The following is a 57,671-nucleotide window of genomic DNA, read 5'->3' on the forward strand; positions in this document are numbered from 1 at the left end:
TAAGCCTGTCTTCAACTGAGGGTGACTCGTCCAAAACCTTTTTTACCTCATCTCCATCCGTATCCATTTCATCCAACAAGCTTCTTTTTCTCTTGCGGATGAGGTCAACATGAAGGTTTTTGGATATAGTAATCAGCCAGGTTTTGAATTCGTAGGCATCATCATAGGAGTTTATTTTATCAAAGGCTTTTGAAAACGTTCGGATGGTAATGTCTTCTGCATCGTTTTCATTTTTGGTCCTGGCCAATTGAAAGGCATAAACATCGTTCCAAAATGTGTCTAAGAGGATGCTAAAGGCAATCTGATTTCCATCTTTCGCCTTTTTGATATTTTCTTGGATAGATTGTTCGGCCTTGAGCAAAAAATCTGATTTTGATGAATATTGGAAAGGAATTATTGAGCTTCTAGAACTGAATCTTTCTTGCATTCCTGTTCATCGGGAAGCTTCCCACAAAAACCACATGCTTCACCCTCTTGATTCAGATAAGGATTCTGACTGGCACATGTTCCTGCAAATTTCCCGTCTTTTTTGGACCAAATTTTTATAGCAATTCCTGCAAAAGCAAGTCCTAAAAGACCAATGGTCAATAATGCTAACTTCATATTCCAAATTTTACGCAAAGGTACAAAATACCTATCTAAAGCGCTTTAAGTTTAGCAATACTTTGACGTAGTCTCAATATGAAATGTTGGCCACTATATTTTTGACCGTTGGAGAGGTATTTCCACCTTCAGGCTCTATGGTAATATAGCCAATTGCATTTTCTGCGTAGGGTAGTGCCAAAAGCTTGTCCTTTTCATCAAAATTCTTGATCACACCTAAATTGACCAATTCACCATTAACTTCTGCCCACATCTGAAAACATTTGTTTTCCGGAAGATCGGGAACATTACTAACGTTGATATAGGATAATTTTTTAACCGGATTAACATAGGCTATGGCCTTGAGCTCTTTACCTTCGCGCTTACCGTTGACCGCATACTTTCTTGTAGCAGGGTTGTTAAGCACAATAAATTGGTTTCGCATATCCTCCAGTTGATTTTGCATGTTCTGTTGCAAATTGTTCATCTGGTTGGTGACCATAGTATTTTCTTGCTGTAAACTCTTGTTTTGGTTCCAAAGGAAGTAAGAAGACCCAGCAAAGACCATTAACGCTATACTAGCAGCAACTGCATATCGGTAGAATCTTTTGGTTGCCACTTTTTCCTTTCTGGCACTATGAAGAATGATTTCTTTTAGGCCTTCAGGTGTTTTTCTGGCGTACATTTTGGCAAAAGCCTCCAGATTGTCCTGGAGTTGGTCATAGGTTTCCCTAACCTCAGGATACATGGTGATATAACGTTCTGCCTTAAGGGACTCTTCTTTTGAAGTATCTCCCAGAAGGTATTTTTCCAGTATGTCGGAATCCAAAAATTGTTGTACTTTTTCTTTCATGACAATAAAATTATCAGCAGGAGTTGTGTAATACTCGTTCCATAAATTTTGCCCAATTCCCTTAAGCCTATTTTAAGTCTGGACTTTACAGTACCTAAAGGAATGTCCAATTCTTCGCTTGCTTCTTGCTGCGTCATTCCTTCAAAGAATAGAGCTTCCAGAACAATTTTGTACTTGGGCTCAATCTTATCCAGATTTTCTTGGACATCCATAAATTCAGGTCGAATGCCACTTACTCCTAAGTTATATACGTCCGAAACGTCTATTTGGACTTCTTTATCCGATTTATTGCTGACGCTTCTTAATTTATCGATGGCGGTATTTCGCGTAATCCGAAAAAGCCAAGTAAAAAGTTTTGCCTTTGATGGGTCATAAGTATCTGCTTTTTTCCAGATTTTAATGAAACTTTCTTGCAGAATGTCTTGGGCCAAATCTTCATCCCGTACCACTTTGTATGCTACACCATAAAGGGTGTCGCCGTAATGTTCGTACAAGAGCGATATAGCTTTGTCGTCCTTTTCGGCAAGAAGTGATACAATATGTCTTTCAATAAGTGTACTCATCCAAGGGTGGTTAAGGTAAAATTTTAGGGGGCTAAAATCTAAAATAATGTTTATCTCGTATATACTACAACGTTAAGTTAGAAAAAGGATTATTTGTTGGTTTTATAATCTTTGTATTTGCCAGCAATTATACTTCAAGTATATACAATTTTGGTTAGTTTGGTTTGGTATAACCCCTGTTATTGATTCAATGCAGGGGTTATTTTATTACATTCACTTCAGGTTTGATCTGAATATTGAATCTTTTATCCACCGAATTTTGAATAAGCTCGGCCAGTTTTAATAATTCTTCTCCAGTCGCACTGCCATAGTTTACAATTACAAGCGCTTGTTTTTCATGAACCCCCGCGTCTCCATACCGTTTTCCTTTAAAACCACATTGCTCAATGAGCCAGCCAGCCGGAATCTTAAAATGATTTTCATCCACTTCATATGATGGTAAATCCGGATTTTTCTTTTTTATTTTTTGATGGGTTTTTCTGGAAATGACTGGGTTTTTGAAAAAACTGCCACTGTTCCCAATTTTATTGGGATCCGGTAATTTACTTTGTCGAATTGCAATAACTGCATCAGAAATATCATGAATGGTTGGATAAACAATCCCATTTTTCTTGAGCTCATTTTCAATAGCTCCATAACCCGTACTAAGAGTATGATTGTGTTTAGTAAGTTTTAGGTTCACAGAGGTAATGATGTATTTTCCCTTTGCATTATTCTTGAAAATGGAATCCCGATAGCCAAATTTACAGGCATCTTTGTCAAAAGCGACCAACTCTCCAGTGGCAATTTCCATGGCCGCACAGCTCTCAAAAACATCTTTAAGTTCTACTCCATAAGCTCCAATATTCTGAATAGGTGCTGTGCCCACATTTCCAGGAATCAGCGATAGGTTTTCTAAGCCACCGTATCCCCTTTCCAAAGTCCAGAGTACCAGATTGTGCCAATTTTCACCGGCCATTGCCTTAAGGATGATTTCGGTATCATTTTCTTCAACAACGGAAATACCTTTCAGATTAATATGCATTACCAAGGCATCAATATCTTTGGTGAGCAACATATTGCTTCCTCCGCTTAAAATGAACTTTTCGGGATATGCTTTTAACTCCAATACCTTTTGCAGTTGGGCAAGGCCATTTATTTCAACAAAAGCTTTTGCTTTGACATCTATACCAAAGGTGTTGTAATCTTTTAGTGATATGTTTTCTTGGATATTCACTAAGCGTTGTACTTTTTTAAAGCTTCTCCCAAAATTTGTACCGCTTTTATAAGTAGTTCTTTTTCAAGCACATATGCTATTCGAATTTGATTGGTTCCCAGTCCATTGGTAGCATAAAATCCAGCTGCGGGAGCTACCATAACCGTTTTTCCATCCATTTCAAACTTTTCGAGCAGCCATTGGGCAAAATCATCGGAATTGGAAACGGGAAGCTCAACTACACAATAAAATGCTCCTTGAGGAACCGCAACGCGAACTCCATCCAATTTTTGTAATTCTTCGATGAGAATGTTTCTTCTTTCGGCATATTCTTTGATCACATTATCAAAGTAAGATTGCGGAGTTTCCAATGCTGCCTCACTGGCAATTTGTGCGAAAGTCGGTGGGGAAAGTCGGGCCTGGGCAAATTTTAAGGCTGTTTGTATTACCGTTTGATTCTTGGAAACTAGACAACCGATACGCGCACCGCACATACTGTAGCGCTTTGACACGGAATCAACAATAATCGCATGCTCTTCCAGTCCTTTTTCTTGTAAAATGGAATAATGTACTCTTCCCTCATAGGTGAATTCACGATATACTTCGTCAGCCACCAAAAAGAGATTGTGTTTTTTCACCAAAGCTGCCAGTTGCTGAATTTCCTCTTTGCTGTAGAGGTAGCCCGTGGGGTTTCCAGGATTACAGATCAAAATTGCCTTGGTTTTAGGTCCAATCAACTTTTCAAAATCGGAAATAGGTGGCAAGGCAAAATTGTTTTCAATGTGAGATACTATTGGAACTACCTTTACTCCCAACGCCGTGGCAAAGCCATTGTAATTAGCATAAAAAGGTTCTGGAATTATGATTTCATCCTCGGCATCCATTATAGTACCCATAACAAATGACAGGGCCTCCGAACCTCCGGTGGTTACGATAATATCTTCGGAAGATACCTCAATGTCGTTTTTGGCATAATATGAGGAGATTTTGGTCCTATATTGTTCAGAACCCTCAGTCATACTGTAGGCAAGTACATCAATATTATGATTTCTAACCGCATCAAGTGCTACCTGAGGAGTTTTTATATCGGGTTGACCAATATTCAGATGGATAACATGGGTGCCCCTTTTCTTGGCTGCTTCTGCATAAGGGACCAATTTTCGGATAGGAGAAGCTGGCATTTGCCTCCCTTTTTTGGATATACCAGGCATGCTGTAAATTTTAGCAAAAATGAGAAAACCAATACTCGAAAACAACAGATTAAGCCATTATTTGAATAGTAATAGAATGTTAAATTAAAGTATAAATCAGCCAATAATTTGTATCTTTCATAGTGATAACCATTTAGAAGTAAGCAAATTGAAGAAAAACCTACATTTTTTTGCGATTCTTTTTGTAATGCTTCCCTTCTTGGTTTCTGCACAGGGATTTAAGTTGCCACAACACCAGAAGTACCAAAAACTTCGTTTTCAACTCATCAACAATCTGATGATAGTTCCTGTAGAAATTAATGGGGCGGAGCTGACTTTTGTCCTAGATTCCGGGGTAAGCAAACCCATATTGTTTAATCTCTCCGACCAAGATTCTATTCAGATCAACAATGTTTCCGAAGTTACTATCAAAGGATTGGGTGATGGAGAGCCGATGAAGGCCCTGAGGTCTATTGGAAATAAGTTTAAACTTGGTAAGGCGAAAAACTATGATCAAGACCTTTATGTGATTTTAGATAAGGAAATCAACTTTTCGACATCGCTTGGTATTCCTGTACATGGAATTTTAGGATATGACGTGTTTCGGGATTTTATTGTAGAAATTAATTATGTCACACACCATATAAAGTTGCATAACCCCAACTTGTATAAGCACAATCCACATAGTAAATCACAAACACTACCGTTGTTTGTTGAGCGAGGAAAATCTTATGTAGAAGGAATAGTCCTAATGAAAGATGAGGAAGATGTTAAAGTGAAGCTATTGGTGGATACCGGAAGTAGCGATGCACTCTGGCTTTTTCATCAGCCGGAAAATGGATTGGAAATACCGGATAAGAATTACGAGGATTATCTAGGAAGGGGATTAAGTGGTGATATTTTCGGAAAACGAACCAAAGTAAGCGGTATAAAGCTAGGTGATTTTGAATTAAAAGATGCGAAGGCCGCTTTTCCCTATAAAGAATCCTATAGTTATTTAAAGAATTTAGGCGATCGTAACGGTAGTGTTGGTGGTGAAATATTAAAACGGTTTAACCTGATTTTTGACTATGGTAACGGACAGGTTACCCTTAAAAAGAATGTAAACTTCAAAACACCGTTTCAATATAATCTAGCAGGTATAGCCTTACAGCACAACGGACTTAGATATATAGCCGAAAGTATTGCTGGTTTCAATGGAGTCGTAAAAAATGATGATAGTAGCGCCTTTGGAAATGTTCAGATTCTTCTTGAAAACAAAACTCGGTTGAGTTTGGTGCCAGAAATAATCGTTTCTGGTATTCGTGCTGGGAGTCCGGCTGCGGAAGCGGGATTGCAGGAGGGAGATGTAATTTTGGCCGTGAATGGAAAGAACATCCATAAATATAAACTCCAAGAAGTGCTAAAAATGCTGAACGAAAGGGAAGGAAAACGTGTACGCGTACTTATAGAACGCTATAATCAAGATTTGCTGTTCTCCTTTGTTTTGAAAAGTGTATTCGACTAAAAAAGCCTTCCCGGATATTCGAAAAGGCTTTCTTCAATAAATATTTTTTATAACTATTTGGCTCCTTCGGCCTTTACCGTTCCTTTAATTTTAAGGACCTTGGTTGCAGTAGCGGCATTAGAGGTGACAGTTATGGCCTTTCTAATAGGGCCAACTCTGTTCGTATCATATTTAACCTGTATTTCTCCAGTCTTACCAGGTAAAATCGGATCTTCAGGTTTCTTAGGAATAGTACATCCACAGCTAGACTTTACATTACTGATTACTAATGGTGCAGTACCTGTGTTGGTGAATTCGAAGACTCGAACACCATCGCTCCCTTTAGCGATTTCACCGTAATCGATGGTTTCGCTTTTAAATTCAATTTTTGCCGCGGATTCCTGGGCGCAGGTGCCTAAAGAAAGAAGCCCGACAAATAACATGAGTACAGATTTTTTCATCATTTCTAGTTTTGGGTGAACTCCAAATGTAAATGTTTTCACACCTGCATCCAAAATTCTTTTGTTATGTAATAACGTTACTTATTTTTGTTTCGTATTTCGGATTTGGCCTTTAGCCGAGGAATTACAATAAATTAATATTGCAAAAACCCATCCAGACACCAATCCGGGTCAAAAAAGACAAAAACTATACCGAAAAATGGAAATTCCATCAAAATATGAGCCCAATAGGGTAGAAGAGCACTGGTACAACTACTGGACAAAGCATGATTTTTTTAGTTCAAAACCGGACGAAAGGGAGCCTTACACTATTGTAATCCCCCCGCCAAATGTCACCGGAGTACTTCATATGGGCCATATGCTGAACAATACGCTACAAGATGTGCTTATTAGAAGGGCCAGACTTTTAGGGAAGAATGCCTGTTGGGTACCTGGAATGGACCATGCCTCTATTGCTACGGAGGCCAAAGTAGTTGCCAAATTAAAGGATGAAGGCATTGCGAAAGCAAATCTAACCAGAGAAGAGTTCCTTAAACATGCCTGGAATTGGACAGATGAATACGGTGGAGTTATCCTGCAGCAACTAAAAAAACTGGGTTGTTCTTGTGATTGGGACCGTACAAAATTCACCATGGATGACGATATGTCAGCTTCTGTAATCAAGGTTTTTGTGGATTTGTACGAAAAAGGCCTTATTTATAGAGGGTTTCGAATGGTAAATTGGGATCCTGAAGCAAAAACTACACTTTCCGATGAAGAAGTGATTTATGAGGAAAAACAGGGTACTTTATATTATTTGGCCTATCAAATTGAGGGCTCAGATGAAAAAGTAACCATTGCCACCACCCGTCCGGAGACTATTTTAGGAGATACAGCAGTGTGTATTAACCCAAATGATGAGAGATACCACCATTTAAGGGGAAAAAAGGTTGTGGTTCCTATCTGTAATAGAGTGATTCCAATCATAGAAGACGAGTATGTAGATATAGAATTCGGTACAGGTTGCTTAAAAGTGACCCCTGCCCATGATGAAAATGACAAGAATCTTGGTGAGAAGCACAAATTGGAGGTTATAGACATCTTCAATGAAGATGCCTCGCTAAATTCTTATGGATTACATTATCAAGGAAAAGATAGGTTTGTTGTACGAAAAGAAATCTCCAAAGAATTGGAAGAAAAAGGCTTTTTGGTAAAAACCGAACAACATACCAACAAAGTTGGTACCTCTGAGCGTACCAAAGCAGTTATCGAGCCTCGTTTGTCGGATCAGTGGTTTTTAAAGATGGAAAACTTGTCTAAACCTGCTCTTGAAGGAGTGTTACAGACAAATGATGTAAAGCTTTATCCTAAGAAGTTTGAGAATACCTACCGTCATTGGATGGAAAATATTCGTGATTGGAATATTTCCCGTCAATTATGGTGGGGACAGCAAATTCCCGCGTATTATTTTGGGGATGGTAAAGATGATTTTGTGGTTGCGGAAAGTAGGGAAGAAGCGTTGAAAAAAGCACAATCCCAAAATCCCAATATCCAAGATTCCGATTTACGCCAAGATCCAGACGTTTTGGATACATGGTTTTCTTCATGGTTATGGCCTATCAGCGTTTTTGGAGGTATTCTAGAGCCAGAAAATGATGAGGTTAATTACTATTATCCTACGAGTGATTTAGTTACCGGACCTGACATTTTGTTTTTCTGGGTTGCGAGAATGATAATTGCGGGATACGAATATCGTGGCAAAAGACCGTTTGAAAATGTATACCTGACTGGTCTGGTGCGCGATAAACAACGCAGAAAGATGTCCAAGCAGCTAGGGAATTCTCCTGATGCACTCAAGTTGATTGAGGATTTTGGAGCCGATGGTGTACGCGTTGGACTTTTATTGAGCTCTGCGGCGGGTAATGACCTTATGTTTGACGAAGCATTATGTCAGCAGGGTAAAAACTTTGCTAACAAAATTTGGAACGCTTTCAGACTGATAAAAGGTTGGGAAGTGGCAGATTTACCACAACCGGAAGCGGCCAAAATTGGAATTGAGTGGTACACATCCAAATTCAACCAAACATTGGTGGAAATTGAAGACCATTTTTCCAAATACCGAATTTCTGATGCCTTAATGGCCATTTACAAGTTGGTTTGGGATGATTTCTGTTCCTGGTTGCTTGAAATCGTGAAACCAGCCTATCAGAAACCCATAGATAAGGCTACTTATGACGCTGTGATTCATTTATTTGAACAAAATCTGAAGATTTTACACCCATTTATGCCCTTCTTATCGGAAGAAGTATGGCAGCACATAGCCGAACGGACACCGGAACAAGCATTGATTGTTTCAAAGTGGCCCAAACAGGAGAAGGTAAATTCGTCTATTATAACAGATTTTGACTTTGCTTCTGAAGTAATTTCAGGGATTAGAACAATTCGAAAGGAAAAAAATATTCCTCAGAAAGAAGCCCTTGAGCTTTCCGTATTAAATAGTGAAAAGGTTGACGGTCAAATGGATGTAATCGTTACTAAATTGACGAATCTTTCGAAAATCAATGTGGTAAACTCTACTCTTGAAGGCGCTTTGAGTTTTAGGGTAAAAAGCAATGAGTATTTCATTCCAATGAGTGGTGCAATCGATATTGAGGCAGAAATCAAAAAGATTACGGAGGAATTAAACTATACCAGAGGATTTTTGCAATCGGTACAAAAGAAATTGAGCAACGAAAGGTTTGTAAACAATGCACCTGAACAAGTAGTGGCCATTGAAAAAAAGAAAGCCGCTGATGCGGAGGCCAAAATAGAGACCTTAGAAAAGAGTTTGGCTAGTTTAGAGTAGAGAATAGGATAATCGACTGGAGCTTGGATAATGTCGCAACAACTTTTTGAACATCTTAATAGGTTTGTCCAAATTTCAAAGGGGGATTTTAAAGATATTATTGAATTTTTTGAAGTTAAAAAGGTTGAGAAAAAGGAGGTTTTAGCAAGGGCTGGAACACTTTGCAATTCTATTTTTTTTGTGGAAAAAGGTTGTCTTCGGATGTACTTTATCAGTGAAAAGGGAATAGAGCAAACCATCCAATTCGCATTGGAAAATTGGTGGATGACAGATGATTTGGCATATACAGAAAGAAATCCTTCAGATTTTTACATACAAGCTGTTGAAAATGCGCAAGTACTATCAATTTCCTACGATCAACAAGAGCGACTATTACATACGTTTCCACAACTTGAAAAATACTTCAGGAGGGTTTATCAAATAGCCTACGGCTCATCAATTAGGAAAATGAAATACCTGAATAGTTTTTCCAAAGAAGAAATTTATTTTCACTTTACTGCGCATTTCCCTGAATTTGCCCAAAGAGTGCCTCAATATCTGATTGCCTCTTTCTTGGGTCTTACCCCAGAATATGTTAGCGAAATTAGAGCTAAAAAGCGTTCTTAAACCAGTTTAAGTTTTTTCATTTCGAACGGGAATAGTTTTACATCATAATTCTAAACAAGTAAAAATGGACAAGAGAATTCAAATTGATGTAACCGAACCTATTTCTTTTAATGCTATGTATGCGTTTGGCAGTATTATTATGCAAAGTGAATTGAGCAATACGCATAAAGAGCTTATTAATATTAGAGCATCCCAGTTAAATGGATGTGCCTTTTGTTTAGATATGCATACTAAGGACGCCATGAAGAATGGAGAAACAAAAGAGCGTGTTTTTCTATTGGATGCATGGAAGGAAACAACAATCTTTTCCGAAGAAGAGAAGATTATATTGCAGATAACTGAGGAGATTACCATGATTCAAGATCAAGGTTTGTCTGCTAAAACGTATAAAAAGGCTATTGAAAGGTTTGATGAAAAGTATTTGGCATTAATTATTATGGCGGTTGTAAATATCAATGCGTGGAATAGAATCGCGATTAGTACCCATAAACCAATTGTTGACTAGTAACGAAAAGATTTTCTCAACACGGTTCGAATAGGGATTCATAATGCTTATTTGAACCGTGTCTATTGTATATTTTACCTCCAGAACTATCTCCTTCTCCCACCTGAATATTGCATGGCTTCACCCTTTCCAAAACCATAGCTAAACCCAAAAGCCACAAAACGTCCTCGTTGTCGACGATTATAAACTTCAAAATCAGCCTGGGCAATTTGACTTTCGCCGATTCTGGATGCAAAAACATCGCGTATGCTGAGATTTAGGATTGCTTTGCCCTTCATCAACTTTTTGCGAAGACCTAAATCCATGAAGATGTTTTCTTGTACCTCCCCCTGCACGGTTTGATAATTGGACCTGTAATTTCCGGTAGCCTCAAGATCAATTTCCGCGGGTAACTTCAATTTCGTCATCAGTTTTGATGACCATCTATCTGCGTTAAAATCAAAACTAATGTCTTGAAAGGTACCTTCTCTGGTGAATTGACTATAGTTAAAGTCTCCATTGAACGTCAGCCACCTGGCAGGACTATACTTGGTATTGAATTCAATTCCCGTGGTTTTATTAGTTCCAATATTTTCGGGTCTGGTGGTGTTTACATTGTTTTCGAAAGTGGACACACGTTCAATGACATCGTCGGTATAACGATGGTAAACCCCAAAATTAAGAGCAGTCTTCCCAATAAAAAAGATGCTGGTTACTTCATAAGAATCGGTAAACTCTGGCATGAGTTCTGGATTCCCTTGTCGGATACTAAAATTGTTGCGGATATTGAAAAAAGGGTTTAAATCCCAAAGCCTTGGTCTATAAATACGCTTTGAGTATCCGGCCTGTAACGATATTTTTTCAGAAAATTTATACGAAGTATGCATACTGGGAAACAGATTGGAATAATCCTGAGAATTATCTTCGCCGGTATTGGTCAAAAAGGTATTCAAATTGGTCTGCTCCAAACGCAATCCGCCTTTTACTCCCCACTTTTCTCCTTCATACGCTCCAGTGGTGTAAAGTCCCAATACCTTTTGGTCGTATTCAAAAATGTTTGTTAAGCCAGGGTCTACTTCAAATGCGCCATTTACCAAATTTTGAACTTCATAGTCGTTACTTACATCATTCAGCACATATTGCGCGCCAGTTTCCCAGGTCAATTCATCCGTAAACGGTTTGGTATAATCTAATTTGAACGTAAATACAGCTTCCTTAAAATCTGTTCGGGTTAGTTGCATATCATCGCTGTTTGCACCTGAAATAGTAACATCATTAAACTCTGAAGATTGATCTTTCCCGAAAAAGTTTCCTAATGTGCTAAACAGTAGCGTGTGATCCTCGTTGCCTTTGAAATCTTTCTTGTATTGCAGTTCGTATTGGAATTTTGGGTTGGTAGCCTCCGTAATCTCGGTTCGTTCCCATTCTGATGTAACAATATCAGCTCCCGTAAGAGAAACAAAATTCGTGGTTGATGGTTGGTCTTCAATTTCCAATGCAAAATTTCCGGATAGGGTCAATACACTAGTAGGATTTAAATAGTAATCCGTTCCCAAAACAAAATTATAGTAGGCTTCGTTTCTAAATTCTTCCCCTATGGATTGAATGGTAGTGTTGTTTACCAAATCGGTATTTCGACTTTCTCTATCATTTGGAAGCTCACGATACCCAGCACCCAACTGCGTAAATAGATTGAATTTTTCCGTTCTTTTATTTAAACTTATGCCGACACTATGATTATTAGGCGCTCCGGTATTTACGGATACAGACCCGTTTAAACCGCGGCGTTCCTCTTTTTTAATTACGATGTTGATGATACCCGAAGTACCTTCGGCATCGTATTTGGCGGATGGATTGGTGATTACCTCTACACGATCGATCATGTCTGCTGTAATGGTCCCTAGAGCATTACTTTCATCGCTGGCGATAATAGACGGCTTACCATTAATAAGTACTTGAACCCCCTGACTCCCTCTTAAACTGATCTGCCCTTCAATATCCACATTTACCGAGGGAACATTGTTTAGTACCTCCAGGGCACTTGCGCCAGTAGTACTCAAGTCTTTTCCAACATTGAACACCCGCTTATCCAGTTTAAAAACAGTTTTTGATACTTCTCCTTCAACTACGACTTCTTCCAATTTTTGGGCATCTTCCTCAATTTCTATATTTCCTAAATCGATTCTTGGACCCTGAAAGGATTGAGGTCTGATAATCTGTTTTTCAAAACCGATAAAACTGACCTCTATATAAAAGTCTTTGGCGGAGGTTTCTAATGAAAATGACCCGTCTTCAAGGGTTGTGGTACCAGATATTGCTTTTTTTGTTAGGTTGTCCGCTATCATAACAGTTGCGTAGGCAACCGCTTGTTTTGTGGATTTATCGATTACTTTTCCGCTAAAGATGACTTGGCGCTGCTGAGCATTGGCCAACCCTATCATAAAAAAAAGTATCGTGACTAGCAGATAGCCGTGTTTTGTGGGCGAAAACAGTTTCATAATTTGTATTGCTTACCCAAATATGGCATGAAATTGGAAAAAAAAGGAGCAAATTCTGTGAACGACCAGCCTTATGCCCTAATCAACAGGGTTTATGAAAAATAATGGTCAAATGTCGTTAAAGGACATAATATTGTTGTTTGCGGCATAACTTTTTCTTTGTTAGACAATAACTAATAGCTTTATACTTATTAAAGCATATATAGTTGATTTCACGAAAAGAGTTTTTTTTTCAGATTGTTCTCCATCTTTTGGTCTTTTTGTTTTATTCCTATGATCGAAGACATCCCGAAATTGATGCTTCCGAGGTAATATTTTTTCTAAGCTATGCTTTGGCCTCTGTTGTTATAGCCTATTACTTAATGCCGAAATTTCTGTATCAAAAAAGATATTTGCTGTTTTTTACCGGTGTTCTTGTAATCATTACGGTGTTGATTTTATTGGAAGAGTTAGTTTTAGAACAAATTCTTTTCCCCGGCACCCGACGAGCAAGTAGATTCCCTGGGGTGTTCTACTCTTTAGCGAAGGTGATTCCCATAATGGCCATATTAAGTGGATTTAAGTTTGCATGGGATGCTTTGCAAAAGCAAAGTCAGATAGACGAGCTTAAAAGTGCAGTCAAGGAAAGCGAACTTCAATTCCTACGTTCCCAGATCAATCCTCATTTTTTATTCAACAACTTGAACAACTTGTATTCCTATGCCTTGGAGAATTCCCCAAAAACTCCAGGAATTATTTTGGAAATGAGTGGGGTACTACGCTATATGCTGTATGAATGCAAGGAGGACTACGTTCCCTTAAAAAAAGAAGTAGAACAGGTTGAGAATTTCATAAAATTGTCCAAATTGCAGATTGAGGAAAGAGGGAAGGTACGGTTTACATCTGAAAAGATAAGATCGGAATATAAAATTACACCGCTCATTTTGATTGTTTTTATTGAGAATGCGTTCAAGCATAGCCAAGCGGGGCAATCATCAGATATTGAAATTGATATTAGCCTACGTCAGGATAAACATAAGTTGGAACTAAGTTGTGAGAATAATTTCATTCCATCAACTAATATGGAATCCATCGCCAAGGGTATTGGTCTTGAGAATGTAAAAAAAAGGCTGCAACTGCTGTATCCTGGCAAGCATGAACTCGAAATTATTGAGAAGAACAATCAATTCAAGGTGACATTGACCATGGAACTGGAAAAATCTTAGACTGATGAATTGTATCATTATTGAAGATCAACCACCTGCACAACGCATCCTGAAAAAATTTATATCAGATGTGGGTTCACTAAACTTGGTTGGAGTGTTCCCAGATGCACTGCAAGCCATGGAATTCTTGAAGCTGGAACGCGTTGACTTACTTTTTTTGGATGTTCATCTTCCTAAAATTTCCGGTATCGAATTTTTAAGAACAATGCCAAATCCACCAAATGTGATTCTGGCAACCGCCTTTTCAGAATACGCGTTGGAAGGATATGACCTTAACGTTGTGGATTATCTTCTTAAACCCTTTTCGTTCCAAAGATTTTTAAAAGCCGTTGCCAAAGTGCCAATAAAAAACATTGTTGAGGAAGAACAAACAATGGGGGAAACAAAAGACTATTTGTACATTAAATCTGGGCATGAACATATAAAGATTTGGTTGGATGCCATACTTCATATTGATTCCGATTCCGATTATACAGAGGTGGTTACCAAGGAAAAAAAATATTTGTCACATGAGTCTTTGCGGTATTGGCAGGAAAATCTTCCGGAAAAGCAATTTGTAAGGGTGCACAAATCACATATTGTCAATACAACAAAAATTGAGAAACTTGTAGGTAACCAGGTCTACCTTTCAAATGATATCAAAATTCCCATCGGAAGGGCGTTCAAGGAGCATTTTATAAAAAATGTACTCAAATAGAATAAAAACCTGAGACGGAAAGTTTAATACATTTTGCAATACTCCCGGTTATAAGTAGAGCTAATTCTAGAACTGAAAAAATGGATAACTATTCTTCATACAAATTACCATCCAATACTTCTTTGGCACAAATAGCATATACAACAGCCACAAGCCAATCAGGATTTTAACCCTAGCGATGCTCACAGAAAAAGTACATGAAGAAATAGATTTTCTTATGAAGTGAGCGGCATTTATAAAATATCTTTCCAACAACTGTAACAGTCGTGTTTTGAGAAGTGTCTAAATCATAAAGCAAAAATTATGATGTACAAAAGGCACATTTACGTTACACTGGTCATATGCTTAGGTATGGCCACAAGTATGAATTCTCAAACACAAAAAGTTATGCAAAAAACAGTAATTTCAGAAGATCAGCAAGATATATTAAATGCAATAGAAGCAATGACACAATCCTTTAATTCGAAGGATATCGAAGGTGTGATGTCCAGTTATGAAAAGGATGCCGTGGTTATTTTTGAACCTGAGACCCCAGTAACAGACTTTAATGCACTTAAGGAAATGTTTCTGGGAGCTTTTACATTAAATCCTAAATTTGAGTATCCCAAAGGGCATGAAGTTTTTGTCAATGGAGATATGGCAATGCATATTGCCCCATGGATTATGAAGGGAGTGGCTCCTGATGGGTCGGAAATTCAACAAACCGGACTTTCGATTGCAACATTACACAGACAGAAAGACGGTAAATGGCTTATGACTTTTGACAATCCTCATGGGAACTATCTAATAAATAAATAGGATGAGTGTAAAGAACGAAGAAAACCAATCAGATGAAGTTCTCATCAAACATGCTTTATCCGGGGATAAAAGTGCTTTGGAGCTTTTGATAAAAAAAAACCAGGATTGGATTTTCAATGTTGCCCTCACTTTTGTTGGCGATAGGGACGAGGCTGCAGATTTAACCCAGGAGGTCATGATTAAAGTGATTACCAAGTTAGAAACCTTTAAGCAAAAAAGCGGTTTCAGAACCTGGATGTACCGAATAGTGAAAAATCACTTTTTGAATATGAAGAGGGGTAAATACGAGATTAATGCCCCGACCTTTGAACAATTTGGAGAGGGGTTGGATCAATTACCAGATGAATCCCTTTCCAATTATTCTTATGAAGTCGAAGAAAAATTATTGGTCAACGAGGCTAAGATAAGTTGCATGAAAGGAATGCTTTTATGTCTTGATAGGGAACAACGGCTCATTTATATAATTGGTGAACTGTTCGAATTTCCAGACTCGGTCGGAAGTGAAATAATGGAAATTTCTAAAGAAAACTTTAGGGTTAAGCTTCATAGGGCAAAAAAGCAGCTGTATAATTTCATGAACCATAAATGTGGACTTATAAATAAATCAAATCCATGCAGGTGTCATCGGAAGACAGCGGGCTTCATAAAAATGGGATACGTTGATCCTATAAAGTTAAATTTTCAAAAGGATGTGATAAATAGCATAGATAAAGTTCTTGATAGGAAAATAGAAACTTATTCCGGTGAGGTGCTATCAGATTATCAAAGATTGTATCAAGAACATCCTTTTTTAAGAAGTCCTGATAAGTTAGATTCCATAAAAAAACTGCTTTCAACGCAAACTATAAAAGATACGTTCAATCTATAAATCAGATAAGATTTACAATTATGTGATGCTGGACCATGGTATATGGGGTAAATTAAGGTTTCTTGTCGAGATTGGGTAGAAATCATAAGCTATCCATATCTTTAGGGTAAGTTATTTATCCTATGTCGACTTCCATCAAACGTAAGATTTCATATACTGGCAATATTGAGTTTTCTGAATTGAAAATCACTGAGCCATCTTCATATGCGGCAGGAATACCGGGGATAAAGGCAGCATTGGAACATGTGAGCAAGGAGTCAGGTCTTTTTCGTTCGTTGAATACACTCTCACGAATGAATCAGAAAGAAGGTTTTGACTGTCCAGGTTGTGCCTGGCCTGATCCTGCTACACCTTCCAAATTAGGTGAGTATTGTGAGAATGGGGCCAAAGCAATAGCCGAAGAGTCAACTTTTGAACGTGTCGATAGTACTTTTTTTAGAAAATATTCTGTCGAGGAGATTTCTACTTGGACCGATTATCAAATCGGAAAAAGTGGAAGAATAACCGAGCCTTTTGTGTTAAGACCGGATTCGATTCATTATGAACCCATTTCATGGACCGATGCTTTCCAACTTATAGCTGAACAATTACATACCCTAAGTTCACCTGATGAGGCGATATTTTACACATCGGGTCGTTCCAGTAACGAAGCGGCCTTTTTATATGGATTGTTTATTCGCGCATTCGGAACGAACAATATGCCCGATTGTTCCAACATGTGCCATGAGTCTAGCGGTGTGGCACTTTCGGAAACACTTGGTATAGGTAAAGGGTCTGTTGTGCTCGAAGATTTACACGAAGCTGAGGTAATCATGGTCATCGGCCAAAACCCTGGAACAAATCATCCGAGGATGCTCTCTGCATTGCAAAAGTGTAAAGAAAACGGAGGTGAGGTCATTACTGTAAATCCACTTTCTGAAAGCGGACTCAATAGATTCAAAAACCCGCAGCAACTAAGTGGAATTATTGGGAGAGGAACTCAATTAACCGATATTTTTCTTCAAGTCAAGATAAATCAAGATGTTTCTTTGCTTAAGCTTATCATGAAACGATTGGCACAAAGAGAAAAAAATGGAGAATCCGTTTTTGATCACGATTTTATTCAAGATAAAACCAATGGGTTTGATGCTCTTTTGGCAGATTTGGACAAGCATGATGAAAACCAACTACTTGAACTTTGCGGAGTGGATTCATCTCAAGTGGAGTTGGCAGTTGATTTGCTGGCAAAGAAATCGAAAATCATCATTTGTTGGGCCATGGGGCTTACACAACATAAAAATGGTGTGGAAAATATTAAGGAATGCGTGAATTTGTTGCTAGCCAAAGGAAGTATTGGGAAAAAAGGAGCTGGTACCTGCCCAGTAAGAGGGCATAGCAATGTGCAGGGTGATAGGAGCGTCGGAATTATGCATCATGTTTCAGACCCGTTGAACAAAGCACTTAAAGATGTCTTTGAATTTGATCCTCCCAATCAGGAAGGATTGGATACGGTTAATGCCATTCAGGCTATGTATCAGGGTAAGGCCAAAGTGTTCATCGCACTAGGTGGAAATTTTGTTTCCGCTGCATCCGATACCATATATACTGCAGAAGCATTGGAAAACTGTGATTTGACAGTATCAATCACTACAAAGCTGAATCGTACGCATTTAACAGCTGGAAAAACAGCATTGATTTTGCCCACATTAGGAAGGACGGAGCAAGATCAGGAACGATTTGTCACAGTTGAAAACAGTATGGGCAAGGTACATCAAAGCAAAGGTCGCTTGAAACCGGCTAGTAACCAACTGAAAAGTGAGCCTGAAATAATCGCGGAAATTGCAAGCACTTATTTTGGGGAAAGTTCTACAATTGATTGGAAGACTTTAGGAAAGGACTATGATTTGGTCCGAGAAAAAATCTCCGAGGTGCTTACAGGGTATAAAGATTATTCGAATCGTTCTAAAGGCTCTGGATTTTATCTTCCAAATAACACAAGGGAGGCGGATTTTTCAAAATTACCACAAGGAAAAGCTCAATTCTCTATTTGTAAACTTCCCGACCACCAGTTGTCAGAAGACGAGTTTATATTAATGACCGTTCGCAGTCATGATCAATTTAACACCACTATTTATGGTTTAAACGATAGATATCGCGGTATTTATGGTGAGCGAAGAGTGATTTTTATGAATCCAAGTGATATTAAGGAAAAAGGATTGGAACCTCTGCAAGTTGTGAATGTTACAAGCAATTATTCTGGAAAGCTTCGCAGAGCTGAGAATTTTAAGGTGATTCCTTATGATATTCCAACCAAGAATTTGTGCGCCTATTTTCCTGAAACCAATGTTTTGGTCCCCATTGACCTTTATGCCGAAAAGAGTAATACCCCGGCCAGTAAATCGGTCATTGTAAAAATAGAAGTAAAGCAGTTATAACTTTGATTCATATGCAAAACATCAACCGACGAAATTTCATAAAAAAGACCATCACTTATGGATTCTAGGGAGCAATTTCAGAAACTCTATGTGCAGTAGCGCCTTTGAGTGAGCGTTCAGTAGCTAGTGGTGGAGCGCCGCAACCATTTCCAGACTTCACAAGAGGTAACTGAAAAGAAACTTCTCCATTGGGCATCATTGAATAAAAATTTACCGGTTTAGAAAAATTCAATTAATTTAACTCACAATCTCACCTAGTAAAATTTAAAATTTTGTGAGCTATGGAGACTTATGCAACTGCCTTATTGTATGCTATTCCATTCTTTATAGGATTGGTTCTTTTTGAGGTATTATATGGACATTTTATCAAGAACCAAAAACACAAGGTTATGGACACTGTGAGTAGTCTCAGCTCTGGTCTTACAAACATTGTAAAAGATTCATTGGGTTTGGCCGTAGTTTTGGTTACGTATCCATATTTGGTGGAAAACTTGGCCCTAATTCAAATAGAGGCGACCTGGGTAGTATGGTTAGTTGCATTTATGGCAATTGATTTTGCAGGATATTGGAACCATCGATTAAGCCATCATGTCAATATTTTTTGGAACCAGCATGTAATTCATCATAGTAGTGAGGAATTTAATCTAGCTTGTGCGCTAAGACAGTCCATTTCAAATGTTGTGGGCTATTTTCCCTTGTTATTGCTTCCAGCGGCCTTTTTAGGAGTCCCAGGTGAAGTGATAGCGATTTTGGCTCCTGCCCATTTGTTTGCACAATTCTGGTATCACACACAGCATATTGGAAAGATGGGATGGTTGGAATACATCATAGTTACGCCTTCGCAACATCGTGTGCACCACGCTATAAATCCGGAGTATATTGATAAAAATCTGGGACAAATACTATGTATATGGGATAGGTGGTTTGGGACATTTCAGGAGGAAATGGATAATGTGCCTCCGCAATATGGGGTGTTAAAACCAGCCGCTACCTGGAACCCTATTTTAATCAACTTTCAACATTTTTGGAGGTTATGTCAAGATGCTTGGAGAACTAAAAATGTATGGGATAAATTTCGGATTTGGTTTATGCCCACTGGTTGGCGACCATCAGATGTGGCCCGGAAGTATCCTATTTCAACAATAGCGGATGTCTATAACTTCGAAAAATATAAGCCCGAAGCATCGCCAAGTTTAAAATTCTACGCTATTTTTCAATTGTTGTCGAATACAGCGTTGTTACTATTTATGTTTTACAATTATGCCGAAATAGGATTCAACAATCTGCTTTTATTTGGAGGTTTTGTTTTTTTAGGAATCTATGGGTACACAAGTTTAATGGATAGAACAAGGTATGCGATGTGGATAGAGGTTGTTCGAAGTATTTTAGGGCTTGCATTGATTTATATCACAGGAGATTGGTTTGGTATAAATATGTATCTACCATTCGGGTCGTATTTGGTAGCATTATATTTCATAATAACCCTTTTAGGAGGGATTCATTTTGGTCGCAGGAATGATAAGGTTTCGGATAAAGAAATCACAATGAATCCATCAAGCAGCGTGTGATGATCAAATTCTAAATTTTGTCCGTACCAAAACTTTCAGTTTGTTAGCTAGTACTTAAAAAGGTATAGTATCATTTAAAGGGTTATCCGCAAATGTTTCACTTTTAACCCCAGATTTTCAGTTTCACCAAGATTTATGGTAAAGGCACCTTCACTATTGCGTTGCTTTGTTCCTGTCTTTACTAAGACAAAAAAGGTTGTTATGCGAAAGAGGATTGGGGCCATCTTACAATGGCCCCTCCTTTTTCTAAAATGTTAAAGTTTATCTTTAGGATTGGATTAAGACTGTAATGAAGAAAAAAGTGTACATCGTCGTTTTCGCAATGATCTTTGCCATGTTGTGCATTACAATCTATATCCACAATGAATTCAATCGACCTGCTTTGGTCGATATCCATAATAGTATCACTCAAGATACAGTAAGTGCCGATGAGCTGATTTCAATTTTTACTACAAATGAGGAACTGGCTAGCAATTCTTTTGTAGAAAAAACGATTGAAGTGAAAGGAGTGATTAAAAAAATCAACTACATAAACAATCGACAGACAATTCTGTTAAAAAGTGAACGATTTGCACAAAGTTTTGTGATTTGCGATATGATGCCTTCCACAGAAAACCGCATTGGAGCCTTGAATATTGGCGATACCCTTGCGATTAAGGGAATTTGTAAAGGATTCCTTTTCGACGTAATAATGTTAAATTGCATACCAATTGAAAAAACCCGTGAATAAATTTTTCATCCTCTTTATCTTCCTGCATTTTGGGGCCTATTGTCAAAACGACGGCCGACTTATTGCCAGGCAAGGCAAAGTTTCCTTTTTTTCATATACTTCCGTAGAAGACATTGAGGCAACGAATAATCAAGTTTACAGCATTATTGATAAAAGTGATGGAACTGTAGGTGTCAGCATGCTGATGCGGGCTTTTATATTTAAAAAGTCTCTAATGGAAGAACATTTTAACGAAAGTTATGTAGAGTCAGACATTTATCCCAAAACCAATTTTTCGGGCAAAATTGTTGATTTTACAGCCGATTCGTTAAACAACGGTGTTGCCTTTATCAAAGGGAATATGGAAATGCACGGGGCCAAAAAAGAAATTGAAATTAAGGTCAGGATTGAAAGTTCGGACGACAAATTAGTGTTGATGGGTGATTTTGAAGTGCCTGTGCAAGATTTTAATATCAAAGTGCCTCCCTTACTTACACCCAATATCGCTAAAGTTATACAGGTAATGTTCAGATTTGAATACGAACCCTATGAAGAATAAGAAAAGTAAAATTGTATTTATACTTGGCTTTTTTGTCGGCTTGGCTTCGATGAAAGGGCAAGATATTCTGGATTTATTGGATAAAGAACTATCCAATGAAAAGAAATACTTTACCCAGGCCACTTTTAAGGCCAACAGGGTTTTATTAGGTCAGTCGGTAGAGACCAGGAAAAAGGGGGTTATGGAGTTTACCTTTGGAACCCGATATTGGAATATTCCTAATAATACGACTGGACAAAGCTTCGGTGCCGATCGTTTTTCTGCTCATTTTGGGGTTCGATATTCATTTAGTGATCGATTCACCTTTGGTGTTGGAGCTACAACTTTGGATGGTATTCTCAATGGTTTCGCAAAATATCGTTTGGTGCGCCAAACAGATGATGGGTCTACACCTTTGGGTATCACTTTGGTGCAAGGAACTTCCTATTTTACAAGGGATTTTATTGGTTTTCAACTACCAAGTGATTCAGCTGATAGATTATCGTGGGTGACGCAGGCCATTTTCGCCAGAAAGTTTGACCGGAATCTATCCTTTCAAATTGCTCCTACTTATATTCATTTAGGAAATGAAAACATACCGCTGAACAATACGGACTACTTCTCTCTAGGTTTTGGGGGACGTTATAAATTGAGCAACCATGTTTCTTTGGTTTCCGAATATTATTATCTATTTGGAAGGGAAGAAGGGCCAGAAGGTTTTAACTTATTTTCACTAGGCGTAAATTGGGAAATCAGTGATTTGATACTTCAGTTTTCATTGACCAACGCAAAGAGTTTCGACGATATTTCAAATTATACCCTCGCGCCAAACAACTTCAATTTCAATGCAGGCCGTTTACATATTGGGGTAAATGCTACTTACGTGCTGCATTTCAACCAAAAAAAGCGCTCTATTAAGAGTGTGAAAGAATAAAAGGATCAGAGAATTTACCTAGAGGTTCAGCCACTGTTTAAACTCGGCAGCTTTGTTTTTTCCGATAATTATGTCTACTTCGGAATTGGGGTTCACCAATATCTTTAATTGACTGTTGCTATATCTGATTATTTTTTCAATAGCTGAAATAGCAATGATAAACTGCCGGTTGGCGCGGTAAAAGAAACTGCTATCCAACCCTGAATAAAGTTCGTCAAGACTGCTGTTCGTAGTTGATTTCTTCCCCCTCACATCTACCACATATGTTATGGTATGCTCTGTATAAATGTAGGCGATATCATCAATTGCAATGGGTAAAAGCTCATTTCGGAGATACGTAAGGATACGTTTTTTGCCACTATCGCTTTGCTTTTTATTCTTTTCGTTCGCTCCTTGATCGTTTTTATCTACTTCTTTTTCAGTTTTAGTGGCCTCTTCGACCCTTTTTTGGTATTTACCCAAATCATTATTCAATTTGGCTAAGTTGATGACCTCACTTTCCAACTCCTCATTTTTGGTTTCCAACTTTTTCTCATATAAACTGCCTATGAGTCTTACGGCAATAACCGAAGTCAAGATTACAATAAAACCAACAATACTAAAAAGTGTATAAAATCGATTGCGAAGGGTTTTTATTTGCGATGACATTTTACTGAAGTTGGCATGGGCAGCGACAAGCCAATCAGAATTTTTTATTGGATAAATATAAAGGATACCTGTCCGTTGTTTTTCACTGCTAAGGTTTTGGTCACTCAGGTCAGAACCTTTACCTCCGGTAAGAAGATTATAAAAATCTTCAGAACCGATTTCACTATCAATGGCCATAGATATGGATTGATTGAATCCAATTTGGGTTCCGCGCTGTTGGTTTTCAGGGTGACAAATGCTCTTACCTCCCCAGTCCATTATGCTTATAAAACCTGATTCTTCATGTGTGCTTTGAATGGTTTCTTGAACATTTTCAATTATAATCTCCTTGGAAATACCATTTTCCAATTGATTTTCAATGAGAGAAGCAACCTCTTTGGCCTCGCGTTTACTGGATTCCAATTGGGTACTCAACAATTGGTCGGTGCTAATACGAACAAAATATTGAGCGGTGATACCACCAATGATTGCAAAGATGATTGCAATGGCTAAAAATGTAAAAAAGTAAAGTCGGTCTTTCCGCATAATTCCAAAAAAGGGAAAAGCCCATTACAAGGGCTATGCAATATAGGATTTATGGATTAAAATAACGGAAGTGAAGCCATATTTTCAAGCTGCCCTTTAAATCAGCGAACTAATCCCATGAACAAGGGCTTTCACTCGTGTATTACATCAGAGTGTCAATAAAGACGAGGGTTGCGAAGAATACGAAAATTTCACTTTTAAGGCTTAAAATTCAGCTTCACCCTGTTTTTTTTGAAATAAGGGTGGTCTCGGTTGTTCATTTGACCTATCAAAATTATAATCATCATTTACGATCTAAATTAAATTACTATGAAAAAGAATTTCTTAAAAATTATCGCAGCAGTGTTTTTGTTTGCTGCATGTTCAGAAGACGATCCTATCGTTGGTGTTCCTGATGACCCAACTCCTGGAGGAGACAATCCTACGGCTACCGGTACGGTGGTGCTTAACGAGGTGGAGTATCTCGGGAATCGTGTTGAAATTTACAACAATAGCAATGCTAGTGTTGATTTATCCTCATATTGGTTATGCTTAGGCCCAGGTCAATATTCAGAAATTGGAGGTCTTGTAACGGAAGGAAATGTAAACCTTGGTGCTGGAGAATACCTAAGTGTTTCTTATGAAATGCCAGAGGCAGCAGGTGGTCTAGGACTGTACTCATCAAACAATTTTACCGATTCAAGTGCTATTGTAGATTTCGTGCAATGGGGTGCTGCAGGAGCCGCTAGAGAGAACGTAGCAGTTGCGGCGAGTCTTTGGACAGCCGGAGAGTTTGTTCCTGTAATGGGAAGTGCTGATAACAGTATTGTTTATGACGGTAATGGCAATGGTGCGTCCAACTGGGCCGAAACATCTACCGTGACCATTGGAGCTGACAACGTATTGACAGTTCCCGCAGAAGTAAGATCAATTGTAATAAACGAAGTACAATTTGGCAATAGAAATTTGATTGAGCTTTACAACAATGGTAATGTAGCTGCTGATATTAGCTCTTATTGGCTTTGTCTTGGACCTGGACAATATGTTCAGTTAAGTGCAGCCACTATTGAAAGTGGAGATACAAACTTAGATGCAGGTGAATTTGTAGTGGTAAACTATGATTTGCCAGATAATCAAGGTGGATTGGGATTATACTCAAACAATTCCTTTACCGATTCTAATGCAATCATGGATTTCGTGCAATGGGGTGCTGCAGGCGCCGCTAGAGAAAATGTTGCCGTAGAAGCTGGAATTTGGACAGTTGGTGAGTTTGTAGCAACTGTTAATGCTACAAGCAGTATCGAATATGATGGTGAAGGAGACGCTGCATCCGATTGGGCAGAAGAAACCAAGCCTTCTTTTGGGGTAGCCAATGATATTGAAACAGCTAGCACAACATTTAATATTACGATTACAAATGCAGCTGAAGTGTTCAACGTACATACCTTCAGTGAAAGAAATAGAACTGGTGAAGCTGCAACTACAGGTCCATTGAACCAGGATAATGACTACTACGAAATTACATTCCAAGCAGTTCCTGGTACAAAAATCACTCCTGTGACCATGATGGGCAACAGTAATGATTGGTTTTTGGCTCCTGAGGACTTAGCTGGAATTAGTCTTTGGGAAAATGGTTCAGCATTGAACAATGTAGATATTGCCGACCAATTGGTACTGTATGATTTAGGAACCGAAATTGACAATGAACCAACTTACTTTCCTCCTGCTGGAGCCAATGTAGGTCCAGCTGACCCTAACAACTTGGTTAGATTGGTAGATAGAGGTGGTATGAGAGGTAATGACTATTTAACTGCTGTTCTTACCTATGCCGCCGGTGATGGTCAATCTGCTGGTACATTCACATTGAGAATTACTGCTATCAACACTGCCAATTTTGTTGTAACTCCTGGTATGGCTGTATTGCATGCAAACAACGAACCATTGTTTACTGTAGGTGAGCCAGATAGAGGATATGGTCTTGAAGGAATTGCGGAAGATGGAATGCCTGGTGCCTTGTACAACTTTTATAAAGAAACCGGTTCAGGAGGTTCTTTCCTAAGATTGGCTTCGACCAGAACTGTTTTCTCGCCAGGTTTGGTATATGCCTTCAACAGTGCAAGTGATCCATTGGTATTGCAAGGTCAGACCAATCCAACCGGTAACGGATTAGAGGAATTGGCCGAAGATGGAGTAAATAGCGTAGCTGTGGATTACCTAAACGGTTTGGGATATCCGGTGGCCGCTAGTAATGAAGCTGCTCCTGTAGGTCCAGGTCAAAGTTTGACATTCTCTATTGAAGTACCACAAGACCAAGGATATCGTTTTGGATTCGCTACCATGTTCGTTGATACCAACGATTGGTTTTTAGCCTATAACAATGCAGGTTATCCACTTTTTGATGAAAATGGTATTCCTGCTTCTGGTTTTGGTGCAAGTGAAAAGTCATATCTATATGATGCAGGTACCGAGGTAGACGAAGCTGTAGGTTTTGGAATGTATCAAGCTCCAAGACAATCAGGATTGAATGAAGGTCCTTCGGATGCAAATACAGCTGTCCGAAGAGTTAGCGATTTGGAGGACGTACAATTTGGCAAAGGTGTTTATGACAATGGCCCTGGTGTTGTATATCTTCATGACCCCCGTGGAGGATACAATGTGATTAAGATTGAGATTCAACCTCAATAATCAGGACCGTTTTTGTTTTTTGGATTGCGGAGAGCTGGAAATTTATTTCTGGCTCTTCTTTTTTTGGAGCTACTTTCTAATTTCAGTATCTACAATTTGAATATACATGCGCATAGCCTCTTCAACACTTATGCTTTTAGCTTGGATAAGTGCATTTGCCTTGAAGGCATTGATTAAAGGTGTCTTACTTCCAGGGTTGTCGAAATTCTTATTGGCAATTTTAAAATAGGCGTAGAGTTTGAGCAATAAATCTGCTGGCATAGGTTCTGTATAACTATTTACAAAGGCAACAGCTTCTTTAAACTGGATATTTAGTTCTTCACTAGTCATCCTTTTCCCTAAATGATGCAATACAGGTTTTGGCGCCTACCACTTTTTGACCCAATTTAACAGCTATGTCACAATCCAAAGGCAAAAATAAATCTACCCTTGAGCCAAATTTTATGAATCCAGCATCCTGGCCTTGTGCTACTTGCTCACCTTCTTCAGCGTAATTTACGATACGACGGGCCAATGCCCCTGCAATTTGCCGATATCCAATTTCACCAAATTTTGGTGTGTGCAACACCACAGTGGTGCGCTCATTTTCAGTACTTGATTTGGGATGCCATGCAACCAAGTATTTTCCTGGATGGTATTTGGAATAGGTTACTGTACCACTGGCGGCATATCTTGTAACATGTACATTCAAAGGTGACATAAAAATGGATACTTGCTTTCGCATCCCTTTAAAATATTCCGGTTCTTCCACTTCTTCAATGACCACCACCTTACCATCCACAGGAGCCAAAATTTCATCAAAATTTGGCGTAACCAAACGTCTTGGATTTCTGAAGAATTGCAGAATAAGTATCAAAAGAACCAGGGCAACAACCTGGACAGCAATCCGAACCCATTCAATATTGATGTAAAACTGTGCAGAAAGGACCATAGCTACCACAGTAAAAAAAGTGATAATTATGATTTTTTGGCCTTCTCTATGAAACATATGAAAATATATTAAGTATCAAATACGCAAATGGCGCGGCAAATACAAGACTATCTAAACGATCCCAAATTCCACCATGACCTGGTAAAATAGCTCCACTGTCTTTGACGCCGGCTACCCGTTTAAATTTTGATTCCAACAAATCTCCCAAGCTTCCGGCAACCACAATTGTTGTGGCCAACACCATCCATTGAAAAAGAGTTAAGCTGGTCTCATATTTGGCTAAAATATAAGCCGCGATTAATGCAAAAATAAGACCTCCTAAAGAACCTTCCACAGTTTTTTTTGGAGAAACTGAAGGAAATAGTTTAGTTCTGCCTAAAGTTCGACCCACCAAATAAGCAAATGTGTCGTTGACCCATATTAAAATAAAGATGCCCATGATAAGGAATTGGGCGAAAGAATTTTGCTTATAAGGTATCATGGTCAAGAAAATACAACCACCTCCGATGTAAAAAACGGCGATGACAAACTTCTGAAGACCAGTAAAATGCTTTTCTTTTTTAGAAAACAAGAAGACCAACAATGCCAAGTCTACGGTAATGGTAAGCAGCATTAGAATAGTAATTAAAATACTGTCCTGAATCAAATAAATAAATACCCACCAGAGGGCTAGGTAGGCAACAAAGATGTAGTAATGTTTTAATCGGACAATTTTTTTGAACTCGTACAAACAAGCCAGACCAAATACCATAAAAAGAAAATCGAAAGCATCTGAACTCAAAAATACTGTGCCCAGCAGAAGTACTGCATAGATAAGCCCTGTAATAGAGCGTCTTAGGATTTCTTTCATGTAGTTAGTAGTCTTCTAGCAGTAAAAGATATACATTTTTTGAGGCACTACCGTAAGAAAGAAAATCATTTTTGTTTTCTGGGGTGGGTTGAAAATGTTTTAGTGTGGTGATATTATTGGGGATATTCTTTTGATATTTTTCCTTGATGACCTTGAGTCCTTCGCTGATGGAATCGACCAGTTGACTGGTTGTAGCAAAGACGATGAGATTTGCAGGTAGCTCATCCAGTTTCTTTTCTTTGATTTGATTGGAACACACCAAAATTGAACCATTATGGGCTATTAAATGCTCACATGTGGTGAAGAAGATTTTACTCTCCTTTCTATTTTCAGTGAATTCTATTTTTTCAGAAGAGAACCTACTTTTCAGTCTTTGATCCATCACATAGAAGAGATGGTTTTGCCAATCATTTTCAGAAATTATATTCTGGAGTGCTTCTGAAACCTCGGAGTCGTCTTCGCAGTAAATGAACTTTCCACCATTCTTTTTGAAATAGATGGTGAACTTTTCATCAACGGGGATTTTTAAATCAGGCATGTGTTCCCCGCGAGTTTCCATGGTTTCTTTAGAAACCTTTTTACCACCTCCAAAAAGTTTGTCAAAAACTCCCATTTATGGTATCAAGAATAGTTGTCCGATGTGATACTGTATAATGAAAACTTGAAAATTATTCTGCTGTCTCAGTCTCCAATTCCTCTTTTTCGAAAGGTCTTTTTCCGAAAATCTTCTCCAAATCATCCTTAAAGATAACTTCTTTTTCCAACAACCGATCCGCCAATTCTTTTAATTTGTCCTTATGGTCATCCAAAAGTTTAATGGCACGTTGGTATTGTTCTTCTATGATTTTGGAGATTTCCTCATCAATCTTTTGCGCAGTTTCTTCACTATAGGGTTTAGTGAAACCATATTCATTGTTGCCCGAAGAATCATAATAGGTTATGTTTCCTAGTTGCTCATTCAATCCATATATGGTAACCATGGCCCTGGCTTGTTTAGTCACTTTTTCAAGGTCGCTCAAAGCACCAGTTGATATTTTATCAAAAATAACACGTTCTGCTGCTCTTCCTCCCATAGTTGCACACATTTCATCCAGCATTTGCTCTGGACGAACAATCAAACGTTCTTCCGGTAAATACCACGCTGCACCCAGCGATTGTCCACGAGGTACAATGGTCACTTTTACCAAGGGAGCGGCATGTTCCAACATCCAACTTACAGTGGCATGACCAGCTTCATGATAAGCAATGGTCTTTTTCTCTTCTACGGTAATTATTTTATTTTTCTTCTCAAGACCTCCCACAATTCGATCTACAGCATCCAAGAAATCTTGCTTGTTTACCGCTTTTTTCTCCTTACGAGCTGCAATAAGCGCCGCCTCGTTACACACATTGGCAATATCTGCACCCGAAAAACCGGGAGTTTGCTTTGCGAGAAAATCCAAATCTAAGGTTTCTGCCGTTTTTATCGGACGCAGATGGACTTCAAAAATTTCTTTTCTTTCCCTTATGTCTGGAAGGTCCACATAAATTTGACGATCAAATCGACCGGCACGCATCAAGGCTTTATCCAATACATCGGCACGGTTGGTCGCCGCCAATACAATAACGTTGGTATTGGTTCCAAAACCATCCATTTCGGTAAGAAGCTGATTCAGGGTGTTTTCCCTTTCATCATTGGAGCCTGTAAAATTATTTTTACCTCTAGCTCTACCAATGGCATCAATTTCATCAATGAAAATAATCGCCGGAGATTTATCTTTTGCTTGCTTAAAAAGGTCCCGTACTCGTGAAGCACCTACACCCACAAACATTTCAACAAAATCCGAACCGGATAAAGAGAAAAAAGGAACTTTTGCTTCTCCTGCAACGGCTTTGGCAAGAAGTGTTTTACCTGTTCCCGGAGGACCTACTAAAAGTGCCCCTTTTGGGATTTTTCCACCGAGCGAGGTGTATTTATCCGGATTTTTAAGGAACTCCACAATTTCTTGAACTTCTTCCTTGGCACCTTCAAGTCCAGCTACATCTTTAAAAGATGTACGAGTATCTGTTTTCTCATCAAAAAGCTTTGCCTTGGATTTTCCGATATTGAAAATCTGCCCACCGGCACCGCCTCCTGCACCACCGGACATTCTTCGCATGAGATAAATCCAGATTCCGATAATCAACGCGAAGGGCAATAGTGAAAGCAACAGTTCACCCAAAACGTTGGATTCTGTGTCAAAATCTACGACTGTGTCAAGATTGTTCTCTTTTTTGATGCTCTTTATCTCATCTTCAAAATTTTGAAGATCACCATAATCCAAAATATATTGCGGAATCTTCCCGGTCGAAAAGTTGAATGGTTTATCGGCAACGTTTCGATGCACATCTTTTTGAAGCGCTTCTTCGGTCAAGAATACTTTCGCCTGACGGGCATTGGTGATGATCAATATTTCTTTAATGTCCCCATTTCGTAAAAACTCCTGTAGTTCTGAAGTAGTCGTCTTTTCAGTACTTGCTAAACTGTTTCCACCAAAGAATTGAAATCCTATGATCAAAGCAATTACTACGCCGTAGATCCACCAGGAACTGAAACGAGGTTTTTTAGGGGTGTTTGAATTGTTTTCTTTTGCCATTTTGTTTAAGAATTGTAGCTGCTCTCCACCATAGTTACTTTGGCATCTCCCCAAAGTCCTTCAATGTCGTAGAATTCCCTAATCTGTTTTTGAAATACATGCACAACAACATTAACATAATCCATTAAAACCCATTCTGCGTTTTCCGAACCCTCAACATGCCAAGGTTTATCCTGTATGGCTTTGCTGACAGTTTTTTGGATGGATGATACAATTGCGTTTACATGCGTGTTGGAAGTACCGTTGCAGATAATAAAGTAGTCACAAACTGTGTTTTCAATTTCCCTAAGATCAAGCAGATTCACATCTACTCCTTTAACTTCTTCTATTCCATGTAATATTAAGGCAATCAGTTCATCTGCGCTAGCTTTCGTTTTCTGCATTCAAAAATTTTAGTTTCTACAAAGTTATATTTTTTTTGTTTTCTTAGCCCTAGATTTTAACATATCATTGGACGCATCTCATTGGGAGAACTATCACAAATAATCAAACTTGATGCCACGGGCTCTACGAACCTTTATTTAAAGGATTTATTGCAGTCTTCTTCACTGCGTGATTATACTGCTGTTGTAGCAAAATCGCAAGTCAAAGGAAGAGGGCAAATGGGAGCTTCATGGCAATCTGAATCAGGTAAAAACCTGACTGTTAGTGTTTTGAAAAAGCTTGATGCTATGCCTATTATACATCAGTTCAATTTGAACATTGGTGTTTCACTAGCACTATTCGATGTTTTAAGGAGGTTGAATATTCCTGATTTAAAGGTGAAGTGGCCCAACGACATTATGTCAGGCGGGAACAAAATTTGTGGCATTCTGATTGAAAATATTTTGAAAGGCCAGCAAATTCAAAGCTCTATTATAGGGATTGGACTGAATGTGAACCAAGTTTCCTTTGAAAATTTGGAGAAAGTAGCCTCTTTAAAATCGTTAACTGGAAGATTTTTTGATTTGGAGGAACTTTTAACCGATTTGTTGGAACGGCTTAGGTTTTATCTTGACGATATCGAAACAAAAACCGTACGGCAATTAATACCCTCTTACGAGAAACTGCTGTTTAGAAAAGACAAGCCCTCAACTTTTACTGATAAACAAAACATCATGTTCATGGGTTTCATCAGAGGGGTGTCAAACGAAGGCAGACTAGTGGTAGAACTAGAGGACAAAATCTTTAAGGAGTTTAACCTTAAGGAAGTTTCACTCTTGTATTAGGGAATCCTATCCATATTTGCGGAAAGTGTCTCCATAAAGTTGGTGATGGGAGATTTTATCATCATCGCCATCATCGCATTGAATTCTCCTTCAAAGCTTAACGCAACTTCACTTTCGTTTTCCCCCAAGGAAGTGATATCTCCTGTCAAAGTAAAGGGCAATTTATCGCTGGCCGCGCCTAAAACCACTTTACTATTAGGTGTTTGTTCTTTTAATCGAAGTACAATTTCTGGCATACCTTTTAAGGCAAATCGGAAAGTTTTTTCATCAAGAACTTCAAATTTGTCAATATTGTCAGGCATAAGGGTTTCAAAATTCTTGATGTCAGTCAAGAAGTCGAAAACCTCTTTATCGCTTTTGGCTACGTTCTTTTTTGGAGTTTCAATGTGCATTTTGTTCTATTGTTTCCATTGTTGTGGATTTGTTTTCCACTCCAATAGGGTATGTTGATGTGATTCTTTTATGTAATTGGTGTCAGACGCTTGATCAATTAAATGCTCATAGTCTGACAATGTATTTAGTGCTACCTCTTCCGATTCGAAATTAGTGGTCGTAATCGAAAAACCGTATGTAAAAATAGCCACCATGCCTTTTACATTTGCACCTTGCTCTCGCAAAGCCCTTACTGCATTTAAACTACTTTTACCAGTACTTATAAGGTCCTCGATGACCACCACATTTTGTCCAGCTTCCAATTGGCCTTCAATTTGGTTTTGCCTACCATGGGATTTGGGCTCCGGCCTTACATATATAAAGGGAAGGCCCATGGCTTCTGCTACTAAAATGCCAATTCCTATAGCTCCTGTGGCCACTCCTGCGATAATATCTGGTTTGCCATAAAGCGTTTCAACTTGCTTTGCCATTTCTTCCCGGACATAATTTCGTATTTCCGGATAGGAGAGCATAATTCTATTATCGCAATAGATTGGAGATTTCCATCCAGAAGCCCATGTAAATGGATTTTCTGGTTCCAACTTAATTGCATTAATTTGTAACAGAAGTTCGGCAGTTTTTCGTGCGGTATCTTTGTTTAAAACCATTGCGCAAATGTATAAAGTTTTTGTTAATGAGTCTCCACTCATTTTAACAAATGAGCGCCAAGATAATTCAAATGGAAACCTCTTCTCCTTAGACGGGGATTCTATATTGATGGCCATAGATTCATTATCCAAGGGTAGGTTGAAAGAAGCCTATATTTATCACGCTGATGAGGAAAAAATCCTTGATGTTTTTATGCACAAAATCCCGGTTGTGGTGGCGGGTGGCGGGTTTGTTACAAACCCGAAAGGCAAAGTACTTTTTATATATAGGAACAACAAATGGGATCTTCCCAAAGGGAAGGTTGATAAGGGTGAATCTATTGAAAGAGCCGCTATTCGGGAAGTGGAGGAGGAAACAGGTGTAAAAGACCTTGTTATTGATAAATTTCTTCGCACCACATATCATGTTTTTAAACGAAATGGGGAATATCGATTAAAGTTGGTACACTGGTTTTCCATGTATACCACCTATTCTGGCAAACTTGTTGGGCAATTGGATGAGGGTATTGAAAAAGTGAAATGGAAGGGCCCTAAGAAAACAAAGAAAGCCTTAAAAAACTCGTACCACAATATAAGGGTATTGTTCGAAGGTTGGATTATTCCGGAAGAATAGCTGCGGCACTGCTTCCTTTTGCAATACGATATATTGGATATCTTAAATAAGGTGCTTCGCGATATGTTGACCTTTGATAAATCCAATCTAACTGTGCATACCAATTTTGCGCAAAATCTTCATCCAATTCTTTTTTGATCAAAAAATTTCCTCTAAGCGTTGAATCCTTTTGCAGAAGTTCTAGAGCTACATCTTCAAAAACGTAGGGTGAGAAACCTTCTTTTTGTTGTAGTATCATATCAAAGAAATTCCAATTAAAAAAGGAGTCATCAGCTTGTGGCTCCAAAGTTTCCAGAAGATATCGCATTCCACTTTGGTTTGTTGGAACAATATAATCACCAACTTGGAATGAGATTTTGAGATTGCTCTTTTTAACCTTTACATTGGAGTGGGGATAATGCCCTTCATAGGGCGATTCTCGGGTATCATACTCCAAAATTTGATATGATTCCACGGTAAGAGATGTGTCTTGGTCCAAATTAAAGTACTCGATATTATTTGCCTCTAAACGTTGAACCACCTTATTCCAACTTCGTTTGATAACATAAGCAGCCGGAATGTTTATGGTATCCTTGGGTACATAGTAATTGTAATATGTTGTCTCTTGGGTAAATGGTTTGCTTTGATCATACTTTAATCGCGCGAGCCCGGTAACCTCACTGGTTATTTGTGAAGCTTCATAACCTTTAAAATTTAAGGTGGAATTTCTGGTTGTATCCAATTGCCAGTTGAAATAATATTTGGATTGGTTCAAATTTTCTTCTTGAGTCTGTTCCCTTAGTTTTCGAATATTGTCAAATTCTTTTTCTACAACTCCAACAACACTTTCCATGAGTTCATAGGTTCCCTCAACCCTTTTTTTATAAGGTTTTAGCATATGGGTCTCTACCATAAGCCCAAGCGTATTCCACAATGTGGTGTATCCAGTGGAATAACGTGGATGGTCCATAAATTGACTAAAACCTAATTCGGGAGGTCTATTGAAAACGTTTACATATGGGGTGATGTCCCAATCTTTTTTCTCAAGGGATTCTTCTACTTTAGGTCTAAATTCTTTGTTGAGATAGGTGCCCAGTTTTCCTCCCAATTTGTTGTGCTGGGTGAACAAGTGTGTCAAGGTATATTGATAATCGGCACCATTGCTTACATGATTGTCAATGAAAATATCTGGTTTTACCAAATGGAAAATTTGCGAAAACGTCTCTGCATTTTTGGTGTCCATTTTTATGAAATCGCGATTGAGATCATAATTAAGTGCATTTCCTCTAAAACCATATTCTTTCGGTCCATTTTGATTGGCCCTTGTATGGGAGTTTCTATATAGCGATCCTCCAATATTATATATGGGAATAGTGACCAAAACCGTTTTTTTTGGGTAGGATAGCTTTTGAGTGGCCAAATCGCGGTACAACAACATTGTGGCATCAATCCCATCACTTTCACCAGGATGAATACCATTATTTATTAAAACAATAGCCTTTTCTTCCCTTACGCGGTCAAAGTTGAAATCGCCATCTGGATTGAAGGTCACCACATGAAGTGGATACCCACTATCGGTCTCTCCAATGGTCTGGATGTTGATTTCTGGGAAGTCTTTGGCCAGCCTGATGTAAAAATCAATGGTTTCTTGGTATGTAGCGGTCTCAGTGCCCTCCGAGTTTTCATAAGAGGTTTGATACGAGACAACTTCATCCTGTGTCTTTGTTTCGCACGAAAGCAAAAACAGTAGTACGGTGGGGAAAATAATGTACTTCAATTGTTGGTGTAACTGGTTTAAAAATAGTTGGAAAACAAAATTCCAATAGATAAAAATAGGGAATATTAACCGAATGATCGGATATTCATCCTGTTAAGATCAGCTGCCTCTATTTGATAAATAGGTTTGTTTCTAAAATTTAAATAATGCCAGCATTTTAACCTAAAATCGTTCCATTTTTGATAATCGGAAGGATCTATTGATGATGTTATTACATTGATGATGATTTTATCCTTTAGATTCAATGTGACAAATTCTTCCAGAAACTCCCATCCATCCATGATGGGCATGTTAATGTCTAAAAAAATGACTTCCGGTGCCGGTATTCCCGATTGAATCCGCTCATGCAGATTGTCAAGGGCCAATCTTCCATTTTCAAATGATTCGATGTCATTGCAGCTTACAATGGTCTTGAGCATTTTTTTTATGCCAAAAACCGTAATATGATCATCATCAATAATGTATATGCTATTGATTTCCTTCATGTACAGTCCGTGGTTTAACTTTCCTCGTTGAAATAAACATTAAATGTGGCACCTTTATCCACTTCACTGTTCACCGTGATGCTACCACCCATGGCTTCAATCTGGTTTTTTATGATATACAGCCCTAGACCTCTTGCATCCTTGTTGTTATGGAAAGTTTTGTACATGCCAAAGATTTTGTTGCCATACCTGTTCAAATCAATTCCCATCCCATTATCGGAGATACTGAAAATGACATTGTCTTCTTGTTTTTTAGCATTTAAAGAAATAACAGGAGTTACATTCTGCTGGCGATATTTTACAGCATTGGTTACCAAGTTTAATATGATGCTTTCCAAATAAGCGGGAACACTTTTTACCGTTAGGTGGTCGGGAACAGAATTGATGAATTCTACCTTATTTCGTTCTAAAAAGGCCGAAAGATTCTGCTGTACTTTAATAATATTTTCATTCAAGTTTATGGATTTTTTATCCATATTGACATTGGTACTGATGTCTACGACTTCGTTCAAATTTTCCAAGGTGTCCAATAAATTGTCCGACGCATGCGTGAGCATTCCCATGATTCGCTCTTTTTCGGATTGATCTTTTTCTTTAACCAGAAAATCAAGCAGCATGGAAAAATTGGCTGTGTGCGACCTTAGGTTGTGGGAAACAATATGCGCAAAGTTGATAAGCTTTTTGTTTTGGATTGCAGTGACGTTAATGAGGTTTCTTAATTGATCCTCCTTTTGTTTCATATGTGTAATATCCATGCTCATGCCAATCAGACCATAAGCCTTACCGTTTAAATCCAACAAAGGTATTTTTGAGGTCAGGAAATTGGTAATGCTCCCATCCTTTCTAACATTAATGGTTTCGGCACCCACCATAGGCTTTTGCGTGCGCATTACCTCAAGGTCTTCATCTCTCGAGATTTGCGCCACATCTTTGTTATAGAGATCAAAATCCGTTTTTCCAATAAGATCCTCCGGTTTGGCGCCCAGATATTCACATTCAGATTTGTTGACCAGTACCTTCCTGGAATCTTTGTCCTTGATAAAAACATTTAAAGGAAGATTATCAATCAATGTGGTCAATAATTGTTCGCTTTCCTTTGTTTTGGTTTCGGCCTTGACCTGCTCATGAACATCTTGAAACGTTCCAAAGAGTTTAATCACTTTGCCATCCTTTTTAATGGCTTTTCCCCCGGCAGCGACCCAACGTTCTTCCCCGGTATGGGTAATTATCATTAAGCGCTCGTTGTAGGACACACCATTTTCCAATAGCTTGTGAAAAAGCATCGATATCCTATTGCGGCTATAGCCTTGTTTGTAAAAGAAAAGACCTTCTGCGACGTTAGGCTTGTATGTGGAGGGAACCTGATGTATTTTTTTGGTCATAGTGCACCAGGTGAGACTTTCTTTAGCTATATCGTACTCCCAACTTCCTACCCTGGCGACTTCAGATTTAGCTTTTAGGAGGGTATTTATTCGCTTGAGTTCAGCTTCTTTGATTACCTCTTCATTGATACAGTCTGTTTGTATAATGGTTCCCAAGAGATTTTCTTCTTCATCAAACCAAGGAGAAAAGGTACTTTCGAACCAATTTTTCCCAGAATCAGAGACAATTTCATGACGTAGTTTCCGTGTTTTGGTTTCCGTTAGACATTGTTTTAATTCACTAGTCTTAAACCCTTGATGCGAACTGAATAGTTGTGTGATTTCGGCTTTCTTGAAAGCATCAGGTTGTGCTTTAAATACAGATAGCCAAGAATCCGAAGCGATAGCCAACGTATGCTGTCTGTCTATTAATGCGGTGGGTTTGGGTAATTGTTTTATGAGGTAGGAATGGGGGATGGTTTCAATTGCTTTCAAAATGTAGGTTTAGATTTGGAATTAAGAAATTTCCTACTAAAATATAAGCGTTAACCTACATATCTAAGATATTGTTGTGAACAGACCAAAATCTGTTGTTGTATCGATGAATGGTAGCTTTTCGAAGCTAGTTCACTAAGAAGTGAAGGTGATCCTCACTAAATGACTTAAAGTTGAAATCTATGATTTTACAACCACTGTATCCGGGACCAAACCGGTATAATCCCCACCATTTCTAATAACATCCCGAACAATTGAGGAACTTATGTACGATTTTCCAGATGATGTTAATAAGAACACAGTTTCTATCTCGGATAATTTTCGGTTGGTGTGGGCAATTGCTTTTTCAAATTCGAAATCTCCTGGATTTCTAAGTCCTCTTAAAATAAAATCAGCTTCTACCTTTTTGCAAAAGTCCACGGTAAGGCCTTCATAGGTAACTACTTTAATTTTCGGCTCGTCCTTAAATGCTTCATCAATAAAGCTCATGCGCTCTTCCAGTGAAAACATGTATTTTTTATCGGCATTGACACCAATGGCAATCAACAGTTCATCAAACAAGGTGATTCCTCTTTTTATAATGTCATAATGACCTAAGGTCAAGGGATCAAATGAACCTGGAAAAATAGCACGTCTCATTATTGGCATGTTTTTTTAAAAATACTGATTTTCTATGGCATTGCTTCTTCAATGGAACTGCCAAACAAGTCTTCCAGTGAAATACCTGCAGCTTTTGCTTGCTGGGGTAGAATACTTTCTTCTGTTAATCCCGGGGTCGTATTAACTTCCAGCAAATATGGTTCATCACCAACAAAGATGAATTCACTTCTGCTGTAACCGGTTAGGTCTAAGACCTTATAGATTTGTGCTGCCAGTTTTGAAACCCTTTCCTCTTGGATTTTTGTAATTCTAGCTGGCGTGATTTCCTGTGATTTCCCTAGATACTTAGCTTCAAAATCAAAAAAATCATTCTCAGAAACAATTTCAGTAATAGGTAAAACCGTGACTTTTTTATTGTGGGTAATCACTCCCACGGATACCTCTGTGCCATCTAAAAAAGTTTCGATAATTATCTCATTGTCCTCAGAAAAAGCATGATCAATGGCTGATTTTAATTCTTCTTTTTTATAAACCTTGCTGATACCATAACTGCTGCCAGCTCTGTTGGCCTTAACAAAGCAAGGAAGACCAACTTTCTTTATAATACTTTCCTCATTGATTTGGTCCCCTTTATTTATATAATAGGACGTGGCACACTGTACATTGTAAGGTTTAAGTACGCTTAATAAATCCCGCTTGTTAAAGGTTAGAGCTGCCTGGTACTGACTGCAAGAAGTTTGGGGAATGTTCAAAAGTTCAAAATAAGCTTGAAGCAGTCCATCTTCCCCGGGTGTTCCATGCACTGCGTTGAAAACGCAATCAAACAGAATCTTTTTGCCATCAACGGTTACACTAAAATCCGATTTGTCTACCGGAAATTCTTTGGCATAGGAACTTAGGTGAAACCACCTTTCTTTCTGAATAATAATGCGGTAGGGAGAGTATTTTTTTGGGTCTAAATATTTGTAGACCACGTTCCCACTTTTAATGGAGATTTCGTACTCACTTGAATAACCACCCATAATGATGGCGATGTTTTTTTTCATCGGCTTGTCGAATCGCTTTGTCAAAGTAAAGAAAAAAGCACTGGCTTTCCTATATTTGTTCAGATAAGGCATTTTGCATGAAACATTTTTTTAATTTCATAAGAAGTAAGGTATTTCTCATCCAGTTGGGCTTGGCCTTAATTGCTTCGATACTTGTTGTATTCCTGATACTAAGTTGGTTAAAGAGCACTACAAACCATGGTGAGTTTGTTGAAGTTCCCGATTTTTCCAAAATGTCGGTTATGGAAATGCGCAAGACGGTCGAAGACGCAGGTTTGCGATATCAGGTTTTGGATTCTTCAAATTATAATCCAGAATACCCAAGATTTTCCATCCTTGAGCAGAATCCTGCCGCGGGAAACAAAGTCAAATCGAATAGAAAAATCTATTTTACAGTTAACCCATCGGGCTACAAAAAAGTTACAGTTCCCGACATTATTCAGGTCACTCAAAGAAACGCAACATCCATGCTTCGAGCAGTAGGACTTGAAGTTCAAAGAGTTACTTATATCGATGAATTGGGTCGTGATATGGTCTATCGCATGAAGTTCAAAGGAAAATACATTAAGCCAGGGGATAAGTTGCCAAAAACATCAAAAGTTGAACTTATCTGTGGTAACGGAACTATTCCCGGAAGTGCACGAGTGCAAGCAGATTCCGAATAATCATGGGACCATCTGAAAACCCTGAACTTTCCCAGGACGAACTTTTTGAACATCACAAATTTGTAGCTTCTAAAGGGCAAGAGCCTTTACGTGTGGATAAATTTTTAATGAATTTCATTGAAAATGCCACTCGAAATAAAATCCAACAAGCGGCCAAACAAGGCCATATTTGGGTGAATGATACCATTGTAAAGCAAAATTATAAGGTAAAGGCGGGCGATGAGGTCAAAGTGATGTTTGAACATCCACCGTATGAGTTTTTGCTGACCCCGGAAAATATACCGTTAGATATCGTCTATGAAGATGACACCTTACTAGTGGTTAACAAACCAGCCGGAATGGTGGTTCATCCAGGACATGGAAATTATTCGGGAACCTTAATAAATGCCTTGGTCCATCACTTTGATAACCTACCCAAGAATAGTTCAGAAAGACCAGGTTTGGTGCACCGGATAGATAAAGATACTTCCGGATTGTTGGTAATAGCCAAGACCGAGTTAGCCATGACTCATTTGGCAAAGCAGTTTTTTGATAAAAGCAGCGAACGTGAATATTTGGCATTAGTCTGGGGCAACGTAGACGAAGATGAGGGAACCATCGAAGGAAATATTGCTCGGAATCCGAAAAATCGTTTGCAAATGATGGTTTTTCCAGAAGGTGACCAGGGAAAAGAGGCGGTAACCCATTATAAAGTTGTTGAGCGCTTAGGTTATGTCACTTTGGTTTCGTGCAAGCTTGAAACCGGCAGAACGCATCAAATTAGGGTTCATATGAAGTATATTGGACACACGCTTTTCAGTGATGAACGTTATGGCGGGGAGAAGATTTTGAAGGGAACTACCTTTACCAAATACAAGCAGTTTGTTGAAAATGCCTTCAAAATTTTACCCAGACAAGCATTACATGCAAAAACCTTGGGGTTTGAACACCCAGTGACCGGAGAATTTATGCGTTTTGATTCTGACCTGCCAGACGACATGGTCAATTGTATTGAAAAATGGAGAGCCTACGCCAAACACAATGAGCAATAGATTTCTTCAATCTTTGGATTGAAAACACCTTTAGGCTTAATTACCATAAATCCAATTACATCCTTATTTTTACTTAAAATTACTTTGATGAAAATTGTTATTTCTCCAGCAAAGTCACTTGATTTCGATTCAGCTTTGCCTACTTCAAAATATAGCCAACCCCAATTTTTGGAAGAATCAAAAAAACTGAATGCAGTTTTGGCCAAGAAAAAACCAAAAGCCTTATCTAAATTGATGTCCATTTCAGATAACTTGGCAGAACTCAACTGGCAGCGAAACCAGCGATTTTCAACTCCATTTACTACTGAGAACGCTAGACCAGCAGTATTTTCCTTTAATGGCGATGTATACCAAGGTCTTGATGCTTTTTCTATCCCAGAAGAGAAACTAGATAGTTTACAAGATACTCTTCGAATACTTTCAGGACTTTATGGAATACTTAAGCCTTTGGATTTAATTCAGCCTTATCGCCTGGAAATGGGCACTCAATTGAAAGTGGCTCGAAAGAAAAATCTTTATGAATTCTGGAAAAAACAGCTTACCAATCACTTGAATGAGGAGCTAGAAGATGGCGAGCTGTTTATCAATCTTGCGAGCAATGAATATTTTGGAGCTATTGATGAAAAAAATTTGAAGGTTCCTGTTATCACTCCCATCTTTAAGGATTGGAAGAACGATAAGCTGAAGGTAATCAGTTTCTTCGCCAAAAAAGCAAGAGGTTCCATGGTTCGTTATATTCTGGATAACGATGTGAATTCCATGGAGAAACTTAAGGGATTTGATTATGATGGATATCTGTTCAGCGCAGAACATACATTAAAAGCGGATCAGCCGGTCTTTGTGCGATAATTTTCTCTTTTTGAACCTTCAATGTTAGGTTTGTAGACATCAAATCATAAATTGTGATGTGCCTAAATAAGTGTGTGATGTTCGCCATTTATCACGATCTTTGAGGTTCATTTACTTTAAAGAACTAACCATTCCGAAGAAATTATGCAGCAGTCAAGACGTTTAGAAGAATTCAAAAGGTCGGTCACCAATAAATTCAATATATATAATAGTCTATTTTTAAGCTTGCCGTATCAAAATATCGAAAATGTGGGGATGTTGATTCCACTTTTGTTTGAGCAATGCGAAAAAGGACTTAAGGCAGGTAAAAAGCCCCAAGAGATTTTAGAAACGTTTTTCTCCAACTTTGTCGATATTAAAGATGAACGTGAACGTCTGGATTTTATGTTCAAGGTAATCCAGTATGTTGAACGTCAGGTAGTGTTGTATGACAGTGTTGAAGATTCTGCATTTCCACGACTGCAAGAACACACGAATTCCTTATCCATAAAAGATTATTTTGAATTGGTCAATAGCACCAAAAATTGGGATAAAATTTCAAGTTCTTTGTCCACTTTTAGTGCCCGGATAGTCCTCACAGCTCACCCAACGCAATTTTATACCCCTGCAGTTTTGGATATAATTACGGAACTACGTTCACTGATAAATCAGAACAAGGTCGATGATATTGACCTTACATTGCAACAATTGGGACTTACATCCTTGGTGAATGCTAAAAAACCAACTCCACTGGATGAGGCGAAAAACATCATTTATATTTTACGAAATACGTATTATGATGCCGTAGGGGAACTATTCCATTATGTAAAGAGTAAAACCCATAATGAGAAGTTCGATAATTACAATATCATTAAACTTGGATTTTGGCCAGGGGGAGATAGGGATGGAAACCCATTTGTCACAGCCAAAATTACACAGCAAGTGGCAGATGAGCTTCGATTGACCTTGATGAAATGTTATTACAATGAACTCAAGGAACTTCGTAAAAAACTAACCTTTAAAGACTTACAGGAAGACCTTAATGCCCTTAGTGACAAACTCTACACGGCAATGTTCGACGCAAAGGCCGTAATCTCCTATGAGGAAATCATTGAGCAGTTGGCACAAATACGGGCAAAGCTTGAAAAAAAATACCATAAGCTGTATTTAAAACGATTGGATCAGTTTATAAATAAAGTCCATATTTTCAGAACACATTTTGCCAGTTTGGATATCAGACAAGATCATAGCAAACATAAGTTGGTCGTCGAAGCAGTACTTAAACAACAAGGTGCCATTAAAGAATCTTTGGATGAGCTTTCTGATAAACAATTACAGCAGTGGTTATTGAAGAAAGACTTGAAACTGAACCCTAGAGATTTCGATGATGAAATTGTAAAAGATACCTTGACCAATATAGGACAGCTGAAAAAGATTCAGAAGAACAATGGTGAAGATGGTTGCAATAGATATATCATTAGCAACTCGGAGGATATTTATGCAGTACTTTTTGTGTTTGGATTGTTTAGATGGTGTGGATGGAAAGAAGACGAAATCACTTTCGACATTATTCCATTGTTTGAGACCATGAAAGGTATGGAGGAATCAGAAGGTGTCATGCAAACCTTGTTCAACATGCCCCAGTATCGACAGCATTTAGAACGAAGGAAAGATATCCATACCATTATGTTAGGCTTTTCTGATGGAACCAAAGATGGTGGGTACCTAAAAGCAAACTGGTCTATTCTAAAAACCAAAGAGACCCTCAGCAAAGTATGCAAGAAGAACAGTATCAAAGCAATCTTCTTTGATGGAAGGGGAGGTCCGCCAGCGCGTGGAGGTGGTAAAACGCATCGTTTTTATGCGGCACAGACCAAAGATGTGGCCAATCACGAAATCCAGCTTACAATTCAGGGACAAACCATTACAAGTACCTACGGTACAAAAGAGCAATTCAAGCACAATTCAGAGCAATTGCTTACTGCAGGTCTTAGTAATAATATGTACGGAAAAGAACATGTGATTTCTGCCGAACAACGAAAGCTTATTGAAAAGCTTTCAGAGCTTAGTTTCGCTAAATATGATGCTTTAAAACAACACGATAAGTTCATCCCATATCTAGAGCATCGAAGTACTTTAAAATACTATACTAAAGCCAATATTGGCAGTAGACCTGGAAAACGTGGCAATAAAAAGCAACTAGAGCTTACCGATTTACGAGCTATCTCCTTTGTTGGATCATGGAGTCAGTTGAAGCAAAATGTACCGGGTTATTTCGGTATCGGGTCAGCTATTCAACAGCTTAAAAGTGAAGGGAAACTAGCTCAAGTAAAGAAACTGTATAAAGAAGTTCCTTTCTTTAGGGCTTTGATGCACAACAGTATGATGTCTTTGGCAAAGACCAACTTCGACCTTACAGGTTACATGAAAGAGGATGAGGAATTTGGAGAATTTTGGAACATTCTTCACGAAGAATACCAACTGTCAAAGAAAATGTTGCTTCAAATCTCAGGGCTCAATATACTCATGGAGGATGAAGCAGTTTCAAGGGAGTCGGTAAAGATTCGAGAGAAGATAGTGCTTCCATTATTGGTGATTCAACAGAATGCACTGTACCATATTACGAAGAATTCTGAATTTAAGGATGTGTATGAAAAGATTGTGACCCGCTCCCTCTACGGTAATATCAACGCAAGTAGGAATTCGGCGTAACATAAATCTTGAGTATCAAACCATTTCTGCATACACACCCATATAAACCTTTCCTTTTTAAGGAAGCCACTAAAGTTATTGTGGGCACATTACCGCCTCCAAGATTTACTACTGGAGACCTTAAGGATGATGATGTTAATTTCTGTTATGGCAGCAGAAATGGCATGCTCTGGCCTATTTTGGACAGAATTTTTGGCTTAAACTTAAAGTTTGAAACCACTACTGAGGCAACCCAACAGCGAAAGCAATTTTTGCTGGAACAAAAGATTGGGGTTTGCGATATTGTTCACAGTGCTGAACGCGAGAAAGTCGATGCGTCAGATCTTGGGATGCAGAATGTTAAACTCAGGAATTTGGTAGGATACCTTCAGGAATATCCTAATATAGAAACGATACTTTTTATGGGGGGAAATAGTAAAAATGGCCCAGAATATTTCTTCCGTAGGCAATTAAAAGAATATGAATTGAAACTTGATGTTGTTAGCGAAATAGTCCCTAGAATACATCAATTCGACATCTCTCTTCTTGAAACTTCAATTAAAAAGCCAAGAATTATTAAAACTGTTTCGCTAACAGCTCCTTCGGGTGCTGCGAATCGGGCAGTGGGTAGTCTACAAACCTACAAGGATTTAAAAACAGCTGACCCAAAATTTAATACACTTGATTTCAGGGTGATGCAGTACCGGGAATTCTTTGAATGACTAGTTGTTGAAATGTGGAACTCGTTTTAAAACAGTGTACGTTTTAACCGGTTTTATGCGCTTTATTTCAATTTCTCTGATGATTTTTGACACCGCCAAGTCAAAGCGCTTTTTAGGCATAGGCTTCATTAGAAAATCATCAATTCCGTAGTCGAATGCCTTTTTTGCAAATTCGGCCCAGGTTGAATTCATTACGATTGCAGTATTGATTTCAATGCTATCCAGAAGTTCAAAGGCGTTGACTTCATCCATCAGCACATCAAGGAAAACAATATCAACTTTGTTGTCATATATGGCTTTGATTCCTTCATAAGGATTTCCATGGGAGCCAACCAGTTCCAAATCAGGGTGATTTTTAATTAGAATCGAGGTAGCTAGGCGTTGAATCGAAGAATCATCAATAACTAAGGTAGTATACTTCATAGTAAGCGGTTTGGGAATACTAAAATTAACTTTACTATTTGTTTTCCAGTAATAATGAAGATGTACTGCTGTTTGACTGGGATGAAATCACAATTTGACAGATTTTATTGACAATCAACCTATTAAAAGATGGATGAAAGTGCACTTTTACCGTTGAAACAATATGTATCTAATCCATTTCAGAAGAAAGGATGGCATATAGTGCCTTAATTCCATAGGCCAATTGCCCAATTTTGATATTCTCGTTAGGACTATGTTGATTATTATCAGGATTTACCATAGGCACAATGAAGGCTGGAATTTTCAATTCATTGATGAAAGGTGAAATAGGAACCGTACCTCCCATAATTCGAATCCGCACAACATCATTGTTGAAAGAGGACTGCAACGTCTCGATTAAGAACTTACCATATGGATTGTCAAGATTTGTACGAAACGCATCGGTAACACTTCCCTCTTCTACGGTAACGATTTTATCAAAAGACATACGTTCTTCTTTCGAAGGTATGTGATCCAATACATGATACCCTTGTTTGGCGATATGGTCTTTGACCAACTTTTTTAAGCGACGACCGTCGCTTTCGGGAACCAAACGCAGATCTAATTCCGCTGTGGCGCTCTCCGGAACAATGGTTCTTCTTTTTGGACCAATCCAGCCTGAGCCCAATCCTCTTATGTTCAATGAGGGATATTGAAGTGCTTCTTGATAAAAACCACCCACCTTTTCTGCGGATTTGAATTGTAGTTTTTCGGCAATTGCCTTATCACTATCGGGAACGCTTTTAAGAACTTCAATAATGGATTCATCAAATGAAATTCCATCATAGTACCCCGGAATTATCACTTTTCCATCAGTATCTTTCATAGTCGCTAATAGCTGTGACAACTGAAACCCGGGATTTGGTGCGTAATTACCATAATGGCCACTATGTTGAGGTTTTATTGGGCCATAAGTGGTCAATGTAAGTGTTGTAATTCCTCTACATCCATAAACAACAGTTGGGTTTTCCGAAGGATGTACAGGTCCATCCGCTATGACCAGAAAATCGGACTGAAGCAATTCACGATATTGTTTTACTGCTTTTGGAAGCGGTTTGCTGCTTTTTTCTTCTTCGCCATCTAAAATTACTTTGACGTTAAAAGGAAGTTCTTTACCATCTTTTTTCAATAGATCAATGGCATTGAGGAACATAATAATGGGACCCTTATCATCAGAGGTGGAACGCCCAAACAAGCGCCAATCGTAATTAATATCATCACCCAATTCATCAAATGAAACAGTTTTAAAACCATCACCCTCTGGCGCTTTTAACACGGTTTGATATGGATTGGATTGATCCCATTTCGTGGGGTCCACCGATTGTCCATCAAAATGCATATACAAAAGCATTGTTGGCTTGGTGTCCTCCATAGGAAGAGCTGCAAAGAAAAGTGGAAGATTTTCTGTTTCCAATACCGCGGTGTTAAAGCCTCGCTCTCCAAACTTTCTTTTTAACCAAAGAATATTGTCATCGATATCATCTGCACTTAATGCATCATTGGGAATAGAGATAAAATCTCGTAATTCTTCGATGGCCTTGGCTACCTGTGATTTAAGAGCGGTGGAATCCTGACCAAAGGTTACATAAGAAGATACCAACAGCCCAAAGATGATGAGTTTTTTCATTGTGAATGGAGTTTATTCCTAAATCGAATTTAGCGAATTCCCTGCACAAAGTCAGCTATTTTTTCAGGACCATGCTCAGTAAGGTGTTTTATAAAGGCTGAACCAATAATTGCCCCCTTTGCTTTAGTCGTAGCCTGGTCAAAAGTTTGGGAATTACTGATTCCAAAACCTACAATTTGCGGGTTTTTCAGCTGCATATTGGCAATACGGTCAAAATAGGATTTTTGTACCTCTCCAAAACCTGTTTTGGCTCCGGTTGTGCTCGCAGAACTGACCATATAAATAAACCCATCAGATGCTTCATCTATCGCTTTAATGCGTGCATCACTGGTTTGTGGAGTAATCAGAAAGACATTGATCAAGCCATATTCTTTGAAAATAGATTCATACTCTTCTTGATAGACATCAAGTGGTAAGTCAGGTAAAATCAGACCATCAATTCCCACTTCTTTGCATTTTTCACAAAAAGCTTCAACCCCATATTGGAATACGGGATTAAAATACCCCATGATAATCAAAGGAATGGAAACGGTCTTGCGAATGGCTGCTAACTGTTCGAAGAGAAGTTCTGTATGCATTCCGTTGTTCAATGCTTTGGTGGAACTATCTTGTATGGTTGGGCCATCCGCAAGGGGATCACTAAACGGGAGGCCGATTTCAATCAAATCCACACCACTTTCTTCCAAATCTTGAATAACCTTAACGGTATCATTTAGGTTTGGATAGCCCGCCGTAAAGTAGATGGAAAGTAGTTTTTTATCCTCTTGTAATTTTTGATTGATTCTGTTCATAGTTTGAAATAGTCAATATAATTCTGTAAATCTTTATCACCCCTTCCTGATAAATTGATGACAACAATATCTGATGGGTTGAATTTTCTCTGTTCTAAAATGGCAAATGCGTGAGACGATTCTATGGCCGGAATAATACCTTCCAATTTTGAAAGTTCCATTCCAGCTTTCATGGCATCATCATCGGTAATGGAAATAAATTCTCCCCTACCAGATTTAAACAAATGGGCATGTAAAGGTCCAACACCAGGATAATCCAAGCCTGCTGAGATGGAATACGGTTCCGTAATCTGGCCATCATTGGTTTGCATTAAAAGCGTTTTACTTCCATGAATTATTCCCACTTTACCCAATGCCGATGTGGCGGCACTTTCCCCTGAATGGATTCCTTTTCCTGCCGCTTCCACTGCAATAATTCCGACCTCCGGAATATCTAAAAAGTGGTAGTAAGCTCCTGCCGCATTGCTTCCTCCACCAACACAAGCAACCACATAATCCGGATTTTCACGGCCTTCTTTTTCAAGCAACTGCGCTTTTATTTCTTCAGAAATCACGGATTGAAAGCGAGCTACCATATCCGGGTAAGGGTGTGGGCCTACTACGGAGCCAATAATATAATGCGTATCCACTGGATTATTGATCCAATCTCTAATGGCTTCGTTGGTAGCATCTTTTAGCGTTTTGCTCCCGGAAAGTGCAGGACGAACTTCAGCGCCCAACATTTTCATTCGGGCAACATTCGGTGCTTGACGGGCAATATCGATTTCACCCATATATACCACACATTCAATGCCCATCAAAGCGCAAACCGTTGCCGTGGCAACCCCGTGCTGACCAGCACCTGTCTCTGCAATAATCCTATTCTTGCCCAATCGCTTGGCCATCAAAATCTGTCCGATGGTATTGTTGACTTTATGTGCTCCTGTATGATTTAAATCTTCCCGCTTCAGGTAGATTTTGGTGTTGTATTTATTGGATAATCTTTCAGCAAAATAGAGTGGGGAAGGACGCCCTACATAATCTTTTAGCAGTTGGTCAAATTCTTCCTTAAAGGAAGGTTCTTCCATAATCTGAATATATTTCCTCCGTAGTTCCTCGCAATTCGGATAGAGCATTTCGGGAATGAATGCCCCTCCAAACTCTCCGTAATATCCTTTTTCATTTGCGTGATAGCTCATATCGTATCGTGGATTAGTCTATTTTTAAATTCTTTTAGTTGGCCGACATCTTTTAGACCGGGTTTTATTTCAAACTTGCTATTGACGTCAATGACCTCACAATATTTTGATGCCGGACTTTTCAAAAATGCTTGAAGTTTGGAAGCCGATTCCAATCCGATTCCACCACTCAGGAAAAATGGTTTTGTTGATGGATAGTTGTTCAACACAGACCACTCAAAAGCATATCCGTTGCCACCAGGAAGCTTTCCTTTGGTATCAAACAGATAGAAGTCACATACTTCCTCATATTCCTTCAAAATCGAAAAGTCAAAATTGTCCTTGATGGAAAAGACCTTAATGATATCAAGAGATGGTATGTTTCCTTTCAAGTCTCTGCAAAATTGGGGACTTTCAGTGCCATGAAGTTGAACGGCGTCCAAATTATGCTTCTCAATTGTTGATTGGACTTCTTCTAGAGGAGCATCAACGAACACACCCACTTTCTTGATGGATTTTGGCAATGCAGGCATTTCTCCTTCAAAATAACGAGAAGAAGGTTCCCAAAAAATAAACCCCAGATAATCGGGTTGCAATTGTGCAACCTCCTCGGGATTATAGTTCATGCCACACACTTTCAATTTCATGACTCTAGATTGTTTATAAATATTGTTGCATGTTCCCCAGGATTATCGGTTTTCATGAAGTTTTCTCCAATCAAAAATCCTTGATATCCGTATTGTTTTAAATCCTTTATGGCTTCAATGGAACTGATGCCACTTTCCGAAACTTTGACAAAGTCATCGGGAATTTGGGTTGAAAGTGACTTACTGGTTTCCAGACTGACCTCGAAGGTCTTTAAATTTCGATTGTTCACTCCCAACATATCCAAAGAGGGCATGATGGATTTATGTAATTCAGCTTCATTGTGAACTTCAAGAAGTACATCCAATCCCAAACCTTTTGCCGTTTCTGAAAGTGTTTTGATTTCATCCCGGCTCAGGATTACGGCAATTAATAAAATAACATCTGCTCCATAGGCTTTCGCTTCCAGAATCTGATATTCATCAATGATGAACTCTTTACGAAGTAATGGAATATTCGCTACCGCTCTGGCCAACAACAAATCATCCAAAGAACCTCCAAAATATTTGCCATCAGTAAGCACGGACATACCGGAAACTCCAGCATTTTCATACCCCTTGGCAACATCTTGTACATTCAAACCTTGATTGATTACCGACTTGGATGGAGAACGCCTTTTATGTTCTGCAATGATACCTGTATTGCTACCTCGCAATGCTGTTGTTAAAGAAGGGCTTTTTCTTTCAAAAAGCACGGATCGTTCCAATTGGGAAACCGGAATCAGTGATTTTCTTAAATCGACTTCTTTGTGTTTATCGGCTACTATTTTGTCAAGAATGTTCATTAAGCACTTAGCTTTTGTAATTTCTTAAATGCTTCCAACCCTTTTCCACTAACTAGAGATTCTTTTGCTTTTTCAAATCCTTCTTTTGGGCTGATTTCATTTACCGTTGCAATGGCTACACCCGCATTGGCGCAGACAACATTGTTTTGTGCTTCAGTGCCTTTTCCTTGTAAAATGTCCATAAATATTTGAGCGGAATCGGCTACATCGTCCCCTCCGGTGATTTCCGCCTGGGTAATCCGCTTCACTCCAAAATCAATAGGAGCTAAAATACCTTCTGAAGTATTGGAAATGGTTTTTGTATCCCCAGTCAATGAAATTTCATCATAACCATCCAAAGCATGAAGTACGGTAAAGTTTTTATCTGTATTCTGATAGAGGTACCCATACATTCTTGCTAACTCCAGATTGAAGACCCCAACCATCTGGTTTTTAGGAAAGGCAGGATTCACCATAGGACCCAACATATTAAAGAAGGTTTTTACTCCCAATTCTCTTCTGATTGGCGCCACATTTTTCATAGCTGGGTGGAATAGGGGGGCGTGCAAAACGCAGATTCCCGCTTCATCTATGGATTTCTTTAAAAAATCGGCCTCGTTGCTGAATTTGATGCCTAAAAACTCCATCACATTACTACTCCCACATTTTGAGGACACTCCGTAATTTCCATGTTTGGTCACCCTTACTCCAGCTCCTGCAGTGACAAAGGATGCCAAAGTAGAAATGTTGAAAGTATCCTTGCCATCGCCTCCTGTGCCGCAAAGGTCGATAGGATTGAATTCGGATAGGTCCACAGCCAGACAGAGCTCGAGAAGCGCATCGCGAAAGCCTTCCAATTCTTCAATAGTGATACTTCGCATCATGTATACCGTTAAAAAAGCGGCAATCTGTGATGTATTGTAATCTCCTTTAGCGATGTTGACCAAAATCTGTTTAGCGTCGCTTTTGGATAAAATTTCGTGATTTATAAGTTTGTTGAGTGTCTCTTTCATTTTTCCAACCAATTTTTTAGCATTTGTTTTCCTTCTGGAGTCAACACGGACTCAGGATGAAACTGTACTGCGGTAACGTCATATGTTTTATGTCTAAGCGACATGATTTGTCCGTTTTCATCAATTGATGTGGCCTCCAAACTTTCCGGCAGATCAGGGTGTACTACCCATGAATGGTACCTGCCAACTTGAATCTGGTTTGGCATACCTTTAAAAATAGTATCTTCTTTGGTTACAGAAATTGTAGTCGCCACACCGTGATATACTTGGTCGAGATTTACCAGACTGCCACCAAAGACCTCTCCAATGGCCTGCTGCCCAAGACAAACACCCAAAATACGTTTGGTAGGCGCATAGGTTTTGATAATTTCTTTGAGCAAACCAGCTTCATCAGGAATTCCCGGTCCTGGAGACAATACAACTTCTTCGAAAGGTTCAACTTCTCCCAGTGTCAATTGATCGTTTCGCTTTACAGTAACATCACAATCTAAATCCTCGAGATAGTGCACCAAATTATAGGTGAAGCTATCGTAATTGTCTATCATTAAAATCTTTCTTCCCATCTTAGATAGTTTCTGCAATTTCAAGCGCTTTGGTGAGGGCGCCCAATTTGTTATAGGTTTCTTGTAGTTCGGCTTCAGGGTCAGAAGCTGCAACTAAACCAGCTCCTGCTTGATAATGTAATTGATGATTTTTACTCAAAAATGTCCGGATCATAATGGCATGATTAAAATTGCCCTTGAAATCCATAAAGCCGATAGCACCACCGTAGTACGCACGACTTGTTTTTTCATATTTCTCTATCAACTGCATCGCCATATGTTTTGGAGCTCCGCTTAGCGTTCCTGCTGGAAAAGTGTCGGCCACAACTTTCATAGTCTGGCTGTCTTTTTTCTTTAGTCCGGTCACTTTGGACACTAGATGAATGACATGGGAAAAATATTGCACCTCACGATAGGTTTCCACATTTACGGTATTCCCATTTCTACTTAGGTCGTTTCGAGCTAAATCCACCAGCATTACGTGTTCGCTGTTTTCCTTATCATCTTGTGCTAGCTTTTTGGCCAATTCGGCATCTTGCTCATCGTTTCCTGTTCTTTTATAGGTGCCAGCAATAGGATGTATTTCGGCTTTTCCGTCTTTCACAATGAGTTGGGCCTCTGGGGAACTTCCAAATATTTTAAAATCCCCATAGTCAAAATAGAATAAATAAGGGGATGGATTTACCGAACGTAGTGCACGGTATACATTGAATTCATCTCCTTTAAATCCTTGAGAGAATCTGCGAGATAATACCAATTGGAAAACGTCTCCTCTTTGACAATGCTTTTTAGCTAATTCGACATGTTCCTTGTATTCTTCATCTTTTAGATTGGAAATAGGTGCTCCATCTTTAGAAAAATTGTAGGAGGCAAAATTCCGTACCTGAAACAGCTGGGCTATTTCATCCACATTGCTCTCACTTTTATAGCAGTGCGCGAAGAGATAGGCTTCGTTTTTAAAATGGTTGATAGCAATGATATTTTGGTACACCGCGTAGTAGATGTCTGGTATTTGAACGGAGTCTTCTTTTTTGGAAACCTCCACATCCTCAAAATAGCGAACGGCATCATATGCCATATACCCAAAAAGTCCATTATTAATGAACTTAAAGCCATTGCTGGGAGCTGAAAATTTTTGACCAAACTGATGAATGATATTAGTTACATCAACATCAGAGGTTATTGGAAGCTCTTCTTTGCTTCCATCTGGAAAGGTTTGCGTAATAAGTTCATTCTCCACCTTAATTGAAGCAATAGGATTGCAGCAGATATACGAAAAGCTATTGTCATTGGCATGATAGTCGCTACTTTCCAAAAGAATGCTATTGGGAAATTTATCCCTGATTTTAAGATAAACACTGACCGGGGTAATGGTATCGGCCAGAATTTGTTTGTAATGTGTTTCTAATTGATATTTCATTTTCAAATTTGTTGAAAAAATTAAGGCTTGTCGTGATGACAAGCCTTTTATAATATATTGGATATGAAGGTCTAGCTCACGATATTCGACGTAAGTTAATCCACCACCAGGTATTTGCTATTCTTAAATTCATTGCTTCAAAGATAGAAAGGAAATTGTAACTTCCAAATAATGTTTTGTGAAATTAAAAATCCCGTTTGAAAAAGTATCGAACGGGATTTTCAAACACTAAACTAGAGCTGATTACATCTGCAAATCAACTACAAGGTCAAATTCATCATAGATTAATTTGTCCTTTGCGGTCCCGATAACACCAGAACCATATTTTACGTCGTATTTAGTACGATCAACTTTCAAAGAAGCAGTTGCTTTATCTCCATTAACAGATACTTCAAAACCTACAGGCTTAGTAATACCTTTGATGGTAAGATCGCCAGTCACCTTATACTCGTTTTCTCCACTTGGTTTTACTTCTGTAAAAACCAAAGTTGCAGTTGGATTGGTGGCGGTAGAGAAAAAATCATCTGAGCTTAGGTGCCCATCCAATTTATTTTTGTACTCACCTTCTAAATCGGTTGTATTAATGGAAGTCATATCTACTACGAATTCTCCACCAACCAACTTTTGACCATCAAACTCCAAGCTTCCAGATTTTAGGTTAATGGTTCCAGTGTGCGATCCAGTAACCTTATATGCTTTCCAGGTCACGGTGCTTTTATCTGTTTTCACAGTTTTCTTTTCACCATCAATCGGATTTGCAATTGCAGAAAGTCCAAAGGTTAAAGTCAATGCTAAGCTTAAAATTGTTTTTTTCATGATTTGTGTTTTAATTTTTCGTTTAAAATATTTAGGGTTTATATATGTGTGAATAATTCTTCGGCAGATCTTCGCACTTTGGCGTAATGTTGCGTCTCATCTTCTTCTGAGCGATAGCCTATGGCCAGTACTACGGATGCATTTAAATTCTTTTCTTCCAAATCAAGGATCTTGTTGTACTCCTCTGCTTCAAAACCTTCCATAGGACATGTGTCTATTTTTAGTTCTGCCGCTGCTTGCATCAAATTACTGAAGGCGATATAGGCTTGCTTGGAAGACCAAATAGTTTTGGTCTCTGTGGGAAGGTCTAACAATTTAGATTTCATAAAATCCCCATAGCCTTTGAGACCTTCGGACGGAATGTTCCTTGTTGTGCTTACGTTTTCCAAGTACCCATCCATCAACTCTTCCCCAAAATCAGTTACGTTGGCAAAAACAATGAGGTGCGAAGCATCGGTTATTTGGGATTGCCCCCAAGAAACAGGTTTTAGTTTTTCGCGTATTTCGGCATCTGTTATCACAAAAACATGATAGGGTTGAAGTCCATAGGAGGAAGCACTTAAACGGGTCGCTTCCAATAAAAGTTTCAAATCTTCGTCGGATACTTTTTTAGTACTGTCGAATTTTTTGGTGGCGTAGCGCCAGGTTCTATTTTCTAGTATGTTGCTCATTTTAAAATTTATCTAATAGTATGTTTAATTGTTCTAATTCTTTTTCTGAAAAATCTTTTAATAGGATATCTTCTGTATTCAACATTATGGTATCCATTTTTTCCAAAACCGTTTTGCCCTTCTCGGTAATCAAGATTTCCACTTTACGGCGGTTGGTTTCACAAATCCATCTTTCCACGTATCCTTTGGTAATCAACTTATCTACCAATCGGGTAGTATTGCTCATTTTGGTTACCATACGCTCATTAATGGTAGATAGATTGGCAGGTTTCCCATGCTGTCCACGTAAAATCCGAAGTACATTAAACTGTTGCTTGGAAATACCGTAAGGCTTTAGCGCTGCACCGAATTGTTCATTGATTTTGTTGCTGACCAACGCAAAATGAATAACGGTCCTTGTTTTAAGAGGAAGTGTTCTTTCGGTTTTTATAATTTGCTCTACATTCATGTTAATACAACAATTGTATATACAAATGTAAATGTATATTTCATTCAACCATCATTATTAACAGATAAAATTTTGTTAAAAAGGATTCTTTGGGAATACTTTATTTATTTTTAATCTTCTAAAATGCAGATAATGAAACACTTGTTGTTTTCTTTGGTTTTTATCATGATGTTAGTAGTTGGTTGTGTGGAGAAACCTAAAGAGAAAGGAGAGGAAAGCACTACAGAACAGGTTTATGCTAAAGCAGAATCCGAGACTAGTGATGAGGTAAAATTTCCAATTTATGATTATGAGGGACTTAAGCCTTTATTATATAAGGATGATGGAAAAACGTATGTGATAAATTTTTGGGCTACCTGGTGCAAACCTTGCCTTGTAGAACTTCCCTATTTTGAAAAAATCAATGCGGAACAAAAAGATAACAATGTAGAGGTAATTTTGGTAAGTCTTGATATGCCATCTATGTGGAAATCGAGATTGGAACCTTATGTTGAAAAAAAGGGAATTGAATCCAAAGTGGTTATTCTTGATGACCCTAAGCAAAACGATTGGATTCCAAAAATTGACGAAACTTGGGGCGGGGGTATACCGGCCACTTTGATCTATAACAAGGATAAACGCAGTTTTTACGCACAAGAGTTTACCTATGAAGAATTGAATGAAGAATTAAACAAATTCATTAACTAACACGATGAAACTATTTAAGATTTTAGGATTAGTAGCTCTGGTAATAACGCTGGGAGCTTTTTCTGCAAAATTTACTTCCGTAGATGAAGGGTATGCGATTGGGGATGTTGCTACAGACTTCTCCCTCAAAAATGTTGATGGAGCTATGGTTTCCCTCTCAGATTATAATGATGCGAAAGGATTTTTAGTGATTTTTACTTGTAATACCTGCCCGTACTCCGTTGCTTATGAGGATAGAATAAATGCTTTAGATGCAAAGTATAAGCAGCAAGGTGTTCCGGTTATTGCGATCAATCCCAACAATCCAGTAAAGAAACCAGGGGATAGTTTTGCCAAAATGAAAGTGCGAGCCACTGAAAAAGGCTTTACCTTTCCTTATGTATTGGATGAAGGACAAGAAATTTATCCACAATACGGTGCAACCAGAACTCCACATGTTTTTCTTTTGGAAAAAACGAGTAATGGAAATGTGGTTAGATATATAGGAGCTATCGACGACAACTATCAAAGTGCTTCACAAGTTGAAGAAAAATATGTTGAAAATGCTGTGGACGCCATGTTGGCCGGAAAAGAAATCAAGGTCACGACAACGCGTGCCATAGGATGCGGTATAAAAGCCTAAAAAGAAAATTAGGCATGTTTAAATCCGGAGTAATGCTCCGGATTTTTATTTTTGCTAAACTTAAACTTTTAAAAATGTCAGATTTATCACAAGAAGAGTGGGAAGAGCAATTAGGGAATGATAACAACGCTTTCATTTTGGATGTTCGTACTCCAGAAGAAGTAGAAGAAGGTTATATCCCGGGAGCCACCAACATAGATATTTATTTGGGACAGGATTTCTTGAATGAGCTCGAAAAACTGGATAAAGCAAAAAACTATTATGTCTATTGCAGGTCTGGCAATAGAAGTGCCCAAGCCTGTGCCATTATGAACAGCGTTGGCATAGCAAACACATACAATCTCGAAGGTGGGTTCATGAATTGGGAAGGTGAAGTAGCCGAGTAGGTAATAACTTCCCATTTTAAACATCCATTTGTTTTATAGGTAAATTCCTATATTAGTTGCATGAAGGAAGACCTACTCCATTTTATATGGAGGTGCGATAAGCTTCAAGGACGACCACTTACCACATCAACCTCTGAGCACATCATAATTAAAAGCCCGGGTACGCTGAACCTACATTCAGGACCTGACTTTTTCAATGCGCAAATAGAGGTTGGTGGTCAGCTATGGGCTGGCAATGTAGAAATGCACCTCAAATCTTCAGATTGGTATGCGCACCATCACGAAACAGATGTCAATTACAATAATGTGATTCTTCATGTGGTTTGGGAAGATGACATTAACGTCTTCCGAAAGGATGGTACGCAGATTCCCAC

At 38.6% G+C, this 57,671-nt stretch carries 60 protein-coding genes (2 of these 60 only partly in view); 25 read left to right on the forward strand and 35 right to left on the reverse strand.

Annotated features, from left to right (window positions below; translation table 11 throughout):
- From ACOKFG_RS07755 to ACOKFG_RS07780, 6 genes are all read right to left on the reverse strand, one after another.
- Window positions 1–361, reverse strand: partial view of an RNA polymerase sigma factor gene (locus ACOKFG_RS07755; RefSeq protein ID WP_422862138.1) — the 5' portion only. Its footprint begins 200 nt before the window's first position; the window shows 361 of its 561 coding nt (coding positions 1–361); the start codon lies at window positions 359–361; its stop codon lies beyond the left edge, outside the window.
- Window positions 362–393: 32 nt separating this feature from the next.
- Window positions 394–603 carry a membrane or secreted protein gene (locus ACOKFG_RS07760; RefSeq protein WP_298794726.1) on the reverse strand — a complete coding sequence of 70 codons (210 nt, stop codon included), beginning with the start codon at window positions 601–603 and terminating at the stop codon, window positions 394–396.
- Window positions 604–676: 73 nt separating this feature from the next.
- Window positions 677–1,435: an anti-sigma factor gene (locus tag ACOKFG_RS07765; RefSeq protein WP_298794725.1), complete on the reverse strand. Its 759-nt coding sequence runs from the start codon at window positions 1,433–1,435 to the stop codon at window positions 677–679.
- The gene (locus ACOKFG_RS07770; protein WP_298794724.1) at window positions 1,432–1,998 is read right to left on the reverse strand and encodes an RNA polymerase sigma factor; all 567 of its coding nucleotides are present in this window, start codon (window positions 1,996–1,998) and stop codon (window positions 1,432–1,434) included. The genes ACOKFG_RS07765 and ACOKFG_RS07770 overlap by 4 nt, the downstream gene beginning before the upstream one ends.
- A 199-nt stretch (window positions 1,999–2,197) precedes the next feature.
- Window positions 2,198–3,214, reverse strand: a complete 1,017-nt coding sequence (gene murB, locus ACOKFG_RS07775; RefSeq protein ID WP_298794723.1) for a UDP-N-acetylmuramate dehydrogenase — start codon at window positions 3,212–3,214, stop codon at window positions 2,198–2,200.
- Window positions 3,214–4,404 carry a pyridoxal phosphate-dependent aminotransferase gene (locus ACOKFG_RS07780; protein ID WP_422862139.1) on the reverse strand — a complete coding sequence of 397 codons (1,191 nt, stop codon included), beginning with the start codon at window positions 4,402–4,404 and terminating at the stop codon, window positions 3,214–3,216. The genes murB and ACOKFG_RS07780 overlap by 1 nt, the downstream gene beginning before the upstream one ends.
- 148 nt (window positions 4,405–4,552) lie before the next feature.
- On the opposite strand from ACOKFG_RS07780, the gene ACOKFG_RS07785 reads away from it, so the two are divergent.
- A complete protein-coding gene (locus tag ACOKFG_RS07785; protein WP_422862140.1) occupies window positions 4,553–5,890 on the forward strand; it encodes an aspartyl protease family protein in 1,338 nt (445 codons plus the stop codon).
- 53 nt (window positions 5,891–5,943) lie between these two features.
- Here ACOKFG_RS07785 and ACOKFG_RS07790 read toward each other — a convergent pair whose 3' ends face one another.
- Window positions 5,944–6,333 carry a DUF1573 domain-containing protein gene (locus tag ACOKFG_RS07790; RefSeq protein WP_422862141.1) on the reverse strand — a complete coding sequence of 130 codons (390 nt, stop codon included), beginning with the start codon at window positions 6,331–6,333 and terminating at the stop codon, window positions 5,944–5,946.
- Window positions 6,334–6,529: 196 nt separating this feature from the next.
- Here ACOKFG_RS07790 and ACOKFG_RS07795 point away from each other — a divergent pair, with 196 nt between their 5' ends.
- From ACOKFG_RS07795 to ACOKFG_RS07805, 3 genes are all read left to right on the forward strand, one after another.
- A complete protein-coding gene (locus ACOKFG_RS07795; RefSeq protein WP_298794719.1) occupies window positions 6,530–9,154 on the forward strand; it encodes a valine--tRNA ligase in 2,625 nt (874 codons plus the stop codon).
- A 30-nt stretch (window positions 9,155–9,184) separates the two neighbouring features.
- Window positions 9,185–9,760, forward strand: coding sequence for a Crp/Fnr family transcriptional regulator (locus tag ACOKFG_RS07800; protein ID WP_298794718.1), 576 nt, complete (start codon window positions 9,185–9,187; stop codon window positions 9,758–9,760).
- A 64-nt stretch (window positions 9,761–9,824) separates the two neighbouring features.
- On the forward strand, window positions 9,825–10,265 hold the full coding sequence (locus tag ACOKFG_RS07805; RefSeq protein ID WP_298794717.1) for a carboxymuconolactone decarboxylase family protein: 441 nt from the start codon (window positions 9,825–9,827) through the stop codon (window positions 10,263–10,265).
- A gap of 86 nt (window positions 10,266–10,351) precedes the next feature.
- Here ACOKFG_RS07805 and ACOKFG_RS07810 read toward each other — a convergent pair whose 3' ends face one another.
- Window positions 10,352–12,742, reverse strand: a complete 2,391-nt coding sequence (locus ACOKFG_RS07810; protein ID WP_422862142.1) for a TonB-dependent receptor domain-containing protein — start codon at window positions 12,740–12,742, stop codon at window positions 10,352–10,354.
- Window positions 12,743–12,948: 206 nt separating this feature from the next.
- Here ACOKFG_RS07810 and ACOKFG_RS07815 point away from each other — a divergent pair, with 206 nt between their 5' ends.
- The 5 genes from ACOKFG_RS07815 (at window position 12,949) to ACOKFG_RS07835 (ending at window position 18,724) form a co-directional block, all read left to right on the forward strand.
- A complete protein-coding gene (locus ACOKFG_RS07815; protein ID WP_422862143.1) occupies window positions 12,949–13,947 on the forward strand; it encodes a sensor histidine kinase in 999 nt (332 codons plus the stop codon).
- 4 nt (window positions 13,948–13,951) lie between these two features.
- The gene (locus ACOKFG_RS07820; protein ID WP_422862144.1) at window positions 13,952–14,644 is read left to right on the forward strand and encodes a LytR/AlgR family response regulator transcription factor; all 693 of its coding nucleotides are present in this window, start codon (window positions 13,952–13,954) and stop codon (window positions 14,642–14,644) included.
- Between the two features lie 387 nt (window positions 14,645–15,031).
- Window positions 15,032–15,442, forward strand: a complete 411-nt coding sequence (locus tag ACOKFG_RS07825) for a YybH family protein (protein WP_422862145.1) — start codon at window positions 15,032–15,034, stop codon at window positions 15,440–15,442.
- A 1-nt stretch (window position 15,443) separates the two neighbouring features.
- Window positions 15,444–16,310 carry an RNA polymerase sigma factor gene (locus tag ACOKFG_RS07830; protein WP_299175528.1) on the forward strand — a complete coding sequence of 289 codons (867 nt, stop codon included), beginning with the start codon at window positions 15,444–15,446 and terminating at the stop codon, window positions 16,308–16,310.
- Between the two features lie 122 nt (window positions 16,311–16,432).
- Window positions 16,433–18,724, forward strand: a complete 2,292-nt coding sequence (locus ACOKFG_RS07835) for an FdhF/YdeP family oxidoreductase (RefSeq protein ID WP_422862146.1) — start codon at window positions 16,433–16,435, stop codon at window positions 18,722–18,724.
- Between the two features lie 64 nt (window positions 18,725–18,788).
- On the opposite strand, the gene ACOKFG_RS07840 is transcribed toward ACOKFG_RS07835, so the two are convergent.
- Window positions 18,789–18,923 carry a hypothetical protein gene (locus ACOKFG_RS07840; protein ID WP_298794709.1) on the reverse strand — a complete coding sequence of 45 codons (135 nt, stop codon included), beginning with the start codon at window positions 18,921–18,923 and terminating at the stop codon, window positions 18,789–18,791.
- Between the two features lie 82 nt (window positions 18,924–19,005).
- Between ACOKFG_RS07840 and ACOKFG_RS07845 the strand changes: the two genes are divergently transcribed.
- The 4 genes from ACOKFG_RS07845 to ACOKFG_RS07860 all read left to right on the forward strand — a co-directional run bounded on the left by ACOKFG_RS07845 (window position 19,006) and on the right by ACOKFG_RS07860 (window position 22,473).
- On the forward strand, window positions 19,006–20,292 hold the full coding sequence (locus ACOKFG_RS07845; RefSeq protein WP_298794707.1) for a sterol desaturase family protein: 1,287 nt from the start codon (window positions 19,006–19,008) through the stop codon (window positions 20,290–20,292).
- 289 nt (window positions 20,293–20,581) lie between these two features.
- Window positions 20,582–21,022, forward strand: a complete 441-nt coding sequence (locus ACOKFG_RS07850; protein WP_422862147.1) for an OB-fold protein — start codon at window positions 20,582–20,584, stop codon at window positions 21,020–21,022.
- Window positions 21,015–21,560, forward strand: coding sequence for a YceI family protein (locus ACOKFG_RS07855; protein ID WP_298794703.1), 546 nt, complete (start codon window positions 21,015–21,017; stop codon window positions 21,558–21,560). The genes ACOKFG_RS07850 and ACOKFG_RS07855 overlap by 8 nt, the downstream gene beginning before the upstream one ends.
- A complete protein-coding gene (locus ACOKFG_RS07860) occupies window positions 21,550–22,473 on the forward strand; it encodes a DUF5777 family beta-barrel protein (RefSeq protein WP_299488907.1) in 924 nt (307 codons plus the stop codon). Before ACOKFG_RS07855 ends, ACOKFG_RS07860 begins: the two co-directional genes overlap by 11 nt.
- A gap of 18 nt (window positions 22,474–22,491) precedes the next feature.
- Here ACOKFG_RS07860 and ACOKFG_RS07865 read toward each other — a convergent pair whose 3' ends face one another.
- Window positions 22,492–23,646: a LytTR family DNA-binding domain-containing protein gene (locus ACOKFG_RS07865; protein ID WP_299488910.1), complete on the reverse strand. Its 1,155-nt coding sequence runs from the start codon at window positions 23,644–23,646 to the stop codon at window positions 22,492–22,494.
- Window positions 23,647–23,955: 309 nt separating this feature from the next.
- Between ACOKFG_RS07865 and ACOKFG_RS07870 the strand changes: the two genes are divergently transcribed.
- Window positions 23,956–26,310, forward strand: a complete 2,355-nt coding sequence (locus tag ACOKFG_RS07870; protein ID WP_298794697.1) for a spondin domain-containing protein — start codon at window positions 23,956–23,958, stop codon at window positions 26,308–26,310.
- 69 nt (window positions 26,311–26,379) lie between these two features.
- Here the strand turns inward: ACOKFG_RS07870 and ACOKFG_RS07875 are convergent, their stop codons facing one another.
- The 6 genes from ACOKFG_RS07875 to rsfS are packed head-to-tail and all read right to left on the reverse strand — an operon-like array spanning window position 26,380 to window position 31,089.
- Complete coding sequence (locus ACOKFG_RS07875) at window positions 26,380–26,640, reverse strand: acyl-CoA-binding domain-containing protein (protein WP_298794695.1); 261 nt, start codon at window positions 26,638–26,640, stop codon at window positions 26,380–26,382.
- Window positions 26,633–27,298: a phosphatidylserine decarboxylase family protein gene (locus ACOKFG_RS07880; protein WP_298794693.1), complete on the reverse strand. Its 666-nt coding sequence runs from the start codon at window positions 27,296–27,298 to the stop codon at window positions 26,633–26,635. Before ACOKFG_RS07880 ends, ACOKFG_RS07875 begins: the two co-directional genes overlap by 8 nt.
- A complete protein-coding gene (locus ACOKFG_RS07885; RefSeq protein ID WP_298794691.1) occupies window positions 27,288–28,091 on the reverse strand; it encodes a phosphatidate cytidylyltransferase in 804 nt (267 codons plus the stop codon). The genes ACOKFG_RS07880 and ACOKFG_RS07885 overlap by 11 nt, the downstream gene beginning before the upstream one ends.
- 4 nt (window positions 28,092–28,095) lie before the next feature.
- Window positions 28,096–28,704 carry an LUD domain-containing protein gene (locus ACOKFG_RS07890; RefSeq protein ID WP_298794687.1) on the reverse strand — a complete coding sequence of 203 codons (609 nt, stop codon included), beginning with the start codon at window positions 28,702–28,704 and terminating at the stop codon, window positions 28,096–28,098.
- A gap of 55 nt (window positions 28,705–28,759) precedes the next feature.
- Complete coding sequence (gene ftsH / locus ACOKFG_RS07895) at window positions 28,760–30,706, reverse strand: ATP-dependent zinc metalloprotease FtsH (protein ID WP_298794685.1); 1,947 nt, start codon at window positions 30,704–30,706, stop codon at window positions 28,760–28,762.
- A gap of 5 nt (window positions 30,707–30,711) precedes the next feature.
- On the reverse strand, window positions 30,712–31,089 hold the full coding sequence (gene rsfS / locus ACOKFG_RS07900; RefSeq protein WP_298794683.1) for a ribosome silencing factor: 378 nt from the start codon (window positions 31,087–31,089) through the stop codon (window positions 30,712–30,714).
- 81 nt (window positions 31,090–31,170) lie between these two features.
- Between rsfS and ACOKFG_RS07905 the strand changes: the two genes are divergently transcribed.
- Window positions 31,171–31,914, forward strand: coding sequence for a biotin--[acetyl-CoA-carboxylase] ligase (locus tag ACOKFG_RS07905; RefSeq protein WP_299175509.1), 744 nt, complete (start codon window positions 31,171–31,173; stop codon window positions 31,912–31,914).
- Here ACOKFG_RS07905 and ACOKFG_RS07910 read toward each other — a convergent pair.
- Complete coding sequence (locus ACOKFG_RS07910; protein WP_299175507.1) at window positions 31,911–32,306, reverse strand: SRPBCC family protein; 396 nt, start codon at window positions 32,304–32,306, stop codon at window positions 31,911–31,913. The two genes, ACOKFG_RS07905 and ACOKFG_RS07910, sit on opposite strands and share 4 nt — an antisense overlap.
- Window positions 32,307–32,312: 6 nt before the next feature.
- Window positions 32,313–32,954 carry an orotate phosphoribosyltransferase gene (pyrE, locus tag ACOKFG_RS07915; protein ID WP_422862148.1) on the reverse strand — a complete coding sequence of 214 codons (642 nt, stop codon included), beginning with the start codon at window positions 32,952–32,954 and terminating at the stop codon, window positions 32,313–32,315.
- A 7-nt stretch (window positions 32,955–32,961) separates the two neighbouring features.
- Here pyrE and ACOKFG_RS07920 point away from each other — a divergent pair, with 7 nt between their 5' ends.
- Window positions 32,962–33,567 carry an NUDIX domain-containing protein gene (locus ACOKFG_RS07920; protein WP_298794675.1) on the forward strand — a complete coding sequence of 202 codons (606 nt, stop codon included), beginning with the start codon at window positions 32,962–32,964 and terminating at the stop codon, window positions 33,565–33,567.
- Here ACOKFG_RS07920 and ACOKFG_RS07925 read toward each other — a convergent pair.
- From ACOKFG_RS07925 to ACOKFG_RS07945, 5 genes are all read right to left on the reverse strand, one after another.
- Window positions 33,551–35,323, reverse strand: coding sequence for a M14 family metallopeptidase (locus ACOKFG_RS07925; RefSeq protein ID WP_422862149.1), 1,773 nt, complete (start codon window positions 35,321–35,323; stop codon window positions 33,551–33,553). The two genes, ACOKFG_RS07920 and ACOKFG_RS07925, sit on opposite strands and share 17 nt — an antisense overlap.
- Window positions 35,324–35,388: 65 nt before the next feature.
- Entirely contained in the window at window positions 35,389–35,808 is a 420-nt protein-coding gene (locus ACOKFG_RS07930; RefSeq protein ID WP_298794670.1) for a response regulator, read from the reverse strand.
- A 14-nt stretch (window positions 35,809–35,822) separates the two neighbouring features.
- Window positions 35,823–37,664 (reverse strand): sensor histidine kinase, encoded by a 1,842-nt coding sequence (locus ACOKFG_RS07935; RefSeq protein ID WP_422862150.1) that lies wholly within the window; start codon window positions 37,662–37,664, stop codon window positions 35,823–35,825.
- 180 nt (window positions 37,665–37,844) lie between these two features.
- Window positions 37,845–38,303, reverse strand: a complete 459-nt coding sequence (gene coaD / locus ACOKFG_RS07940; RefSeq protein ID WP_422862151.1) for a pantetheine-phosphate adenylyltransferase — start codon at window positions 38,301–38,303, stop codon at window positions 37,845–37,847.
- Between the two features lie 32 nt (window positions 38,304–38,335).
- Complete coding sequence (locus tag ACOKFG_RS07945) at window positions 38,336–39,310, reverse strand: D-alanine--D-alanine ligase (RefSeq protein ID WP_422862152.1); 975 nt, start codon at window positions 39,308–39,310, stop codon at window positions 38,336–38,338.
- 77 nt (window positions 39,311–39,387) lie between these two features.
- Between ACOKFG_RS07945 and ACOKFG_RS07950 the strand changes: the two genes are divergently transcribed.
- From ACOKFG_RS07950 to ACOKFG_RS07970, 5 genes are all read left to right on the forward strand, one after another.
- Window positions 39,388–39,975: a PASTA domain-containing protein gene (locus tag ACOKFG_RS07950; protein WP_298794661.1), complete on the forward strand. Its 588-nt coding sequence runs from the start codon at window positions 39,388–39,390 to the stop codon at window positions 39,973–39,975.
- A 2-nt stretch (window positions 39,976–39,977) separates the two neighbouring features.
- Complete coding sequence (locus ACOKFG_RS07955; protein ID WP_422862153.1) at window positions 39,978–41,006, forward strand: RluA family pseudouridine synthase; 1,029 nt, start codon at window positions 39,978–39,980, stop codon at window positions 41,004–41,006.
- An 87-nt stretch (window positions 41,007–41,093) separates the two neighbouring features.
- Complete coding sequence (gene yaaA, locus ACOKFG_RS07960) at window positions 41,094–41,855, forward strand: peroxide stress protein YaaA (RefSeq protein ID WP_422862154.1); 762 nt, start codon at window positions 41,094–41,096, stop codon at window positions 41,853–41,855.
- 144 nt (window positions 41,856–41,999) lie between these two features.
- Window positions 42,000–44,546 carry a phosphoenolpyruvate carboxylase gene (locus tag ACOKFG_RS07965; protein ID WP_422862155.1) on the forward strand — a complete coding sequence of 849 codons (2,547 nt, stop codon included), beginning with the start codon at window positions 42,000–42,002 and terminating at the stop codon, window positions 44,544–44,546.
- An 8-nt stretch (window positions 44,547–44,554) separates the two neighbouring features.
- Window positions 44,555–45,247: a uracil-DNA glycosylase family protein gene (locus ACOKFG_RS07970; protein WP_298794653.1), complete on the forward strand. Its 693-nt coding sequence runs from the start codon at window positions 44,555–44,557 to the stop codon at window positions 45,245–45,247.
- On the opposite strand, the gene ACOKFG_RS07975 is transcribed toward ACOKFG_RS07970, so the two are convergent.
- The 12 genes from ACOKFG_RS07975 to ACOKFG_RS08030 all read right to left on the reverse strand — a co-directional run bounded on the left by ACOKFG_RS07975 (window position 45,248) and on the right by ACOKFG_RS08030 (window position 55,602).
- A complete protein-coding gene (locus tag ACOKFG_RS07975; RefSeq protein ID WP_299175486.1) occupies window positions 45,248–45,670 on the reverse strand; it encodes a response regulator in 423 nt (140 codons plus the stop codon). It lies immediately after the preceding gene.
- A 169-nt stretch (window positions 45,671–45,839) separates the two neighbouring features.
- On the reverse strand, window positions 45,840–47,336 hold the full coding sequence (locus ACOKFG_RS07980) for a M20/M25/M40 family metallo-hydrolase (protein WP_299175484.1): 1,497 nt from the start codon (window positions 47,334–47,336) through the stop codon (window positions 45,840–45,842).
- A gap of 29 nt (window positions 47,337–47,365) precedes the next feature.
- Window positions 47,366–48,127, reverse strand: a complete 762-nt coding sequence (gene trpA / locus ACOKFG_RS07985; RefSeq protein ID WP_422862156.1) for a tryptophan synthase subunit alpha — start codon at window positions 48,125–48,127, stop codon at window positions 47,366–47,368.
- Complete coding sequence (gene trpB, locus ACOKFG_RS07990; RefSeq protein ID WP_422862157.1) at window positions 48,124–49,305, reverse strand: tryptophan synthase subunit beta; 1,182 nt, start codon at window positions 49,303–49,305, stop codon at window positions 48,124–48,126. The genes trpA and trpB overlap by 4 nt, the downstream gene beginning before the upstream one ends.
- Entirely contained in the window at window positions 49,302–49,931 is a 630-nt protein-coding gene (locus ACOKFG_RS07995; RefSeq protein ID WP_422862158.1) for a phosphoribosylanthranilate isomerase, read from the reverse strand. Before ACOKFG_RS07995 ends, trpB begins: the two co-directional genes overlap by 4 nt.
- Window positions 49,928–50,713, reverse strand: coding sequence for an indole-3-glycerol phosphate synthase TrpC (trpC, locus tag ACOKFG_RS08000; protein ID WP_422862159.1), 786 nt, complete (start codon window positions 50,711–50,713; stop codon window positions 49,928–49,930). Before trpC ends, ACOKFG_RS07995 begins: the two co-directional genes overlap by 4 nt.
- The gene (gene trpD / locus ACOKFG_RS08005; RefSeq protein WP_422862160.1) at window positions 50,713–51,705 is read right to left on the reverse strand and encodes an anthranilate phosphoribosyltransferase; all 993 of its coding nucleotides are present in this window, start codon (window positions 51,703–51,705) and stop codon (window positions 50,713–50,715) included. The genes trpC and trpD overlap by 1 nt, the downstream gene beginning before the upstream one ends.
- Entirely contained in the window at window positions 51,702–52,268 is a 567-nt protein-coding gene (locus ACOKFG_RS08010; RefSeq protein ID WP_299488953.1) for an aminodeoxychorismate/anthranilate synthase component II, read from the reverse strand. Before ACOKFG_RS08010 ends, trpD begins: the two co-directional genes overlap by 4 nt.
- Window position 52,269: 1 nt before the next feature.
- Entirely contained in the window at window positions 52,270–53,667 is a 1,398-nt protein-coding gene (locus tag ACOKFG_RS08015; RefSeq protein ID WP_299488956.1) for an anthranilate synthase component I family protein, read from the reverse strand.
- 243 nt (window positions 53,668–53,910) lie between these two features.
- The gene (locus ACOKFG_RS08020) at window positions 53,911–54,483 is read right to left on the reverse strand and encodes a YceI family protein (RefSeq protein WP_298794634.1); all 573 of its coding nucleotides are present in this window, start codon (window positions 54,481–54,483) and stop codon (window positions 53,911–53,913) included.
- 38 nt (window positions 54,484–54,521) lie between these two features.
- The gene (locus ACOKFG_RS08025; RefSeq protein ID WP_298794632.1) at window positions 54,522–55,154 is read right to left on the reverse strand and encodes an NAD(P)H-dependent oxidoreductase; all 633 of its coding nucleotides are present in this window, start codon (window positions 55,152–55,154) and stop codon (window positions 54,522–54,524) included.
- A gap of 1 nt (window position 55,155) precedes the next feature.
- On the reverse strand, window positions 55,156–55,602 hold the full coding sequence (locus ACOKFG_RS08030; RefSeq protein WP_298794630.1) for a MarR family transcriptional regulator: 447 nt from the start codon (window positions 55,600–55,602) through the stop codon (window positions 55,156–55,158).
- Between the two features lie 132 nt (window positions 55,603–55,734).
- Between ACOKFG_RS08030 and ACOKFG_RS08035 the strand changes: the two genes are divergently transcribed.
- The 4 genes from ACOKFG_RS08035 to ACOKFG_RS08050 all read left to right on the forward strand — a co-directional run.
- Window positions 55,735–56,289 (forward strand): TlpA disulfide reductase family protein, encoded by a 555-nt coding sequence (locus tag ACOKFG_RS08035; protein ID WP_298794628.1) that lies wholly within the window; start codon window positions 55,735–55,737, stop codon window positions 56,287–56,289.
- Window positions 56,290–56,293: 4 nt separating this feature from the next.
- Complete coding sequence (locus ACOKFG_RS08040) at window positions 56,294–56,911, forward strand: thioredoxin family protein (RefSeq protein WP_422862161.1); 618 nt, start codon at window positions 56,294–56,296, stop codon at window positions 56,909–56,911.
- Between the two features lie 74 nt (window positions 56,912–56,985).
- Window positions 56,986–57,297, forward strand: a complete 312-nt coding sequence (locus ACOKFG_RS08045; RefSeq protein WP_298794624.1) for a rhodanese-like domain-containing protein — start codon at window positions 56,986–56,988, stop codon at window positions 57,295–57,297.
- Window positions 57,298–57,357: 60 nt separating this feature from the next.
- Window positions 57,358–57,671, forward strand: partial view of a DUF2851 family protein gene (locus ACOKFG_RS08050; RefSeq protein WP_298794622.1) — the 5' end (the start) only. Its footprint extends 967 nt past the window's final position; the window shows 314 of its 1,281 coding nt (coding positions 1–314); the start codon lies at window positions 57,358–57,360; the stop codon falls past the right edge of the window.

Origin of the sequence: Flagellimonas rhodophyticola, from assembly GCF_049332665.1 — a bacterium.
GTDB lineage: Bacteria > Bacteroidota > Bacteroidia > Flavobacteriales > Flavobacteriaceae > Flagellimonas.

Bases quoted from the DNA above. Each gene is read 5' to 3' on its own strand.
- ACOKFG_RS07760 (WP_298794726.1), bottom strand. From the start codon at position 603: ATGAAGTTAGCATTATTGACCATTGGTCTTTTAGGACTTGCTTTTGCA.
- ACOKFG_RS07765 (WP_298794725.1), bottom strand. From the start codon at position 1,435: ATGAAAGAAAAAGTACAACAATTTTTGGATTCCGACATACTGGAAAAA.
- ACOKFG_RS07770 (WP_298794724.1), bottom strand. From the start codon at position 1,998: ATGAGTACACTTATTGAAAGACATATTGTATCACTTCTTGCCGAAAAG.
- ACOKFG_RS07780 (WP_422862139.1), bottom strand. From the start codon at position 4,404: ATGCCTGGTATATCCAAAAAAGGGAGGCAAATGCCAGCTTCTCCTATC.
- ACOKFG_RS07790 (WP_422862141.1), bottom strand. From the start codon at position 6,333: ATGATGAAAAAATCTGTACTCATGTTATTTGTCGGGCTTCTTTCTTTA.
- ACOKFG_RS07795 (WP_298794719.1), top strand. From the start codon at position 6,530: ATGGAAATTCCATCAAAATATGAGCCCAATAGGGTAGAAGAGCACTGG.
- ACOKFG_RS07800 (WP_298794718.1), top strand. From the start codon at position 9,185: ATGTCGCAACAACTTTTTGAACATCTTAATAGGTTTGTCCAAATTTCA.
- ACOKFG_RS07805 (WP_298794717.1), top strand. From the start codon at position 9,825: ATGGACAAGAGAATTCAAATTGATGTAACCGAACCTATTTCTTTTAAT.
- ACOKFG_RS07810 (WP_422862142.1), bottom strand. From the start codon at position 12,742: ATGAAACTGTTTTCGCCCACAAAACACGGCTATCTGCTAGTCACGATA.
- ACOKFG_RS07820 (WP_422862144.1), top strand. From the start codon at position 13,952: ATGAATTGTATCATTATTGAAGATCAACCACCTGCACAACGCATCCTG.
- ACOKFG_RS07825 (WP_422862145.1), top strand. From the start codon at position 15,032: ATGCAAAAAACAGTAATTTCAGAAGATCAGCAAGATATATTAAATGCA.
- ACOKFG_RS07830 (WP_299175528.1), top strand. From the start codon at position 15,444: ATGAGTGTAAAGAACGAAGAAAACCAATCAGATGAAGTTCTCATCAAA.
- ACOKFG_RS07835 (WP_422862146.1), top strand. From the start codon at position 16,433: ATGTCGACTTCCATCAAACGTAAGATTTCATATACTGGCAATATTGAG.
- ACOKFG_RS07840 (WP_298794709.1), bottom strand. From the start codon at position 18,923: ATGATGCCCAATGGAGAAGTTTCTTTTCAGTTACCTCTTGTGAAGTCT.
- ACOKFG_RS07845 (WP_298794707.1), top strand. From the start codon at position 19,006: ATGGAGACTTATGCAACTGCCTTATTGTATGCTATTCCATTCTTTATA.
- ACOKFG_RS07850 (WP_422862147.1), top strand. From the start codon at position 20,582: ATGAAGAAAAAAGTGTACATCGTCGTTTTCGCAATGATCTTTGCCATG.
- ACOKFG_RS07860 (WP_299488907.1), top strand. From the start codon at position 21,550: ATGAAGAATAAGAAAAGTAAAATTGTATTTATACTTGGCTTTTTTGTC.
- ACOKFG_RS07865 (WP_299488910.1), bottom strand. From the start codon at position 23,646: ATGCGGAAAGACCGACTTTACTTTTTTACATTTTTAGCCATTGCAATC.
- ACOKFG_RS07870 (WP_298794697.1), top strand. From the start codon at position 23,956: ATGAAAAAGAATTTCTTAAAAATTATCGCAGCAGTGTTTTTGTTTGCT.
- ACOKFG_RS07875 (WP_298794695.1), bottom strand. From the start codon at position 26,640: ATGACTAGTGAAGAACTAAATATCCAGTTTAAAGAAGCTGTTGCCTTT.
- ACOKFG_RS07880 (WP_298794693.1), bottom strand. From the start codon at position 27,298: ATGTTTCATAGAGAAGGCCAAAAAATCATAATTATCACTTTTTTTACT.
- ACOKFG_RS07885 (WP_298794691.1), bottom strand. From the start codon at position 28,091: ATGAAAGAAATCCTAAGACGCTCTATTACAGGGCTTATCTATGCAGTA.
- ACOKFG_RS07890 (WP_298794687.1), bottom strand. From the start codon at position 28,704: ATGGGAGTTTTTGACAAACTTTTTGGAGGTGGTAAAAAGGTTTCTAAA.
- ftsH (WP_298794685.1), bottom strand. From the start codon at position 30,706: ATGGCAAAAGAAAACAATTCAAACACCCCTAAAAAACCTCGTTTCAGT.
- rsfS (WP_298794683.1), bottom strand. From the start codon at position 31,089: ATGCAGAAAACGAAAGCTAGCGCAGATGAACTGATTGCCTTAATATTA.
- ACOKFG_RS07910 (WP_299175507.1), bottom strand. From the start codon at position 32,306: ATGCACATTGAAACTCCAAAAAAGAACGTAGCCAAAAGCGATAAAGAG.
- pyrE (WP_422862148.1), bottom strand. From the start codon at position 32,954: ATGGTTTTAAACAAAGATACCGCACGAAAAACTGCCGAACTTCTGTTA.
- ACOKFG_RS07920 (WP_298794675.1), top strand. From the start codon at position 32,962: ATGTATAAAGTTTTTGTTAATGAGTCTCCACTCATTTTAACAAATGAG.
- ACOKFG_RS07930 (WP_298794670.1), bottom strand. From the start codon at position 35,808: ATGAAGGAAATCAATAGCATATACATTATTGATGATGATCATATTACG.
- coaD (WP_422862151.1), bottom strand. From the start codon at position 38,303: ATGAGACGTGCTATTTTTCCAGGTTCATTTGATCCCTTGACCTTAGGT.
- ACOKFG_RS07945 (WP_422862152.1), bottom strand. From the start codon at position 39,310: ATGAAAAAAAACATCGCCATCATTATGGGTGGTTATTCAAGTGAGTAC.
- ACOKFG_RS07950 (WP_298794661.1), top strand. From the start codon at position 39,388: ATGAAACATTTTTTTAATTTCATAAGAAGTAAGGTATTTCTCATCCAG.
- ACOKFG_RS07955 (WP_422862153.1), top strand. From the start codon at position 39,978: ATGGGACCATCTGAAAACCCTGAACTTTCCCAGGACGAACTTTTTGAA.
- yaaA (WP_422862154.1), top strand. From the start codon at position 41,094: ATGAAAATTGTTATTTCTCCAGCAAAGTCACTTGATTTCGATTCAGCT.
- ACOKFG_RS07965 (WP_422862155.1), top strand. From the start codon at position 42,000: ATGCAGCAGTCAAGACGTTTAGAAGAATTCAAAAGGTCGGTCACCAAT.
- ACOKFG_RS07975 (WP_299175486.1), bottom strand. From the start codon at position 45,670: ATGAAGTATACTACCTTAGTTATTGATGATTCTTCGATTCAACGCCTA.
- ACOKFG_RS07980 (WP_299175484.1), bottom strand. From the start codon at position 47,336: ATGAAAAAACTCATCATCTTTGGGCTGTTGGTATCTTCTTATGTAACC.
- trpA (WP_422862156.1), bottom strand. From the start codon at position 48,127: ATGAACAGAATCAATCAAAAATTACAAGAGGATAAAAAACTACTTTCC.
- trpB (WP_422862157.1), bottom strand. From the start codon at position 49,305: ATGAGCTATCACGCAAATGAAAAAGGATATTACGGAGAGTTTGGAGGG.
- ACOKFG_RS07995 (WP_422862158.1), bottom strand. From the start codon at position 49,931: ATGAAATTGAAAGTGTGTGGCATGAACTATAATCCCGAGGAGGTTGCA.
- trpC (WP_422862159.1), bottom strand. From the start codon at position 50,713: ATGAACATTCTTGACAAAATAGTAGCCGATAAACACAAAGAAGTCGAT.
- trpD (WP_422862160.1), bottom strand. From the start codon at position 51,705: ATGAAAGAGACACTCAACAAACTTATAAATCACGAAATTTTATCCAAA.
- ACOKFG_RS08010 (WP_299488953.1), bottom strand. From the start codon at position 52,268: ATGGGAAGAAAGATTTTAATGATAGACAATTACGATAGCTTCACCTAT.
- ACOKFG_RS08015 (WP_299488956.1), bottom strand. From the start codon at position 53,667: ATGAAATATCAATTAGAAACACATTACAAACAAATTCTGGCCGATACC.
- ACOKFG_RS08020 (WP_298794634.1), bottom strand. From the start codon at position 54,483: ATGAAAAAAACAATTTTAAGCTTAGCATTGACTTTAACCTTTGGACTT.
- ACOKFG_RS08025 (WP_298794632.1), bottom strand. From the start codon at position 55,154: ATGAGCAACATACTAGAAAATAGAACCTGGCGCTACGCCACCAAAAAA.
- ACOKFG_RS08030 (WP_298794630.1), bottom strand. From the start codon at position 55,602: ATGAATGTAGAGCAAATTATAAAAACCGAAAGAACACTTCCTCTTAAA.
- ACOKFG_RS08035 (WP_298794628.1), top strand. From the start codon at position 55,735: ATGAAACACTTGTTGTTTTCTTTGGTTTTTATCATGATGTTAGTAGTT.
- ACOKFG_RS08040 (WP_422862161.1), top strand. From the start codon at position 56,294: ATGAAACTATTTAAGATTTTAGGATTAGTAGCTCTGGTAATAACGCTG.
- ACOKFG_RS08045 (WP_298794624.1), top strand. From the start codon at position 56,986: ATGTCAGATTTATCACAAGAAGAGTGGGAAGAGCAATTAGGGAATGAT.